Genomic DNA, 57,671 nt, shown 5'->3' on the forward strand with positions numbered 1-57,671 from the left:
TGCTGTCCACTCAGCATACCCCTGGCGTGAAGCAGTCCGACATTCGCGAAGCGGTGATGGAAGAGATCATCAAGCACGTGTTGCCGGAAGAATGGCTGCACAGCGACACCCAATACCACATCAACCCAACTGGCCAGTTCATCATCGGCGGTCCAGTGGGCGACTGCGGTCTGACCGGTCGTAAGATCATCGTCGACACCTACGGCGGCATGGCTCGTCACGGCGGCGGCGCGTTCTCAGGTAAAGATCCGTCCAAGGTTGACCGTTCCGCAGCCTACGCAGGCCGCTACGTAGCCAAAAACATCGTCGCTTCCGGTCTGGCGGCCAAGTGTGAAATTCAGGTGTCCTACGCAATCGGCGTATCGGAGCCCACCTCTATTTCCGTGAACACGTTCGGCACTGGCAAGATCAGCGACGACAAAATCGCCACTTTGGTGCGCGAGCACTTCGATCTGCGTCCACGCGGCCTGATCGACATGCTGGACCTGAAACGTCCGATCTATCGTCCGACTGCGTCTTACGGACACTTCGGCCGCACTGGCGACAGCTTCAGCTGGGAAAGAACCGACAAAGCCGACGCACTGCGCGCCGCAGCCGGTATCTGATTCCCATAGCAAAGAGCCTCCCCTGAGGCTCTTTTTGCAACAGACCGAGACTTCCGGCGGGTTCGCCCCGCCCCCCCCTCATTAGGATCAGCAATAGGACACCAAACATGGCTCAGTTACAATCTGTAGATAACTTCAGCGACTACAAGGTCAAGGACATCAGCCTGGCGGCATGGGGACGTAAAGAAATCAACATCGCCGAAGGCGAAATGCCTGCGCTGATGACGCTGCGTGAAAAATACCGCGCGCAACAGCCCCTGGCCGGCGCCCGCATCCTGGGATGCATTCACATGACCATCCAGACTGCGGTTTTGATCGAAACCCTGGTGGCGTTGGGCGCAGAGGTGCGCTGGTCCTCCTGTAATATCTTCTCCACTCAGGATCACGCGGCGGCGGCGATCGCTGCGGCGGGCATTCCCGTATTCGCCTGGAAAGGAGAAACCGAAGAAGAGTACGTCTGGTGCATCAAGCAGACCATCACCAAAGACGGTCAGCCCTGGAACGCCAATATGGTGTTGGATGACGGCGGCGACCTGACTGAAATTCTGCACAACGAATTCCCGCAAATGCTGGATCACATCCACGGCATTTCCGAAGAGACCACTACTGGCGTTCACCGTCTGCTCGACATGATGAAAAAAGGCGAGCTGAAGGTGCCTGCGGTCAACGTTAACGACTCCGTCACCAAGAGCAAGAACGACAACAAATACGGTTGCCGTCACTCATTGAACGACGCGATCAAGCGCGCCACCGACCACCTGCTGGCGGGCAAAAAAGCCCTGGTCATCGGCTACGGAGATGTAGGCAAGGGCTCCGCAGCGTCCCTGCGTCAGGAAGGCATGATCGTCAAGATCAGCGAAGTCGACCCGATCTGCGCCATGCAGGCCTGCATGGACGGCTATGAAGTCGTGTCCCCCTACATCGATGGCGTCAACACCGGCAGCGCAGAAGGCGTTAACCGTGACCTGCTGGGCCACACCGACCTGCTGGTCACCACCACCGGCAACGTCAATGTGTGCGACAAGTATATGCTGCAAGCGCTGAAATCCGGCGCGGTCGTGTGCAACATCGGTCACTTCGACAACGAAATCGACACCCGTTTCATGCGCGACAACTGGGAATGGGAAGAAGTGAAGCCACAGGTGCATATCGTGCACCGCAACAAAGATCAAAACGATCACCTGTTGCTGCTTTCCGAAGGTCGTCTGGTGAACCTGGGCAACGCCACGGGCCACCCTTCCCGCATCATGGACGGCTCTTTCGCCAACCAGGTGCTGGCGCAGATGTACCTGTTCGAACGCAAGTTCGCAGAGTTGCCTGCGGATGAGAAGCCCAAGAACCTGTACGTACGCGTTCTGCCCAAGCAATTGGACGAAGAAGTCGCGCGCTACATGGTGCAAGGCTTCGGCGGCGTCATCACCAAGCTGACGCAACCGCAAGCCGAATACATCGGCGTGGAAGTGGAAGGTCCGTACAAACCAGCGGACTACAAGTACTGATCGACCGCCGGTCTGGCGCGGTTCGCCGCGCCGCCGGTTGTCCAGAGAGATTCCCTAAACCGGAGGCAATACGCTAATGGAATCCCAAACTCAGTTTAAACGGCGTTTCAGTTTTGAATTCTTCCCTCCCAAAACCCCTGAGGGAATGGAAAAACTGCAGGCTGTGCGAGACAAGCTGGCCAAGCGCAAGCCGGATTTCTTTTCCGTGACCTACGGCGCAGGCGGCTCCACCCGCGAGCGCACTATCGACACCGTGCTGACGCTGCACAGACAGGGCATTTCCACCGCGCCCCACTTATCCTGTATCGGCGCCACCAAGGAATCCATCGGCGAATTGCTGGACCTGTACCGCTCCAACGGCATTCAACGCATCGTTGCGCTGCGTGGCGACCTGCCTTCCGGCATGGGCGCGCCCGGCGAACTGCGCTACGCCAACGAGCTGGTCAGCTATATTCGCGAGCGCACCGGTGATCACTTCTCCATCGAAGTAGCGGCTTATCCTGAGTTTCATCCCCAGGCGCAAAGCGCCGAAGCGGACCTGAACAACTTCCGCCGTAAGGTCGAAGCCGGCGCCACCAGCGCCATCACTCAGTATTTCTTCAACGCCGACTCCTATTTCTATTTCGTGGAGCGGTGCGAAAAAGCAGGCCTGAACCTGCCCATCGTGCCCGGCATCATGCCGATCACCAACTACAGCAATCTGGCTCGCTTCAGCGATATGTGCGGCGCGGAAATTCCGCGTTGGGTGCGCAAGCAGTTGGAAGCCTACGGCGACGACTCAGCCAGCATTCGCAAGTTCGGCGAGGAAGTGGTCACGCGTCTGTGCGAAAGTTTGCTCGCCGCAGGCGCTCCCGGCATCCACTTCTACACATTGAATCAGGCCGAGCCAAGTCTGGCGGTCTGGGACAACCTGAATCTGGGCGACAAGATTTCTTTCTGACCCGGACTCAAACGTCGACTCAATAACAGGGCCTGCCTGAACTATCCGGCAGGCCCTTCGTTTATCCTGCCGCGTTCCCGTTCCCGTTCCCGTACTAATTTTCAACGCATCTTCCTGCTCTCCAGCATTTTCCACGTCGATAAGCCTTAGCGTTTTTAGTTATTCTCTTATCTGCTTCGCAGGTGTTGCGCCGCAACGCCTGGCGCTTCGCCAAATACCCGGCCATTACCTATACTGAATCCATAAACCAGGGGGCAGGCTAATAATGAAGTTGGGGGCTACCGCGGGCAGACTCGCAGCGCTGCTGATTATTTTCATAGCCTGCGTTGTACTGATCCTGCTTGATTACCGCGAACGCACGCGCAATTACTACCAATCCATGCAAGTGGAGCTGCAGCAGACGCAAAAGAACGTCAGCGCCTCCACCCGTCGCATCATGGAGCATATCGCCATTCTTCGCCGCGCAGCGGAAAGTTATTTTCTGAACCATCACGAGGATCATCTATACAGCGAGCTGTCCGCCAATATCGCCTATGACTCCACGCGCAGTCTCTTCGCCATGGATACCCTGCAACCGCCATTCACTACAGATCAGGTAGGCAACCTCACCGGGCTGGGAGACATACAGGGACGCCAACCAGACTACTACCGCGAGATGGAAATGGCGTTGTCGTTGACGCCGATCTTCCGCGCCACCAAAGAGAATCTGCCGGAGTCCAACTGGGTCTACTACATCTCCCAGAATCGCTTTCTTTATATCGCGCCCTGGATTGGTTCCGATAAGTTCGCTTACACCAATGAATCCCTGTCGCTGGAATTCTTTACCATGGCCCTGCCCTATCACAATCCCGAACGCACGCCTTTCTGGACCCGGGTGTACGTAGATGAGTTTGGGGAGGGACTGATGGTCACCGCCGCCGCCCCCATCTACGCCAACGAGGTTTTTCACGGAGCGGTGGCCATTGATATTACTCTTGATGTGCTCAAAGGGTTTGTGCGCAGTCCCAACTTGTCAGCGGGAGAGTTGTTTATCGTCAATCAGTCGCACCAGTTGCTGGCGCATCCGACTTTGACCTCATCCCATGCGAAAACCGCGGCCACTTTTCCTGAGGCATTACCCAAAGGCGTCGACAATTTTATTTCTCATCCCAAGGACATCCCCACCGATACCTTCCTGGAGATAAAAGGCTACGCTCTCATTCGCACCAATATAGATGAAACGCCCTGGTATTTGCTGCTAAGCGTGGAGCAGTCCGCCATCCGCAGCGCCATCATTGAGCAAATGACGCCGGAAATGGCGCTGGCGGCGCTAATCGTTCTTTTTGCCGCACTCATACAACGTTATTTTCTCACCGCCGGACAACTGGAAAGCAGCCAGCGCCGCTATCGGCAAATGTTTGAGCACTGTGACGCCGTGCAGATCATTCTCGACCCTCTGAACAACAAGGTCATCGACGCCAATCCCGCCGCCTGCGACTTCTTCGGTTTTTCCAGCGAAATGATGGGCAATATCTCCGCCTCGCGTTTATTTCTCTCTGAGAACAATGAAATGCTGGATGAGAGCTGGCTGCCGTCTCTGCAAACCGGCAAGACGGTCATCGCCGCCCGCCGCGGCGATAATCGCTCCAGCCTGGTGGAAATGTACGTTTCCGAAATCAAAGACAGGGCCAGTTCCTATCTGTATCTGATCGTCCACGACATCACTGACCGCAAACGCAGCGAGGAACAGATCCGCCTGCAGGCCTATTACGATCCTCTCACCCGACTGCCCAACCGCAGCTATCTGTTTGAGCACCTCAATTCCCTGATCGCCAGTCATAAACGGGAACATGCGCGTCTGGCGGTGCTGTTCATCGACCTGGATCGCTTCAAACAAGTGAACGACAACCTGGGACATGGCGTGGGAGACAAGCTGTTGCAGCAGGTGTCCAACCGGCTCAAGTCGCGGCTCAGAGAAAGCGACATGCTGGCGCGCCTGGGGGGAGACGAGTTCACCGTCGTCCTGCCTCACTTACGGGAAGAAACCGACGCTATCCATGTCGCCAAGATATTGCTGCAGCAACTGGCGGAATCCTTCAGCGTCGGCGACTACGAATTAAACATCGGCGCCAGCATCGGCGTGACCCTGTTCCCCAAAGACGGCGAAGACGCCTCCACTCTGATCAAAAACGCCGACATCGCCATGTACAAGGCCAAGGACAACGGCCGCAATCAGTATCGTTTCTTTGAAGAACGCATGAACGAAGCGGCCGCCAGTCGTCTGATGCTGGAGGGCGATATCCGCGAAGCCACGCAAAATGAACAATTCCATTTAGAGTTCCAGCCCATCATCGACCTGAAGAACATGCGCCTGGCCGGCGCGGAAGCGCTGTTACGCTGGCTGCACCCCCGCTTCGGCGAACTGCATCCAAGGGAGTTCATGTCCATCGCGGAAGAAACCGGCAATATCGTCCAGATCAGCGAATGGCTGCTGCAAAATGCGCTCAACCTGGCGGCGGAGTGGCAGTACTCCCGCCCCGCCGATCAACAGCCGTTCATCGCCGTCAATATGTCCCGTCGCCAGTTGATCAACTCGCAACATATCAAACGCTGGCGCGACATCATCCGTCAAAGCGAAGTGCCCCCGAATTCGCTGGTGCTGGAGTTGACCGAGCATAACCTGCTCAATGAATTTGAAGAGAGCCGCCGCAGTTTGATGGAATTGCATCAGATGGGCGTCCGATTGTCTCTCGACGACTACGGCCACGGCGCGTCGTCCCTCACCTTGCTTAAAGAGCTGCCCATCTCCATGCTGAAGCTGGACGGCTTGCTGATCCGCAATCTCGGCCGCAAAACCAAGGAAGAAGTGTTGATGGACGCTCTGGTTAAAATGGGACGCGCCATGGATATGAAAATCGTCGCCGAGGGCGTGGAAACCCCACAGCAACTCGCCGTACTCAGGGAGTCCGGCTGCGATTACGGCCAGGGATATTTGTTCAGCCCTCCGGCGCAGCCCCGCGAACTTTCCATGATGCTGGAAAAAGTGTTCAGCGTGCAGACCCAGGACGATTAAGCCTTTGGTCGACCTGCCGCCGGGCTCCACCCGGGCGCCGCCCTATGTCACAATAGGCGGCGAATTTACCGGACATAATTAGGAGCCTGGAATTGACTACCAACGCAGAACTGCGGGAACGCGATCTCAAGCGTGTGTGGCACCCCTGCACCCAGATGAAGGACCATGAGTTTCTCCCCCTGATTCCGATCAAAAGCGGCAAGGGCGTCTGGCTGGAGGATTTCGATGGCAATCGCTACATCGACGCCGTCAGTTCCTGGTGGGTGAACCTTTTCGGCCACAGTCATCCCTATATCAATGACGCCATCAAGTCCCAGTTGGAGCAATTGGAGCACGTCATTCTGGCCGGCTTTACCCATGAACCCGTGGTGAGACTGTCAGAACGTCTGGCGGAAGTGACGCCCGCCGGCCTCAACAAATGTTTCTATGCCGACAACGGCTCCTCCGCGGTGGAAGTGGCGCTGAAAATGAGCTTCCACTACTGGCGCAACAGCGGCAAGCCGAACAAAACCCGCTTCATCAATCTTAGCAACAGCTACCATGGCGAAACCCTGGGCGCGCTCGCTGTCGGCGACGTCGCCTTGTACAAAGAAACCTACAACGAGCTTCTCAATCCCGTCATCAATGTTCCCGGCCCGGATTGCTTTCACCGCGAAGCTGGCGAATCCTGGGAAGCGTATTGCCGTCGCCAGTTCGCGCATATGGAGGAGACGCTGCAGAAGCACGCCCATGAAACCGCAGCGGTGATCATCGAGCCGTTGGTGCAGTGCGCCGGCTCCATGCGCATGCATCACCCGGTGTATCTGAAGTTATTGCGGGAGGCCTGCGACCGCCATGGCGTGCATTTGATCGCGGATGAGATTGCCGTTGGCTTCGGCCGCACCGGCACGATGTTCGCCTGTGAGCAGGCGGATATCTCGCCCGACTTCCTGTGTCTGTCGAAAGGCCTGACCGCCGGTTATCTGCCCTTGTCCGTAGTTATGACTCACGACTTCATTTATGACGCTTTTTACGACGACTACGCCACCATGCGCGCCTTCCTGCACTCGCACAGTTACACCGGCAACCCGATCGGCTGCAGTGTGGCGCTGGCGACCCTGGACATCTTCCAAAATCAGCCCGTGATCGAGCAAAATAAGCGCCTTGCCGCATGCATGCGCGAGCATACCGCGCATTTTGAGGACCACCCCAACGTGGCGGAAGTCCGCCAGACTGGAATGATCCTGGCGATTGAAATGGTGCAGGACAAGACCTCGCGCACGCCCTTCCCCTGGCAGGAACGGCGCGGCATACGGGTCTATGAGCATGCGCTGAAGAATCAGGCGCTGCTGCGTCCTCTGGGCAATGTTATCTACTTCATGCCGCCTTATGTGATCAGCGAAGACGAGATCGCTCATCTGGCCAAAGTGGCCTGGGATGGGCTGCATCTGGCGGTTAAGGACTGAACTTGAGAAACAATCGAATCTTTATCGACCAGCCTCTCGATGGCCTCAGCCAACTGACGCTGACCGGCGATCAGGCCAATTACGTCGGGCGCGTGTTGCGCATGCGCCCCGGCGACGCTTTTCATCTATTCAGTGGAGACGGCCGCGACTTTCCCGCCAAAGTCCTGGCGGTGGGTCGCAGGGATGTGGAAGTGGCGCTGTCAGAACCGCTGGCGATCGACGCGGAGTCTTCCCTTAATGTGCATCTGGGGCAAGTCGTGTCCCGGGGCGAACGCATGGACTACGCCGTGCAAAAAGCCACGGAAATGGGCGTTACGGCGCTCACGCCGCTGCTGAGCGAGCGTTGCGAAGTGCGTCTGGATGGAGAACGCCAGGACAAACGCTGGCGTCACTGGCGACAAGTGTCGATCAGCGCCTGCGAGCAATGCGGACGCGCCCGCGTTCCCGACATCGGCGACGTAACGCCATTGGAAAGCTGGCTGCAAAACGTGACGGCGGACCTGAAGCTGATCCTGCATCCCGGCGATGCGCGCGCCTGGAGTCCGGCGCAGCGTCCCGCCAGCGTCTGCCTGCTGATTGGCCCCGAAGGCGGCTTTACGGATGAGGAAGTGGCTCTGGCGGAGCGTCATGGCTTTGTGCATGCGCCGCTCGGTCCACGCATTCTACGCACCGAAACCGCTCCCGTGGCGGCGCTGGCGTTGATGCAATGGCTATGGGGCGACTTTGGCGATTCTACGCCAACGTAAATCCAACTCCCTTTACAGCAAAACGCTAAAGAGAAAGCGGGCGCTTACATACACTTCTTCGAGCGCCCCTGAGCACGCCGATATTTCGTCCTAAAACGCCGCACAAAAAATGGGCGCCCTGTGGATAACTTTGTGGAAAAGCGGCTTGACCGAGCCGCTTTTCGCCGCCATTTCCACAAATGTGCAGCGGTCCGTATTTTAGGGCTTTCTTTTTCTTTTATTTTTCAGTCTATTATTGACTGCCTCCGAAAACGGCGGGCATGTTTCAAAACTTTGACGCTTCAACGCCACGTTCAATTAGTGTGCATAACCTATGACATTTTAATGACAATAGCGCGCCCACCTTTGCAGAGAGAGTGAAACGATGGATTGGCAGTGGTTACAGAACCCCGAGTTTTGGAAGTACCTGAGCATCCCCCTGGTCGCCGCGCTGATCGGTTGGAGCACCAACTGGCTGGCGATCAAACTGACCTTTTATCCCCTTGAATTCATTGGCTTTCGCCCCTTCCTCGGATGGCAGGGCATCATTCCTTCGAAAGCCGAAAAAATGGCGGTTATCAGCGTGGATTCCACCATATCCAAATTGGGCGCGGTGGATGAGCTGTTCGAGCAGATCGACCCGCAAGCGCTGGCCGGCCACATTGTCGCCGGCATATTGCCCCGGGTGGAGGAATACGTTGACGAAATCATGCTGTCGGAGCACCGCACGCTGTGGGAAAACCTGCCGCAAGCCGTAAAGAACAAGGTTTACGAGCGCGTACGTAAGAATGCGCCGCGCCTGATCGACAATCTGGTGAGCGACATTGGCCGTCAGATTGAGGAACTGCTGGACCTCAAGCACATGGTGACGGAGCGGCTGGTGGCGGATAAAGAGCTGCTGAATCGCATCTTTCTGGAATGCGGGGCCGCCGAGTTTCGCTTTCTGATCTACAGCGGCCTCTGGCTGGGGTTCGGCTTCGGCGTCCTGCAAATGGCGCTGTGGTACTTCTATTCCGTTGACTGGGTGTTGCCGGTTTGCGGCTTTCTGGTGGGCTGGGCCACCAACTGGATCGCACTCAACCTTATCTTCCGCCCTCTCAACCCCGCCAAAGTCGGTCCGGTGACCATTCAGGGCCTGTTCCTGAAAAGACAGCCACAGGTGGCGGCGACCTTCTGTCGTATCGTCACCCACGATATTCTGACCGTCGGCAACATCGTCAACGCCATGCTCAACGGCCCCAACGGCGCACGCACCCGCGCCCTGGTGAAGAAACACGTCAAACCTCTCGTAGACGTGACGACCGGCGTCGCCAAACCCATTACTCAAATCGCTTTCGGGCCTACCGCGTTCGCTGAACTGAAAAAGAAAGTCGGCGAAAAGGCCCTAGAGATATCCAAAACGGCTTTCAAAGACCCGCTTTTCAACGAAGAGCGCGCCATCGTGGTGGAAAACATCATGCGCACCCGCATGGAGGCGTTATCCCCGGAAGAGTTTCAGGACCTCTTGCGTCCCTGCTTCCAGGAAGATGAGATCAAATTAATCGCCATTGGCGGCGTATTAGGAGCGTTAGCCGGGCTGGCGCAGGTATTTTTTGTGTTCACTTGATCAAATTAACGCCAAAAACGAGAGGCGCGCCACAAATTTATTAATACTTTTGGCCTATTACTTTTGACAAGTAATGTTATTTATCTACAATTACGCAAAAAGTAACAGAGTGTGACATTCATGGCGATCAATAACATTCCAACAAAGTTATCGCACAACGCCAGCTCAAAGGATCGACTGGAAAGACAGCTGTTCAGAGACGTACAGCGACTCATCCGGTACCTGGACAGCCGGAAGTCGTGCGGCTCCAGCAACCCTGCAATGGTCGAATCCTATGAAAGGATGATCCTTGAGCGTTGCGACGTGCTGGGCCAAATCTCGCGCATGTAAGCGCGCAAAAGGCTCAATGCCAACGGATGGCGTATTTCCCCTTGGATAGCCGCGCAGGACTGGCTAAACTTTCCGTAACCTTCTGACACGACTCGGCTTTCGGCGTTTGTTCGCCTGCAGGTCGAAGACGGCGGGCGACGATTAAGAAAGACTCCGCTATTGCGCGGGAAGCCACGAAAAAACACCAAGGGCGCCGATATGCAGCGAATCATCCGCAGAACGTTAATTGCTCTGTTGAGCATTCTTTGTCTGTTGATTCTGGGGATATGGGGGCTCGGCCCCTACGTCGCCAAAGACGCGCTCACCAAATACTTCGCTGAGCACAACGCAGAGTTTTCTGCGGAATCCCTCTCCATCAATCCCTTCACTTCCGAAATCAACGGCCGCGGCGTCAAAGTTACGACCCCACGAGGATTAGAACTCAAGTTCGAAGCCCTGCAGGTCTCCGCGCAGTTGACGCCTTTGTTTGAAAACACCGTGGTCGTCGACAAAATTGCTCTGGACGGCCTGCATCTGAATATCGCTCAGGAACAGGAAGGCTGGCGCGTCGCCGGAGTGCTGTTCCCAACGGGAGCCGAAGAGTCTCCGGCCCCTGCTCAGGAATCAGCCGGGGAAGACTGGACGATCAGCCTGCCCTCTATTCAGTTGCGCAATTGCACACTCAATATCAGCCGACTGCCGCCAGCGGACGCCGCCGATCAAGCCCCCTTACAAGACGAGATTCGCCTGTTCAGCCTCAACCTGAAGAACATAAAAGGCAAAGGCGCGGAGTGGAACGGTTTCGCGGATGTGATGACTCAGGTGAACGGCGCCGATATCGTTCTCGCCACCGAGTTTCGCGTCGGCCCGGACAAGTTCGTGCAGTGGCTGGACATCAGTTCGCTCAAGGCCAGAATGCAGCAGTTCGCCCATTATCTCCCCGCCGATCTGCGCGACAGCAACGCCAGCCTGGACCTGAATGCGGAAATCGTGGTGGATTGGCGCAACGGCGCTCTGACCCTGACCACAACCACCAAAAAGCTGGATATATCTCAGATCGACGTGAAGCTTAAAGATATGACCATCGAAAGCGACATCACCAGCATCGATCTGAACCCACTACAAATCAGCATCGCGCCGGAAGGCGAACCGGAAATCGCCTTCAACGGTAAGATCCACAGCGGTAAAACCCGCGTCAACGACAGCGCCGGACGCTATATCCTGGCGGGCTGGGACAAACTGGATCTGACGCCGGTCTCCTTCAGCATGGACGAGGCGCTTAACGTCAAGGTGGATCAGATCAGCTCACAGAATCTGGTACTGTCGCGCTCCGCCCTCGACAACGAAGAGCTGCCGCCGCTATTGCAAGCGGGCACCCTGTTTGTGTCGAATGTGGAAGCCAGCGACAAACGGGCGTTTATCGAAATGGTGGAGTTGAGCGACATACGCTCCAATGTGCATCTGGATAAAGAACGCAATCTGATTACCCTGGCGCCGCTTTCGGCGAACGCTCCGGCAGAAGAAGAGGCGTCGCAAACGCCGCAAACCGAGGCACAAGCCACCGCTGAAGCGCCCCCTGCCCCTGCGGACGATACACCGGAAAGTTCGCCATTCAATCTGGTGATCAATCAAATCTCCGTCAAAGGAGACTCCTTGCTCAGCTTCACCGATGAAGGCGTGAAGCCGCCTTTTCAGCAGGATATCCGCATCAACTCTCTGGTCGCTGAAAGCCTGACCACCGAGAACCCGGAACAGGCGTTCCATATCACCATGGAGGCGCAGACTGACCAATACTCCAAAATTCAGTCCGACACGCGCATCTGGCCATTCGCGCCCAAGCTGTCACTCGACACCCGCACCAATATTGCGGAAATAAACCTGCCGCCGGTATCGCCTTACCTGAGCGACGCCTTGGGTTATGACATCAACAACGGACAGTTTGATATGAACCTCGCCATGACCATTGATGAGGGACGCATCAGCGGCGACACCAAAATCATGCTGCGCGGCATGGATCTGGGGGCGGACAAAAGCCCTGACGCCAGCACCGTTCAACAAGGCGGAGCGATACCCTTAAACGTGGCGCTGGGAATGCTGAAGGATGGCGCCGGCAATGTGGAGCTCGCCATGCCGCTGTCCGGGGACGTCGACAGCCCCAGCTTCGGCTGGAGCGGATTTGTCGCTCTGATTGCGCAGAAAGCGATATTCGAAGCCGCCAGCGGCTATCTCATCAAAACGTTCGTGCCCTACGCCAATGTCGTCACGGTAGTGAAGTTCGCAGGCGAACAGGCGCTGAAAGTCCGTATTGAGCCACTGCCCTATCAGGCTGGCCAGTCTGACGTCGGCCCAGAGCAACAGGCGTTCGTCAACGAATTCCGCCAACTGCTGCTGGACAAAGAGGACATGCAAGTGAAAACCTGCGCCATCGTCGCCCCCGCAGAACTGAACTATCCGTCCGACACGAAAGCCCTGACGGTAGAACAACTGAAGACGTTAAAACAGTTGGCGGAGGATCGAGGCCAGAAGTTCAAAGCGAAGGTGCTGGAAGGCGGAAAGATCGCCTCCTCCCGCATCCTGCTGTGTAATCCTGAAGTGGAAAAAGACAGCGACGGCAAAGGCCGCATCGAATTCGAAATCTAAGGGGGCCTCAGGTAGTTTTCAGAGATTCCCTAAGGTAAGGGCGCTGCCGCGCCCTGGCTTAACTCGCCGCTCTCTCCGGCGGCGTCGCCTCCCTGACGACAGTTTCCTCTCCCCGCACCCAGGACGCCAGGGTCATCTGTCCAAGCGATGCTTCCATCGCAGCCGTCACGCCCTTGGCGATAGCGTCCACGGATTTATCCGAATAAAGTGAAGCAGGCAGGCTGTGCTCCGGCGAACGCAGCACGTGCATCAATTCCGCCAGGGTAATGCGGTCCAAAGGCCGGGCGGGAATCAGAGAATCCGCTTCGTCTCCCATAATGGCCAATACGCCCTTCTTCAACAGTTTATCGATGATGCGCTGAATAGTCTCAGGGCCTACCGATAAGGTGTCCTCCAGGTCAGAGATGCTCTCGCCTCCTCCCTGCTGATCGAACTTTTTCGCCACCTTATAAACCAGCGCCAGTCCCGTACGCTCGTCAATCACCGCACAGGGACGCACCCTGCGCTGCCGGGTAATCTGATGAGAATGCTGGGCGTAAAACGCCACCGCCGCCCCCATCAACAGGATCAGCCAGGAGATGTACAGCCAGATCAGGACCAGAATCCCCACCGCAAATCCCGAGTAGATCGCTTCATAGTTGGACGTGCCGACTACAAACTTGGCGAACACATAGCCCGTCGTCTGCCAGGCGATCCCCGCGCCTAACCCGCCAATAAACGCATACCGGGTGCGCACTTTGGTATTGGGGATAAAGCGGTACATAAAAGTGAACAGCGCCACGATGATGACATAAGGCGCCATCCGGGTGGCGAGAGAGAACAAACGCCCAAAAGGTTCGATGCTCAGGACGGTTTGCGCCACGTCCGTGCCCACCAAAGTCGCCGTGGCGCCCATGGCGGAAAACGCCAGCAACGGACCGACGACGATGACGCTGAGGTAAGAACTGAAGCGCTGCGCCAAAGAGCGGATCTGCGACACTCGCCAGATTTCGTTAAAGGAACGCTCCACTTTCTGCACCAGAGAGATGACCGTGTAGATCAACAACCCCAGGCCTACCGACCCCAGCACGCCGACTTTGACGTTATCGACAAACGCGAGCACGTTCTGCACCAGTTCCGGGCCTTTTTCCCCAAACGCCTGGAAAACATTCTCCAGCAACGGCTCCAGCTGATTATGGACGCCAAATCCTTTCAATACGGAAAAGCTCAGCGCCAGCAACGGCACAATGGAGAGCAACGTCGTGTAAACCAGCCCCATGGCGTGCAGCGTGATATGGCCGAATAACACATCGCGCACCACCGCAAACAAGACGCGCGCACTGTGCCATAACACTCGCATCATGCCGCCTGCGGCGCCGCCGGTTTCATTTTCCCAAAGCCAGCGATCCAATCGCGACACCCAGGTTTCTATCGTCGCTTTACTCATAGTTGTTCTCGTTTTGCGCCGAATTCAGACATATCAGGTTGTTCAAAAGCAGCCATCCCGCGTTGTTCTCTCTAAATTGTAGCCGCCGCCCCGCGCACGCCGCCATGCAGGCGGAGCTCGCCATTGCATGGCGTACGTATGACATAAAAATGGACGTCTTGAAAGGCTTGTCGGAAAAGCCAGGTAAAAACATTGTATATCAAGGAGCTGGTTCGTATGTACGCCAAATGTCCTGCTTTCAATGCCAGGATGTTCGCGACTTGATAGGGATGGGATAAGGTTGAATAGCTCAGGCTAAAACAGGAAAACGGGCGCTTTCAGGTAGCGCCCGTTTTTCAGACCACAGTTGCGGATGAAACGGCCGGATTAAAACTGTTTCGCAGCCTCCGCTTCGATTTCCACCCGCCAACGTTCATCGAACAGCCCTTGCACAAACAACAGGGTGGTCGGTAAACCGCCGACATCGAAAGGCAGTCTTTGCTTGGCCTTCTGATAGTCCGCCAGGTCCTCGCGGCTGATCAGATAGAGTCTCACGCTCACCAGATCCTCCATATCCATGTGGTTGGCCTGCAAAACACCCCGCAGATTTCGCCACGCCAACACAATCTGCTCCTCCGCGCTCTCAGGGACCTCTCCCTTGGCGTCAATGCCCAACTGCCCCGCGATATGCAGATGCGTCGAGCCTCGGGGAACTACCGCGCATTGGTGATAGTTGGCGGCGGGAGGAGGAACCGTATCCGGGCTCCAGATAATGTTCATCAGACTTCCCTCGTCAGCATGGTTATGGCGGGGGATTCCGTCAGCATGGCGTTCAGACGACCAAAGTCGCCGATGTCCTTACGCCACAAAATGTAGGCGTCAAAACGTTCTGGGTGCGTCCACTCCTCCAATAGAATCAACGTAGTCTGAGCCTGATCTTTTTCATACAGATGCGCGGACAAGTTACCTGCAAACGTACGCGTAGCGGGAAGAATCTCTGCAAAGAAGTCCTTTACCTTCCGGGCATTTCCGTCTGCTGGCCGCAATTCAAACTGCACTAATATCGCCATGTTTTTCTCCTCGTTTTATGCACTCACACTGGTTGGGAGAAAAGTTTAATTACTTTATATAATCGATAAATAAACTAATATTTCAAAGATAGTCTTATAAAAAAGAACAATTAAGTCATGAAAACAGAATTTCACCGCATGCAGGTCTTCGCTCAAATTGTTGAATCTGGCTCCATCACCAAAGCCGCAGAGCAACTGGATGTTTCAAAATCTGTGATCAGTCACCACCTGCTGGGATTGGAGCAACATCTGGGCGTCAAACTACTGACCCGAACCACCCGCAGGCAGTCTCTTACGGAGGCGGGAAAGCGCTTCTACCAACGCTGCCTGGAAATGAAAAAGCTGATGTCCCTCGCCGAGGAAGAAGTGCGCGACTCCAGCGCAGACCTTGCGGGAGTGATCACCGTTACGTCGCCCCACACTCTTATGACTCACTTAATTGGGCCCGCCATGTGCGAGTTCATGCAACGCCATCCGCGCATCGAACCCCACTTGCTGGCCAGCGATATGCGTCTCAACCTGATCGAGAAATATATCGACTTGTCAGTGACTGTCGGCGAATTACCCGACTCCAGCGCCAGAGCCGTAAAAATCGGCGAACTGGAGCAAGTGCTATGCTGCGCGCCGGCGTATATGCAACGCCAACAAATATCTCCTCCAATTGCGTCAATGGAGTTTCAAAATTTCGACTACATCGCCAATCAATGGGAGGGCGTCAATGTAGAGCGCAGATTCTTTGTCGGTAAAGAACAGAACCTGACTTATCGTTTCCGCTCTACTCGGGTCGGCGACAGCGTTCCCACTATTCGCATGATGACGCTGGCCGGACTTGGCGTCGCCTGCCTGCCCAGGCTGGCTATTGAGGAGGAATTAAAAAGCGGACGACTGACTCGCCTGACGCCGGAAGGTATGACATTGAAAGCTCCGCTGTGGATTGTTCATAACTATGGTTTGCAGATGCCGACGCGGATCAGGGCTTTCATTGATTTCGTGAAAGCCAAAGCGGAGACGCAGACTTTCTGACATGAAGAATACGCCAGTTATATAAAGCAGGCGCACTCAATAAAGCGACTATTGTCTATTACGCTCTATTCACCCCAAATAGTCGCCACCACTCTTCTCACTCCGCCATGATTACGGTGTTCACATAGATATATACCTTGCCATGTTCCGAGATTAAAACGTCCATCGGTGATCGGCAAACTAACGCTGCACCCCAACAGGCTGGATTTAAGATGAGCCGGCATATCATCGGAACCTTCATCGAGATGGCGATAATAGGGTTCATTTTCTGGAACTGCGTGATTGAAGTAGCTTTCAAAGTCCTGGCGAACGGTTGGGTCCGCATTTTCATTTATCGTCAATGACGCGGATGTATGCTTTATAAAGAGCTGCATCATCCCAACTCTGAATGTCTTGAGTTCTGGAAGTTCCCGCGCTATTTCATCAGTGATCAAATGAAATCCCCGTTGTCTGGGCTTCAAGCGTATTTCTTTCTGCAGCCACATATATTCGCCATCTCAACTCAAATTGCTTCAAATGGGAACTTTACCACAGGCCAACAGCGAACGCCTGAGGTTCCTTGAGCGTTACCGCATTGCGTTTTTTACAAGCTCCAGTTCTGCTACATATACGGTTCCTTCTATATCAGAAGCAGTCTTCAGCGGTATGCTGGTTGGATTCAGGATCAAGATATTGGAGGGAAACAAGCTTTCCGGTTTTCAACTTGGATAGATTAATCCAATTCGCCTTTTTCTACGTAAGCTGACGCCAGGTGTAAATGGCGTATTGCAACACCCAGACATAAATTTGAAATCTCATTGAAGGCTTCTCTCAACAATACAGTCCATATAAATCTCAGAGATTATCTGCGCACACCGTCCTTCGCCACCTGCGCTATCATCCGACACAATGACGCGTCTAACCTAATGCCACGCCTGAATTTTTTAGCGCCGCAATAGAGAGATCGCTCTAATTTAAAACCACCTGAACATGAAAATCAGAGCCCCGACAGCAGCGCTTTGCGACCCAAGAATGAGACAGTGGTCATGTACTTTTATATTTACGACGAAAGTTATTTGCCTCTTATTAACATTCGATAATAATATTTCTTATAATTTTCTGGAAATTTAAACTGTTAACGACTATAAAAACCAGAACGCCGTTGTTGCATTAACCAGAGGAGATAAGAATGAAAAAACTAAACGCTTATAATTCCGCAAAAGCTGAGCTCGAGGCGCTGCAAAAAAGGATCGAAAGTCTGGAAAAAGACGAAGGCCTTAAGAAAGAGCTGGAGTTTAAAAAGAAGCTTGAAGATCTGATGGCCAAATACGACGTCAACCTGGACGATGTATTGAAGATGTACGGCAAAGAAAAGACTTCGCCGAAGCAAGACAAGCGTCGCGGCAGCCGTCCTTTAAAAGTGTATAAAAACCCAAAAACCGGTGAAGTTGTTGAAACCAGAGGCGGCAATCACAAGTTGCTGAACGAGTGGAAACAAAAGTTCGGTAAAGAGAAAGTTGAAAGCTGGCTGGTCGCATAATTAACGCCAGTTATATTGCCGACCCTAAGCGTCGCGCAACAGCGTAATAACAATAAGGACGTACTATTTACCGCTAATCAGAATGATTGAAGTCGCCAGCCCGGAATGCGCTGGCGATTTCTGACGTCGCAACTTTTATAAAGTTGCGACGTATCCTTCCAGCACTGTATCTCTACTTGCTATAAACGCACTTGCCGTTCTTCCCGATGGGCGAATGCCGCAATATTGTCTCCCGTTTTATCCACCAGTCGTTGTCTCGCTTCCCGACTGGACCAGGCGCAATGCGGCGTAATAATTAGATTGGGAATATCCTGCGCCAGTAATAGATTGCCATTTACCGGCGGTTCTTCCGTCAGCACATCAAACCCGGCGCCGCCAAGACGACCGTTACGCAGCGCATCCGCCAGCGCCGCCTCGTCCACCAGGCCACCACGCGCCGTGTTAATCAACAGAGCGTCAGACTTCATCAAAGCCAACTCCACAGCGCCAATCATATTGCGCGTATCTTCGGACAACAGGCAGTGAAGGCTGAGCACATCCGCCTGAGCCAACAGTTCCTCCAGCGGCAGGTAATTCACGCCATCCCTGACACCCGGCTCAGTTCCCGGACGGGCGCCGACTTTGACTTCCATGCCGAAGGCCTGCGCCACCGCGCCGGCGGCCCGCCCCAGGTCGCCATATCCGACAACGCCGAATACTTTGCCGCTTAGCTCGCGAATAGGGTAATCCATCAGACAAAATTGTCGGGCTCGCCCCCAGTCTCCCCGCTCCACTGCAGCAGTGTAGCGCAGCAGGTTATTCGACAGCGCCAGCACCATGGAGAACACATGTTGAACAATAGTGGCGGTTCCATAATGAGCGACATTCCTGACTTCCACGCCATGCTTCTTCGCCGCCGCCATGTCTATATTGTTCACGCCAGTGGCGGTGACGGCGATCAGCTTTAATTCAGGGCTGCCAACCATGTGCGCTTCATTCAAAACCACTTTGTTGACAATAACGATATCCTTGCCGGCAATGCGTTCAGCCACTTGCTCCGAGGTGGTCGCCGCGTAGCTGTCAAAGGTGGTCACATGTTCTTTTAATGAGTCCAGACTGACGTCCGCGCCCAGACTTTCGGCATCCAATATCACAGCTTTCATGAAGATAAGTCTCCCCTTTCCGTATTCCGGCTCTACAGGATTCGATAACATCGGCTATAAATTGTAAGAACAATGACAACAATACCCATCGAGCGCGGGAACTTTTCAAAATCGTGAACTTTATACGCTCTTTTCGGGGGCTTATTCAATGCGCCCGCCAGCGCCGCCAGCATGGAGCGGCCTCACTCCTTTTTCGCAGCGCAGCCATGTGCGGATTATTCCTGCTGTGCACGCAGGCTTTCGCTTCGACCTATAACTCCATTCAACTCACTTCCCGCCAGGAACGTCTGGAGGTCGCCCCTTATCTCTGGTGGGTGGCGGAAACCCATGGAGAAATTAAAATCCAGGATATTCTGGAGCGCAAAACCGCCCCGATGGGATGGCGGCAAAACAGCCGCTTCGATCCTAACTTCGGTCTCGATGTATCGCCGCACTGGTTTCGCTTCAGCGTCACCAACGCCGGCGCCGAGCCCGTGGAGCGCTGGCTGGAAATCAGTTATCCGGTATTGGACGACATCAAGGTCTATTTGACGGAAGAGGAAAAAATCGTCGAAGCCTATCACAGCGGCGACACGCTTAATTTCAGCGAGCGTCCCGTGTTTCACCGCAACTTTATTTTCCCGTTCAAGTTCAAACCGCACAGCAAGTCGACGGTTTATATCCGCATCGAGACTCAGGGCGCACTGGAATTACCGGCGGATCTCTGGTCTCCCACCGCCTTTGTGCAGGCGGATCAGTGGAAGCTCGCCGCCCAGTTCCTCTTTAGCGGCATCATGCTGGCTATGGCTGCTTACAATCTCGCCCTGGGGTTCGTTATACGCGATCTGACCTTCGTCCATTACGTGGGTTATGTGGTGTCCATCGCGATTGTGCAACTGGCGCTGCATGGCACGCCGTTTCAATTTATCTGGCCGCATTCGCCGCAATGGAATCAGATCAGTCTGGTATTTTTCATAGGCTGTAGCGTCACCTTCGCTTCATTGTTCGGCTATCGATTTCTCAATCTCAACGTGCGCGGGGGAGTCCTGCCGTACATCGGCATCAGTTGCGCCTTTTTCGGCCTGGTCTGCTGCGCGCTTGCGTTCTCCGCCAGCTACGCCACCGGCATCAAAATAGCTGTGCTGGCCACCGGGGTGGTGTCGATAACCTGGCTGGTCATCGGCCTTCTGCAATGGTCGCGCCGCGAGCCCACCGCCGCCTACTTCACCCTGGCCTGGGCTGTCTTCCTGTTTGGCAATATCGCTATTTCTCTGGAGAAAATCGGGCTGATTCCGAATCTGACGATTATTGGATTCATGCCACAGATAGGCGCCTGCCTGGAAGTGATGATTTTCTCCCTGGCTTTGGCGCAACGCATCAATATTGAGCGCCGCCGCCACATCTCCATGCGTGAGCTGGCGCTGCATCGCGAACGCAGCGCCCGGGAGGCGGAGCAGTCAATGCTGATGGCGCAGCAGCAAGCCAACGACGAGCTGGAGCGCCGCGTCGCCATCCGCACGGAAGAACTCAATGAGGCGATGAAAAAGCTGTCTGTCGCTCATGAGCAGCTCAATGAAATCGCCACGTTCGATCAGCTCACCCAATTGAAGAACAAGGCCAGTTTCGAACGCGTGCTGATGCAGGAGTGGAGCCGCTGCTCCCGCTCTATCTCCGCGCTGTCACTGGTATTTATAGATATCGATCGCTTTCAGAGAGTTAATCAGCAGTTCGGGCAATTCGCCGCCGACACCTGCCTGCAGGTTCTCGCCAAGTTGATCAGTTCGATGGCGCGCCGCGCCGGAGACAGCATTTTCCGTTATGAAGGGGATTGTTACGTGCTGGTGCTGGCGCATTGCTCCGCTGAGGGCGCCCTGCAACTGGCGGAGTTGATTCGCTCACGCACGGAAGCCACCTTGATACAGGTGGATGAAGCCCGCTTCAGCGTCACTATCAGTATTGGCCTGTCCAGTGACATTCCCAGCCAGGGCTGGGAGCCGCAGGATCTGATGGAGCGCGCCCGGGAAGCTTTGGCCGAAGCAAAAATGAACGGCGGCAACGGCGTCAGCTTCCGCATGTGACTAACGCAGGCGGATCAGCGCTCCTGTAACGCCTGCAACAACAACTCGCCAACATCAATGCCGTTGGTGGCGTGAATCACGGTATTACAACTGACCGTCCGTTCGATAGGCGCCGCCTGGATCGCATGATAAGCGTCGTCCGCGAACACGGCGTGCACGCCAATGCAGACAGGGCGATGCAGACCCGCCGCCACCAGTTCCGCAGCGGCTTCAATCATAGTGCGGCCGGTAGAAATGATATCGTCCACCATCACCGGAGAATACTCCCGGTACTTCTCCGCATTCGTAGCGTCGATAATGACGTCTTTGTCGCCCAGGCGGGTTTTGCTGAACACCAGACGGTCGCACCCCGCCAACTCCGCCACATGGCTGACCCACTGATCGCTTTCGCTGTCCGGCCCGACAATGACCGGCTTGTCCAGATGCGTGCGAATCCAGTCCGCAATCGCCGGCGCCGCCGCCAATGAGCGGGCGGGAATCGTGTAAAGCTCGTCCAGCGAGTGATAACGATGCAGATGAGGGTCGATCGTCAGCAGGCGATCAAAGTGGGCGGAAATCATGCGGGCGAAATAGCGCGAGGTCACGCCCTCGCCGGGATGAAAGCGAATGTCCTGACGCATGTAGGGCAAATAAGGCGCCACCAGGGTGATATGCTCCACGCCCAGATCCCTCAGGGTGGCGGCGAATAACAAAACGGGCAAAATTTTCTGATCCGGGTTGGAAAGATCAGCGCACACAATCGCTTTTTTCGGTGTTTCCCCTTCGATGCGAATATAGGTTTCGCCATCGGGAAACTGCCGCATTTGGTAGTTACCGACGTCCATCCCGGGGGCGGCGGCGAGCTTCTCAGCCACCGGATGCCCCGGCGCCAGGTTGTAAAGCAACATTATAGACTTTCCTCTTCTATACGGATTTCATTGGGGTGATCGCGCAAAAAGTCCAGTGCGTACGCCAGTTCGCCAGGCGCTTCCGCATAGATGCTGAACAGCGGGTCTCCCACCCTCACCTTTTGCCCCAATTTAACATGGAAGTCCACACCCGCAGACGGGTTTGAGGGCGCTCCCGCAAGTTTCGCCAACTTGGACACGAAACGGTTATTTACGAAGGAAACCACTCCAACCCGATCGGCGGTGGCTTCATAACAGTGCGGCGCCAGCGCTGGCTCATGGAATCCCCCCTGCGCTTCGCAAATAGCCATGAATTTGTTTAACGCTGCGCCGGACTCCAGTGTTTCTCTGGCGCGAGCGACGCCGGCGCCATGGCTGGCGACGCCGCCTATCTCCAGCAAACGTCCGGCCAGCGTCAACGCCCGTTCGCGCAGATCAGACGGCGCTTCCGCCTGATTACGCAGCACCGCCAATATGTCCCGCGCCTCCAGGGCCGGCCCAATGCCTCGGCCGACCGGCTGCGCGCCGTCAGTGAACATCGCCTCTACCTGAATGCCCAGCTTCTCTCCGGTATAACGCATATGGGAGGCAAGACGCTCCGCATATTCCGGGCTGCGCACTTTGGCGGTCATGCCGATAGGAATATCTATCAGCACATGGGTGGAGCCCGCCGCCACTTTTTTGGAAATAACCGAGGCCACCAGCTGCCCTTCGCTATCCAGATCCAGCGCCCGTTCGATGCGAATCAGCACGTCGTCCGCCGGACTCAGACTCACTGATCCGCCCCAGGCGATGCAGCCGCCTTCCTGCTCCACCACTTTCTTCATTTGCGCCAGAGAAAGGTTCACCGGCGCCATCGTCTCCATGGTGTCGGCGGTGCCCGCAGGCGACGTAATGGCGCGGGAAGATGTCTTCGGCATGCGCAGGCCGCAGGCGGTGACAATGGCGACCACAATCGGCGTGGTGCGGTTGCCCGGCAGACCGCCGACGCAATGCTTGTCCATGATCGGCGAGGTTCCCCAGTCGATGCGCTGGCCTACCTTCACCATGGCGCTGGTGAGCGCCGCCACTTCATCCTGGTTCAAACGACTACCCGCGCAGGCGGTGACGAACGCCGCCAACTGAACGTCTGAATACAGTCCGCCGGCGATATCCCTCACCACCTCGTCAGCGCTTTCCTGAGTCAGCGAGGCGCCATACAGCTTTCCGCGCACATGGCTCATCGAGTCCACCGCTTTGGTGTGACTGAAATAAGCCACCTCGCCGTCTTCCGCATCCAAAAGGCACCAGGCGGCGTCGGACAAACCCGCCTCCTGGTGCGACAACCAGCCGTCGGTGACCTGATTAACCGTCGCAATGATGCTGCGCTTGTTAGTGGTCACCCGCACCCGCGAGTGCGCGTTGAAGCCTTCCGACCGACATACGTGGCAATCCTGCCGCATATACACCACCGGCTCCTGATGGGTGTTAATGCCGATCCGCTTAAGAAATAAATAATTAAGTTCGCGTTGCTGCATAGTGTTTTCCGCAAGTTGTTCGAACTTCACCCCGACAGCTCCGCGCTGGCTCCGCCAACTGTTTCATTGTCGTTGGACTAAGATAATAACAGGCTACATCAGGGCGCATGTAAGACCAGTGTAATAAACACGAGTACGGCTTATCTGCGTTAAGTCAAAAACCCAAGCTCACTCCGCCATTACAGTAGACGGAATGCTTCTTTAATTCCTCAGGGAGTCTCACTATGCATCTGAAATTTCTCGGCGCGGCGGGTACGGTGACAGGGTCTAAATATTTACTTAGTGAGGGCTCCGGGAAATTTTTGCTGGACTGTGGTCTGTATCAGGGGGTGAAAGCCCTGCGTGAACGCAACTGGAAACCCTTTCCCGCCAAGGCGTCGGAGATCAAGTCCGTGGTGCTGAGCCACGCCCATCTGGATCACAGCGGCTACATCCCCGCACTGATGAAACACGGCTTCAAAGGCAAAGTCTTTTGCACTCCCGCCACCTACGCGCTGGCGAAGGTACTGCTGCCGGACTCCGGCTTTCTACAAGAAGAAGACGCCCGTTACGCCAACAAACGCAAGTTTTCCAAGCACAGTCCCGCATTACCTTTGTACACAGAGAAAGACGCTTGGGAAGCGCTGAAGCATTTTGAAACCGTGGACTTCCATGAGAAGTTTTCCCCTATCCACGGCGTTACTGCGGAAATACATCGAGCAGGACATATCCTGGGCGCGGGCAGCGTACAACTGAGCGGAACCAAAGGCTCTATCGTATTTTCCGGCGATCTGGGCCGGCAGGAAGACCGCATCATGTATCCGCCGGAAACCATTGCGGCGGCGGACTATCTGGTGGTGGAATCGACGTACGGCGACCGTCTGCATGATAACGTCGATGTACGCGCGCAACTCAGCGAGGCGATCAACGCCACCGCCAAACGCGGCGGCATCGTCTTGATTCCCTCCTTCGCCGTGGGCCGCGCCCAGCACCTGCTTTACTTAATCCAGTTACTCAAGGCCGACAACAGCATTCCCGACCTGCCGGTGTTCCTCAACAGCCCGATGGCGATCAGCGCCACCGAGATTTTCTGCCACTACCACAAAGAACACCGCCTTACTGCGGAGGACTGCGCCTTGATCGACCAAGGCACGCACTTTGTCCGCAGCGTAGAGGAATCGATAGAACTCAATCGCAAGAAGTTTCCCTGCATCATCGTGTCAGCCAGCGGCATGGCCAGCGGCGGTCGCGTGCTGCACCACCTCAAAACCTTATTGCCCGACCATCGCAACACGATTGTGTTCGCCGGATTCCAGGCGCCGGGCACACGGGGAGACGCCCTCACCCATGGCGCAGAAAGAGTCAAAATTCATGGTGAATATTTCCCGGTGAAAGCGGAGGTGATCAACCTGGAAAGTCTGTCCGCGCATGCGGACTATGCGGAGATTCTGAGTTGGCTGAGAGGCTTCAAGCAGCCTCCCCGCCACACCTATGTCACCCATGGCGAAAGCGTGGCGTCGGATGCATTACGCTTACGCATCGCCGATGAGTTGGGCTGGCGCGCCTCAGCCCCGGAATATCTGGATGAGGCGCAACTGGAGATCTAGTCTTCAATCGCCCATGCGTCGCTTTACTCGCGTGGGCCTTCCGGCAGCGGCAGCAGTTTCGCCTCTTCCGAGGACACTACAGCGACGGCGACAACGTCATTGCTTTGCTCAGGGTGAAAACGACTCCAGTTATCCTGCGCCCTGGCGATGGCGATAATCTGCGACGGCGGCGTCTCTCGCGCATATTTGCGATTGAAGCTTTTCAGCGAATCGCAAAAGTAGCCGTTACAGATATCCGAACGCATTTCCCGTGGGAGACTGCAGCCTTTGTTTGTGTGATTGATGCATGAGCCGCGTATGGACTTGCCGGATAGTTTTTCCAGATAAAGCTGTAGCACATGGCGAGGTCGCAGCTCGGGATTTTCCCGCATAAAACGCCGAATAACGCTGGCCGACAGATAAGCGTGCTCACGCCCACTGGTGCAGCAACCGCCTTTGCACATGGTGCACAGATGCATGTTCATATTGGCCAGAGTTTCAGAGTGCTCCAAAGGCTTATTGTTGGCTTTAGAGCGCGCGCGGCTGGCGAGATCGTCGTCCGTATCCTTAAAGCCGTGCATGCAGGCTTCACTGATGATTTGCGTCAGGAAATCGCGGTACTGCCGAATACGATGTTTCGGCAACGTAGTGAGACGGGTCGGCGCAGTGGGAATAGTGACCGGAGTTCCTTCGGGGTCCAGGCCTTCCGACTTGGCGAGCTGGGCGTATAACGCCTGATTCTGCTTCGCTTCCTCCGCGCTTTGCGTTTCTATCCGGCGTTGCTCAGCTTCCGCGATGACCTTTCTTTCTTGCATCCGCTGACGATGAAATTTCACTTGTGCGTCAAACAAAGCTGGTGGGGTGGCCGCCCGGCGCTCCGCCAGACGTCGACATTCCGGGTTATCGCAAGTGAGTTCCGATGACGCCGCCGCGCCTATCACAACGCGCTGCACAGTCAGACCGCAAATAAAGCAACTCTTAGCGCCATGGCTATTTACGACGCCATGACTGTTGACGACGCCATAATTGGTGGCGCCACCAGGCTTGTTGGCGCCGCCATGCGTATTTACAAACGCAGCGCTGGGCAATGAAGACACGAACCACCTCCTACCGTCACACCGGGCGAATGCGACACCGGCCTGACATGATTATTGTGAAAATCCTCTAACAGTTTCGCGTTCAAATGCTGACGTCGCCGACAGCCGCGTCGATGCAAAACTGCACATTTGCGAAAACGCCTGAACTACATCTATACGCGGCAAAATAATGAATATCCAGTCACGGGCACAGCATTAAATCCGCGTTAGAGTCACCTTTATCGATATAGCGCCCCAGAGTACGCCTCCCTCAGAAAGTTATTGACCCGGGTCATACACACAAACACGGCATAAGTTATGCTCGGAAAGACAGGGATAGATACAGCGGAGTATGGAACATGAAGCTCATGATATGCAGCGCACGCCAACTATTGCGCGCACTGGTTAACTATCGCCAGGGGACGGATATTGCGCTGGAGCAAATTGACGCAGACGAAGGCGCAGTCAATAACGCAATCGCCACATCACTAAAAAGTGCTCAAGGCCAAAGTCGCCTTTACCAATCCGCTGAACCCACCGCCGACCTCCTGTGCAAACGTAAACGGCGTCCACCCGGGCTGCGGTTAAAAATCAGGCTGGTTCGCTTCAGTTTATGCAGTGGCGTATCCCGCGCCGAGCAAGGCGTCAATGAGCTGTCTCGCGCCCAAAACACCCTCTCCGATTACCTCAGCGGGCTATAAAATGAAATGCAAACCCTGTCACAAAAAATTAATGGGAGCGTTTCCATGACAGGTTGGTGACAGCTTAGCTCTCTATATTCGGGAAGAAGCATCGCCCCTGCTTTTTTGCTGATCAAAAAACAGGCGAAAAAGCGAGTTCGTGTTTACAGAAATCTCGTTTTTTCTCAGGCGCTTATACGTTATGCTCGATAAAAATAACAGGAGCAGACCATGAAAGCAGTATCTTCAAAATCTTCCACTCCCTGCGTATTTCCGCACGTTGCAAACAAGCGTAACGGACAATACTCGCCACCGCGCGACTTACTCCTGTAATCCAGTTCAAATCTTACCTAGAATTTCAAGCACAGGAGGTAGACGCATATGCCAATATTTTTCAGGAATGTGAAAACGTTTTTACAAGCCGCCGCCCTTACGCTGGCGCTGGCTCCGACCGCTCATGCAGACGTGCAGAAGTTTCTCATCCCCGCTGGCGAAGGCGGCGGCTGGGACACCACCGCCAGAGAGACCGGCGCAGCGCTCACTAAAATGGGGCTCATCGGCGGCGCCAAGTATGTGAATTATTCCGGCGAAGGCGGCGGACGCGCATTGAACGCGCTGGCGACATCCAAAGATTATAAGGACGCCCTGATGGTGCAGTCGCTGCCGCTGATTCTGCGCAGCCTGTCAGGCGTTTACGAACGCTCGTTCCGGGACGTCACGCCCGTCGCCATGCTGATCGCTGAATATCAGGTCGTCGTGGTGAACAAAGACTCTCCCTATCAAAACATGAATGACCTGCTGGCGGCCATCAAAGAAATTGGCAAGCGCAAGCCTATCGTAGGCGGCTCCGCCAAAGGCAGCCTGGACCACATTACCGCGCTGGCGGTACTGGAAGCGGCCAACATGTCCTCTAAAAAACTGCGTTACTCCGCCAGCGACGGCGGTGGCGACGCCATGCGTAAATTCTCCAACGGTTACGCCCTTGCGATGGTGACCGGCATGGGGGAGGTCGTAAAACAGATCAAGTCCGGCGAGCTGCGCGCACTGGGCGTCACCAGCGCCGAGCGTCTGGAAGGGTTTGATATTCCAACCATGAAAGAACAAGGTCTGGACGTTGTTCTCGCCAACTGGCGCGGTTTCTTCGTCGCTCCCGGCACCCCGGACAAAACCGTCACCAAATATGCGGACATGCTCGCCGCGCTGGACAAGTCTCCAGACTGGAAAACCGTCAGACTGAAATACGGCTGGGAATCTCTATACATTCCGACGCAGGACGCCAGAGGTTTCCTGGAAGAGCAAGAAGTCACCATCCGCAGACTGCTTAACAGCATCTAAGCGCACTCAAGCAGATTTCAAACATCCGCACTTAACAAGGGGCCCCAATTTGGCGGCCCTTTTTTATTTCTACTCCCCACTTCTTTATTTCAAATCAAAGTTCCCAGACTCCAGCGCTGCGCCTCCTCTTAGAGCAAGTTAGCGCCATACCCTGACGTTATTTTCATTCGGCGCCAGCCTGATCATATTTCAACCTCATCGCCCGCAACGCTTATGAACACCGGCGTCCAAGTATTCAGGCGATCCACATTATTACTTTTTACTGTAACTTATTTTTAATATTAAACATCTAAAACACCCACTAAACGGCGCAAAAATGCTGACGAGATTGAAATATGCAAGAAATATTTAGTTTGTATTCTAAGTATCAACTGTATAGAATCCTCCACCCCATGAGAAACGAAATTACTGCTATGCACATTCCAGACAGGCGTCAGTCAGAGATTATTCTGCGTACGCCCACCGCCGAAGACGGCCCTTCCGTTCACCAACTCATCTCACGCTGTCCGCCACTGGACGAAAATTCGGTTTACTGCAACCTGCTGCAATGCACGCATTGGGCGAACACCTGCGTCATAGCGACAAGCGTTGATGAAAGTGAAAAGCAAAAGCCAGGAGGATTTATTTCCGGATACCTCCTGCCGGAAGACGCCAACACCCTTTTCATCTGGCAGGTGGCGGTTGATAGAACCATGCGCGGAAAAGGGCTGGCGGGACAGATGTTGCGCGCCATTCTGGCGCGGGACGCCTGCCGAAACGTATCGCACCTGCAAACAACCATTAATCCCAGCAACCAGGCCTCCTGGAAACTGTTCGAAAAACTGGCCCAGTACTTGGGAGCGGACATGCAGCGACGCACTCTGTTCGATGCGTCGCAGTTTACTGACGATCACGAAGAAGAAGTTTTATTGACCATAGGCCCGTTCGACCCATCCTGTCTGCGCGATTGACGCGGACTTAAGCGATCCGGTCGCAGGACCTGTATCCAGAGCAAAGGAGTGCATCCGGATACAAATCAGACGGCGGAGCATTTCGCTGTCGCGGGCTCACCGCACCATGTTTGACATTCATCCGCTACGACAAGGAGAAACCATGAATATTTTCCAAGAAGTAGAATCCGGCGTACAAAGTTACGCCCGCTCATTCCCCAAAATCTTCAACAAGGCCAAAGGCGTGCACCTGTATGACGTTGACGGCGAAAAGCACCTCGATTTTCTGGCTGGCGCCGGTACTTTGAACTACGGCCATAACAACCCTGCGCTGAAAGAAGCGTTGCTTGAATACATCAGCCAGGACGGCGTCGCCCACGGTCTCGATATGCATACCGACGCCAAAGCGCGTTTCCTGACTGAATTCAAAGAGCGCATCCTGGACCCACGCAAGCTGGAATATGTGGTTCAGTTCACCGGCCCCACCGGCGCCAACGCCGTGGAAGCCGCACTCAAGGTCGCCCGCAACGTCACCGGAAGGCACAATGTTGTGGCCTTTACCAATGGCTTTCACGGAGTCACTCTGGGCTCTCTGGCGGCCACTGGTAACAGCCACCACCGCGATGCTGCGGGCGTGCCGTTGAACAGTGTCACTCACCTACCCTACGACGGCTATCTGGGCAAGGACGTGGACACCAGCAAACTCCTCGACAAGATGATCGCCGATAACAGCAGCGGCCTGGACCTGCCTGCGGCGGTCATTCTGGAAACGGTGCAGGGCGAAGGCGGCCTGAACGTGGCCAGTGAGCGCTGGTTGCGCAATGTTGAGGCGATCTGCCGCAAGCACGACATTCTGTTGATCGTGGATGACATCCAGGCAGGCTGTGGACGCACGGGGACCTTTTTCAGTTTCGAGAAAGCTGGCATCAAACCGGATATTGTGACCCTGTCGAAATCCCTCAGCGGATTCGGTCTTCCTTTCGCCGTCACCCTGATCAAGCCCGAGTATGATCAGTGGAAACCCGGCGAACATAACGGCACTTTCCGCGGCAACAACCACGCTTTCATTACCGCCGCCGCCGCGATTCGTCACTACTGGTCAAGCCCGGACTTCGCCGCAGAGATCGAACGCAAAAGCGAAATTCTGCGCACCGAGTTGAACAAAATTGCCGATAAACACGGCAAGATGCTCATGCAGGCGAGAGGTCGCGGCATGATGCGCGGCCTGAATTGTCGCGACGGAGAACTGGCCGCCGCTATCTGTAAGCGCGCGTTCCAGAAAGGCCTGATCATCGAGACCAGCGGCTCTGAATCCCAGGTAGTGAAATGCCTGTGTCCGCTGGTGATCTCAGAGCAGGAACTCAAAGAGGGACTGGCGACGCTGGCGCAGTGCGTGGAAGACGCATTGGTCCATGAAATCAGCAAGGCCAGCTGATAGCCCTCTTGCGCCTTTTATCTTTGTACACAAGTACATCTTTGTACACAGGTACATCTTTGTGAACAGGAACGCCTTTATACACAGGTATACCTTTATACATCCGTCACGAATTCAGACTTATTGCAGGAGTCAATTGCAATGATCGTTAGAACACTGGAACAAGCCCGCCAATCCGATCGCAGAGTGAAAGCGGACAACTGGGAAAGCGTCCGTATGCTGTTGAAAGACGACAACATGGGCTTTTCCTTCCATATCACCACTTTATACGCCAACAAGGAAACGCCGATTCATTATCAAAATCATCTCGAATCGGTGTATTGCATCTCCGGTGAAGGCGAGGTGGAAACCGTCGCCGATGGCGAAGTCTACGCCATCAAACCCGGTACCCTTTACGTGTTGGATAAACACGACAAACACCTGCTGCGCGCCTTTAGCGAAATGACCGTCGCCTGCGTCTTCAATCCGCCGCTTAACGGCAAAGAGACTCACGACGAGAATGGCGTGTACCCCCTGGAAGCAGAAACCATAATGGAGTAGAGCAAAACCATGAACATGATTCTTGATAAAGCCCACCTCACCCCACCGGACCCCTATCCTTCGCGCAAAAGTTCGGAAGTCTGCATTCTCAAGCGCTGCGACCCGGTGGTTTACAGTGAGTACGACGCCGACTGCCCTCTGACTCAAGAGCAGGTGGAAAGCTACGACAAAAACGGCTTCCTGATGCTGCCCGAACTGTTCACTCAGGAAGAAGTCGCGCTGCTGACTGAAGAAATGGAGAGAATGCGCCGCAATCCCATGATCGCCAAGCGCAAGGAAACCATTACAGAGCCGGAAAGCCAGTCGGTGCGCTCCATATTCAGCGTACACCAGCTTAGCCCGCTGTTTTCCAGACTCGCCACCGACCAGAGACTGATGAACATCATTCGTTTCATCCTCGGCGACGACCTGTATATTCACCAGTCCCGTCTGAACTACAAGCCCGGATTCCGCGGCAAGGAGTTCAACTGGCACTCGGATTTCGAAACCTGGCACGTGGAAGACGGCATGCCCCGCATGCGCGCCCTCAGCGCTTCCATTACCTTGACCGAAAACTTCGAGTACAACGGTCCATTGATGCTGGTGCCCGGCTCGCATCAATACTACATCGCCTGCGTCGACGGCACGCCGGAGGATAACTACAAGACATCGCTGAAGCGCCAGGAGTATGGCGTTCCCGACGAGATCGCCCTGAGCACGCTGGTCAACGAAGGCGGCATCGCCACCGCCACCGGCAAACCCGGCTCCGTGATATTGTTCGACTGCAACACCATGCATGGCTCCAACAGCAATATCTCGCCCTTCCCGCGCTCCAACGCCTTCTTTGTTTATAACGCCTGGAGCAATCGCCTGGAGACGCCTTTCAGCGATCATCGGCCGCGCCCGGAATATATCGCTTCCCGGCAAGCGACTGCGCCGCTTAAGGCCGGATCACTGACCGATCCCTCTTGAGCCAGATCAGGTCTCGGCGCCCGACGACGGGCGCCGACCTTATCCTTCAGACATTTCGCGCATCGCCCCGCGCAGCTCCGCCATCACCCTGTCCACCAGCTTCGCCTTTACCGGTCGCTCACACAAACCAACGCCAAGCCTTAACAAGGTTCCCCGCCATCCAGCGGAAACGCCGCGCATTTCCGCCAGCGCCTGCGGCCACATTGCGTCGAGGCGATCCCGAATCCATCCTTCCGCCAGCGTCATTTCAGCGCGACTTAACGCGCCAGGCCACCTGGGCATGGCGCTTTCCATCGCCTCTCCTTCAAAATGCTTATCTACGCTCGCCATTAAAGGCGCGATTTGGTAATGCCCCGGTCGAGCACGGGAGGCGAAACGTTCCCGCTCCACATCGCTGAGCGAAGCGTATCCATGCTGGATGATGGGGTTGGCGGCGGGTAAAACAAACCAGTCACGCAGGAACTTATAGCCGTTCAGCCGCCCCAGAAAGAAGTCATGGTGACGATAGGACTCTGAAAAGAAACCAAGAAAACCCTGTAATCCGCCGGCGGCGATATCTAACCCTCCCTTTTTACCGGAACGCCGAGGGGCCACCAGAAAACGGGAATAAATATCGCCAGCGTCCGCCAGCCGAATGTCCTGACAGTCAAACCGGGTTTGGTTCTTGAGGCCGCTCAGCAACCCCAGCAGGATGTGAGCCAGAGAGTCCTGACCCGCCAGTCCCGGCGCGGGCGCTTCAGGGAACGGGTCCAGCATGATAACCGCCCGATTCGCCGCAACGCCGGAGCGGGGATTACGCCCGTCCAAGCCCGATAATGTCCGCCGCGCCAACTGAAACGGCTCATTGTTCATCACGCCGCCATCCACATTGAGAAAGCAGTAGGTCTCCTCTTGCTCCTCTTCCCGCCCCCACGCCGGCGTGACAAACCGATATACCCCTTCGTCATCGCAGCGAATAAAACGCCAGTCGTAATCACGACGCGGCCTTCGCAAGGTTCTCGCCTGTAACGCAACGGGAAAGGCTCCCGCCGCCAGCGCTCCCTGAATCAGGTCACGCCAGGATTCATTTAAGAAATCCAACGGCAATGCGCGGTGATCCGGTGGAAAGTCCAACACCTGAACAGCTGCGCCCACCGGGACGGCGAAGCTCAGATGATCCTGATGCAGCCGCGAAAGGTGCCCGGTCAGGTCACGCGCCCCCGGCCCCTCTCCCTTTGGCGTGGAGAAAGCGAATGCGTAAGGAACGCCACGTAAGTTGGATACCGTAAAGTGCAGACTGAAGGCGTCTCCCATCCAGGGCCGTTGATATCCATCAGACGACTCAGCGGTGGCGTCCAGGCGTCGTAGCAGCGATTCCGCCACTTGATCCAGATGCGCGGAATTCAAAAGCGATCGTAACGCAGAGTCCTTGCCCAGATCGTCAGGACGCAGCAGGCGTTGGGCGTCAATATCTCGAACCCAAACCTGGTAAAAAGGATTGTTGAATAGATAGCCGGGCTCCTCCCTGGGGTGACGCCCATGTTTGAAATCCCGTCTGGCGAACAACGCCGCCAAGGCGCCGTTCATCGCTCCTGCGGAAGCGCCGGATACCGTTTTTAAGCTCACGCGATGGACGGGAACGCCAGTCTGTCCCCTCGTCGCCTCCCATGCATCCAGAGCCTCAAACAATACATCCATGAAACCCGCTGCGTAGGCGCCGCCAGACACCGCGCCCGCCAACGCCAGGGCGAATTCAAATGTATGGGGAGGCACGGGATTTTCCTGGGAAACGGAGCGGTCTTGCGGAAACCAGCGTTTCAATTCGCTGACGTAGTCCGAATATTCATGGCGCTGAGATATTGATTGCATAACAGACCTCCTTATCATCCGATGAAAAAGCGCGCATGGCGTCCGTCGGGAAGAGCGAAGACGTCATGCGCGAACTTAAATCAGGCCTTACTGCGCTATCCAGATTACTCATCAAAACGACCAACTTGGGCTCCATTTCCTCGCTGCGGCGCATCACTGCGCGCCCCATTTGAGGGCATATATGTACTTCAGGAAAGTAAAGGTTCAATATCGGTGCTTGAGTGAATCGCCGGTGACGCAGCCCGTCGCGGAATACGGCGGAAGTTTCCGAAACCTGTCCGGCTGGTCATAAAATTGCTTCTGCATCAGCGGCGGCCGCTGAGCATGAGGCTACCCGCCGCCAATAAACAAAAAAACACGATCCGGGAGCATACATTACGATGTTGAATGTCAGCATGACTGCGTTACTCAAAAAAGCCCGTCAACCTCTGATCGCCCTACTCGGCGCCGTGGCGCTGCTGGCGTCGTTCATCAGCCACGCGGAGGCGCCCTTTAAGGTCGGGTTTGTCTATGTCGGCCCTATCGGCGATCACGGCTGGTCCTATCAACACGATCAGGGACGCCAGGCGCTGGAGAAGCATTTCGGCGACAAAGTCAAAACCACCTATGTAGAAAATGTGCCGGAAGGCGCCGACGCGGAGCGGGTCATCCGTAATCTGGCCAAGTCCGGCCACAAGGTGATCTTCACCACCTCCTTCGGTTTCATGAACCCCACCTTAAAAGTGGCGGCCCAGTTCCCCAACGTTGTGTTCGAACACGCCACCGGCTACAAACGCACCAAAAACGTCAGCACCTATATCTCCAACACTTATGAAGGACGCTACGTATCTGGCTATGTGGCGGCGAAAATGAGCAAGACCGGCAAGCTCGGTTACATCGCCTCCTTTCCCATTCCTGAAGTCATTCGTGACATCAACGCCGTGCGTCTCGCCATGAACAAGGTCAATCCGGATTATGAGCTGAAGATTCTCTGGGTCAGCAGCTGGTTCGACCCGGCGAAAGAAGCGGAGGCGGCTAATGTCATGATTGATCAGGGCGTCGACGTCATTCTGCAGCACACAGACAGCCCCGCCGCCATGCAAGTGGCGGAGCAGCGCGGCGTGTACGCCGTCGGGCAATCTTCCGATATGTCCCGTTTCGGCCCCAAAGCGCACTTGGTGTCGGTCGTGGATGACTGGTCCTATCACTACATTCACACCGTGCAAAACGTCATGGACGGGACCTGGAAACCCCGCGATTACTGGGGCGGCATGGCGGAAGACATGATCCTGTTGCCAGAGTTCAACCAAGCCATTCCCGCTGACGTGGTGAAAGAAGCGGAATCCATGATCGCCGACATCAAGTCCGGCAAACTGAAACCCTTCACCGGTCCTATCTTCAACCAGAAAGGCGAGTTAAAAGTCCCCGCCGGTGAAGAGCTCGCTCACGAAGAAGTCGCCGGCATGAATTGGTATGTACAGGGAATCAAAGGCGAAATTCCCCATTAAGAGATCGCATCAGATAAGCGCGACGGGCCGCAAAATGCTATGTTTAAGGCATTAGCGGCCTACGGCCGAATCTCAAAAAAGATCGCAGGAATTTGATATGCAAGACTTTCTGAAAGGACTTCCCAAGGCGGAGCTACATTTGCACATTGAGGGCTCGCTGGAGCCGGAATTGATGTTCGAAATCGGACGCCGCAACAGCGTCGCCTTGCCTTTCGCCAATGTGGAAGAAGTCCGTGCGGCTTATGAGTTCAACAACCTGCAGGAGTTCCTGGATATCTATTACCAGGGCGCCCAGGTGTTGCTGCATGAGCAGGACTTTTACGATATGACATTCGCCTATCTGCAGCGGTGTCGTGAGCAGAACGTTATCCATACGGAAATGTTTTTTGATCCGCAAACCCATACGGATCGCGGCGTGGACATTGGCGTGGTGATACGCGGCCTGATCCGCGCCATGGAGGATGCGGAAGCGCAGTGGGGACAGTCCAGCAAACTGATTCTCTGTTTCCTGCGCCATCTGAGTGAAGAAGCGGCGATGGAAACACTGCGCCAGGCGTTACCTTATAAGCAGCACTTTGTCGGCGTTGGGCTCGACAGCTCTGAAGTCGGTCATCCGCCAGAAAAGTTCCAGCGCGTGTTCGAGCAAGCGCTGAACGCCGGCTTATTGAGCGTGGCTCATGCCGGTGAAGAAGGGCCGCCTGAGTATATCTGGCAAGCGCTGGATCTGTTGAAGGTCAAACGCATCGACCATGGCGTGCGTTGCATTGAAGACGCGGCGCTGATGCAGAGATTGATCGACGAACAAATTCCGCTGACCGTCTGCCCGCTCTCTAATATCAAGCTATGCGTATTCGACTCCATGTCAGAACACAACATTCTGCGCCTGCTGGAAAAAGGTCTGAAGGTGACGGTGAACTCGGATGACCCGGCGTATTTCGGCGGCTATATGAATGAGAACTTCATCGCCATGCAGGAAGCGCTACCCATGAGCAAAGAGCAGGCGGCTCAGCTGGCGAGAAACAGCTTTGAGGCCAGCTTCCTGACCCCAGAGGAGAAAGCGCGTTTACTGGCCCGCCTGGACCAGTATCTGCAAAATCACTGAGACAGGGCTCACTCGCAGCATTTTTTATTTTTCTTACCGCTGCCGCAGGGGCATGGATCGTTCCTGCCGACGCTTAATGCCGTCCAGGTGGCGTCCCCATCCACATACAACCAGCGCCCCTGCTCTTTAGTGAAACGGGAGCGTTCCTGCAACTGCATCCATTTGTCCCCTTCCTGAAACGTGGCCCGAAAATTTACCCAGCCTTGATTGCCTTCCGAGCCGCTATCCAGCACTTCCAAACGCTTCCACTGGATGCTTTCGTTCGGCTGTAAATCCGCCGGGCGATGCTGCGCGCACCACGTCTGCTGCAGGTACTCCATCAGCCCCATCGCAAAGGCGGCATACCGGGATCTCATCAGCTGTTCCGGCGTCTCCGCCGCCTTACCGGAATGCAGCGGCTGGCAGCATTCTTCATAAGGCGAACCGGAATTACAGGGGCACAGGTTATTCATAACTACTCTCATTCAGTCAACAAAGGTTCGGATGCCCGCCCTTTTTTAGCGGAGCGCGCCTGAATCGCCAGACCGGCGACAATAAAACCAAGACCCACCAGGGTCAGCATGTGAATTTTCTCGCCCAAGATAAAGTGGATCAGCAGCAGAGAAATAAACGGCGATATAAATATTAGATTACTGATGCGACTGGCGTGGCGCGTATATTTCATCGCCATCAGCCACAACATAAAAGTCACGCCCATTTCAAACAGACCGACATAGACCGCACCGCCCAACGCGGCGGGCGCCAGATTCAAAGGCCAGGCCAGCACGGCGGCGCAGGGCGTGGCGAATAAGAAGTTTTGAAACAACCCGATCACAGGATCGCGCTTGTCTCTGGAGTTCAAAATCCAATAGGCCGCCCAGACCAGGGTGCTGACCAAAGCCAGCGCAATCCCTATAAGATTTAAAGATTGTCCGCTGTCATCGCCGCCAAAGGAAATCACCACCACGCCGCTGTAACTCACCAACATGGCGATCACATCCATACGCGTGAGCTTGTGGCCGAGAAAAGGCACAGCAAGAAACGCCAGCATCAACGCCCAGGTGTAGTTAATGGGCTGCGCTACCTGGGCAGGAAGCAGATCGTAGGCATAAAACAGAATGTGGTAGTACAGCAGCGGATTCAGTAGACCGAAACACAGCGCCCGCCAGCCGTTTTCCCGCAAAGAACGCATCGCCTCCGCCAGACGCCCCTGCCAGAGCAACGCCGCCCCCAGGGCCAATACGGATGTCAGACTGGCGAAAAACACCAGCTGACTGACGCTTTGCTGCGCCAGCGCCAATTTGAATGCGGTGGCCACGGTGGACCACAGCAAGACGGCGGACAAACCATAGCGCAACGCCAGCGACTCGTTAGTATTGCGCGAAACTTCCTGAGACATAGCTGCGTCCTGTACTTCTATCCTGACGACAAATATTGAAGATTTCGCCAATCCGCAATATTTGGACTATGTTTAAATTATGCCGCTGACGATGTCGTTAAAGCGACCCAACCCACATATCGCCACATCTCAGCGGCATTCCTTCATGCACTGCTGACGGGCGACCACAATGCGAGTCCATCCTCCGACTCTATTAATCCTTAGCATAGCCGCCCTGGCGCTGATGACGGAACGGGGCGCTGCGACGGAGCTGTCCGCCTGTGAATCCGAAAGGGAAAAAATGACGCAAACATTAGGCGCCGTTTTCAAACCTTATCTAAGAAAGCACGAATCCCTGGCCAGCCAACGCGGCAATATAATCGACTTGAAAGTCAGCCTCAACGGCTGGGTGGAAGACATCGCGCAATGTTATCGCAATGTCTACGCAGAACGAGGCGCCCCGGAAGACGACAATGTTCTGAATAATGGTTTGCACTGGTCGGGAACCCTGACCGAATTTCATGAACTGGTGAAAATCCTGAACCGCCAGATTCAAACCGAAGCCCAGAAAAAAGCCGAATCTCTAAGCGAAAAAGATCCCGCCTTCCGCCACCTCCTGCAACAAGTCCTCCTCCCCAACTTCCCGCTACAAGCGGAAAGATCGGGGGGAGAGTTTATTTGAGCCTAAAGCGCGTTGTCGCAGGATCTGGGCGCATCAAAACGATCCAACTCAAGCTCCTCTTTAATTCTCTCGATTTGCGCACAGGAAATAGAATTACTGTCGTACAATGTCAGCGTTTTAAGATTAGGCAGGCCAAATACAACATCAATGTCATTTAACGGCGTTCTAGCTAACGTCAACGATATAATTTCCAGATTATTCTCCATAAATCCCACGGAAGTAACTGGGTTACCTGCAATGTACAATGTTTCTATCCAAGGCATCAGTCCAATTACAGAGAAGTCCTGAATCTCATTATTCGCAAAATTGAGTGACTTCACAGACTCAAGTTCATAAAGCCTATCCAAATCCGTCACACTCAATCCATCAAAGTACAAATAATCCAACCCCTTCAATTGCGTCAAGGGAGCCATACTGACTTTGCCTTTGGCCTCAACCATGAGAGATCTCAGATTCGTGAGCTTCGCCACAAAAGAGAGGTTATCAATGGACGAATATGTCGCTATGCTCAAGTAAGTCAACCGAGTCATATCTTCTAGAAAGGAAAAATCGTAAACCGCCGCCTCCTTCAAAGCTAGCTGTTCCAGATCCTTAAGGTTGGCGAGGTATTCCGCTTCATTCTGTTTTAAGCCGTATATATTCAAATAATTGTACGCCGGGAAATCAGACAGCTGCTCAATGGAGTTCAGCTGTCCTGCACTGATGGTGAGATTAGCGACGCCTGGGTGCGAAATAACCGGCTTTAGAGATCGAATAGTACTGCCATGAACATCCACGTTATTCAATTTGGTCAACTTGGACCATATATCAAGCTCCTCCAAGTTGAGACCCACTAACTTCAATGTGGTCAAATCAGTCATTTTTTCAATGATATGCATATCATCTAAAGTGATTTTTTTCAGACTTAATAACCGAAGTTTGGTTAGTTTTAAAAGCTCCTCAGAACCAGTAACTGTTTGCGGGCTATAGCTCTGAAGATCAAGCGACTCCAGATTTACAAACTCTGCTACGCCTTGGATGTTGTAGACTTTGACATCAGGGCAGTAAATTTCGCGTACATAACCGATGTCTTTTTTCTTGTCCTCATGAAAAGTCTCTTTGATGCAGGACTTAAATTCCGGAGTCAGGTCGACTCCATCCAGCATGGGATAGGCTTTTAACACGATCTTGATATCGCGAGTTCTCTTCTCCCCTGAAGCGCCCTTGGCGGACTCCTCAATTATGACTTCCGCATCCGCGTCAACCTCTGGCATCCTGTAGGAGATATGATTTAGATCTATATCAGTTTTCTCTACAGTCGGCCCACTTACCTGAACCCAGGTATAAACTTCGCTCAGGCTGTCTCTGGAGAGTTCTACGCTACCTCTCTCATAAGCACTAATTACCAGTTTCTCTACTGGATCTGTTGGATCTGTTGGATCTGTTGGATCTGTTGGATCTGTTGGATCTGTTGGATCTGTTGGATCTGTTGGATCATTATTTCCATCGCCATTTCCGTCGTCCACTTGACCATCATTACCGCCGTCTATCTGGCCATCGCTTCCGCCATCCGCTTGCCCATTATTGCCACCGCCAGCGTTCCCGCCATCGCTATCAGTTACAGGAGTGCTTGTTACGGGCGCTTTATCCTCGCTTCCAGAGCCTCCACCGCCACCACAAGCGGCCATCATCATGGTTAAAAGCAAAACGGAGGAGTAACGAAGGCCCTGATTGATTTTTCTAAAGGTAAGAACGCTAGAACTGCCCATATCCAAGTTATGGCTCCCTGTAATGATGTCAAAAGGGCGGAATTATAGTTAAAAGCCAATCCACATAACACATTTAAAACAAGGTGTTACCTTTTTGGGCTCATCCCGAAATTACCACGGAAAGATAAATTGACAGCCTGCGTTTATACTTAACGCCATGGCCAGGGATATGCGATTAAGCTCGTTTGCAATCCGGCGTAGGACGCCGACCGCTTCGGGGTTGTGTTTTTGCATGCAGCTTCCCGCAAGATTGTTTTGGCTGCTCTATTTCGCTTTCTCCGTGTCGTTCTTCTTTTCGTCTTTCACCACAGAAACTTTTGCCGCAGAAACAAGCGGTGTGAATGTTTCTTCCAAACATCCGCCACAGGTATGGACCCTTGATATACGGGGAGCTATCGGACCCGCCAGTGCGGATTTGTTCATGCGCGCGTTAGAGGAAGCGAATGAAGCCGGGGCGTCTCTTTTTCTATTGCGACTGGATACTCCTGGCGGCTTGGACAAGTCCATGCGCGACATGATTCAGGCGATTCTGGCTTCCTCCACTCCAGTCGCCGCCTACGTTTACCCCAAAGGAGCCAGAGCGGCCAGCGCCGGCACATATATTCTGTACAGCTCTCATGTCGCCGCCATGTCGCACGCCACCAATCTGGGAGCCGCCTCGCCGATATCAATCGCCGCTCCTTCATCCTCGCCAACAAAGCCTGACGACGACGCAGAAAACAACGAGAAAGGACTAAGCACACTGGAGCGCAAGCAGATCAATGACGCTGTCGCTTATATTCAGGGCTTGGCGAAACTGCGAGGCCGAAACGCAGACTGGGCGGAACGGGCCGTGCGCGACGCCGCCAGCTTGAGCGCGGAAGAGGCGTTGCAAATGAACGTCATTGATATGATGGCGGACTCAACAGAGCAACTACTGACCCAGCTGGAAGGGAGGCAGGTCAACCTTGATAACGGGGCGGTAACCTTAAAACTGTCTGGATATGAGTTGCATCCTGTCCAACCGGATTGGCGCAACCGCTTTCTGGCTGTCATCACCGATCCCAGCGTCGCTTACATCCTGCTGCTGATCGGCATCTATGGACTGCTGCTGGAAGCCTACAATCCCGGCGCCACCCTGCCTGGCATCCTCGGCGCCATATGCCTGTTGATCGGCCTGTATGCATTACAGCTGCTGCCTATCAGCTACGCGGGATTGGGGCTCTTGTTGCTGGGCGTCGCACTGATGACGGCGGAAAGCTTTGCTCCCAGCTTCGGCGCGTTGGGTCTGGGGGGCGTGGCCGCGTTTATTCTTGGCTCCGTCATGCTGATGGACACGAAATCGCCCGCTTACCAGATCGCTCTGCCCGTTATCATCGCCATCGCCGCCCTGTCCGTACTGGTGCTCAGCGTGCTGCTGCATTTCGCCTTGAAATCACGAAAACAGGTGGTGGTGTCCGGTGTGGAAACCCTTATCGGCTCACAGGCGGAAGCAATCGCCGATTTTGAAGGGAGCGGCCGGGTCGCCGCCCAAGGACAACTATGGATGGCCTATTGCGATACGCCGGTAACGCAAGGCCAAAAGCTCAGAATCACAGGAATACAGGGACTGACCCTGCAAGTGGAGGCTATCCCATGATCGCTTACGTTGTTTTGGCGCTGGTTATTATTGCGCTCGCCCTGCTGCTGACGATGTTTCGCGTCATGCGCGAGTATGAGCGCGCCGTGGTTTTCCTGCTTGGCCGCTTCTACAAGGTGAAAGGGCCCGGACTGATCGTTATTGTTCCCATCATTCAACAAATGGTGCGCGTCGACTTGAGGATCGTAGTCATGGATGTGCCGACGCAGGACGTAATATCCCGGGACAACGTCTCGGTTAAGGTCAACGCCGTGGTGTACTACCGGGTGCTGGACCCGCAAAAAAGCGTGATTAACGTGGAGAACTACAACGAGGCCACCAGTCAACTGGCGCAAACCACGCTGCGTTCGGTGCTTGGTCAGCATGAGCTGGATGAAATGCTGGCGTCGCGGGAGGAGCTGAATGAGGATATCCAGCGCATCCTTGACGTCCAGACAGACGGCTGGGGCATCAAAGTCTCCAACGTGGAAATCAAACATGTGGATCTGGATGAGCGCATGATTCGCGCCATCGCCAAACAGGCGGAAGCGGAGCGTATCCGGCGCGCCAAGGTGATTCACGCCACTGGGGAGCTGGAAGCATCGGAAAAATTGCGCGAGGCCGCCTCGATTCTCGCCAAACAGCCGCAAGCGATTCAGCTCCGCTACCTGCAAACGCTCACGGAAATCGCCAGCGACAAAACCAACACCATCGCGTTTCCACTGCCGCTGGAAATTCTCAAGGCCTTCGGCATCCAGGAGAGTGAGTCCAGCTGACCTTACCATCAAGCTTAACTCGCCCCGGAAAACCGACTCAGGGCATAGATTCCGCACAGGGGTAGTCGGACAACTTCTGCAATACGCTGAATTGCGCCGCTGTAGCGGTTTTTATCTGATAAGTCACTTGCAGTCCGCCAAAGTCAAACTGGGCTTGGCCGGAGGTGTCCGACTCGGGCGTAATCCGCGCTTGCTCAAGGAACCGAAACAACGCCCACTCTCCAAAGAAGTCATACCGTTTACGGTCGCCGTTCAACGTTTCTACTTCCACGTATGCGTCCGGGTGGCTCGCCGGCCAGGCGAACTCGGACCAAAATCTCGGTCCGGGCGCGGAAGCCGGCTCAACCTCGCCGATTACCATACGAATCCGTCGAACTGATGGAGACATCGTCAAAGGCTTAAGATTCACTCTGAAACCAGCTTTTGGTGCGGTCTCCGAAGAATGGGCCGCTGGGCTCGCTATCGGGGATGTGGACAACGCCGCTATGACGTCGGCTCGATAGCATTCAACCTCCGCCGCCATCGTGTTCAAACAGTTTCCTGTAAGCAAAGCAGCCCACACAAACGCCTTCAACAGGAACCTCATTGACGCCCGCTTCTCACGCCCAAAAAGAGACAAAAGATCACCTATAAACCTCCCCATTGCCAAGCCCACCGCAGGATAGCATTATTAGCAAATCGATTTCAGAAGCGGCGAAAGTCGCCTCAAACAAAAAGCAGGGAAGCCCGTCACCACCACCTTCCCTGCCGCCATCCCTACAAAAATTTATAACGAGAAAATTGCAATAATGACTACGAAAAAAACGGTTCTACTAAGCATGAGATTGCTTGTGGATATCGATAACAACGCTAAAGAAGAACAGGCGCTCAACGCTATTGAAGAAAAAGCTCGAGAGCTGTTTGGTGAAGCCAATTTCGAATTATTATTTAAGAACTCAAGCACATTGAACGAGAGAATCGATTGCGATAAATGCTGTGTCTGCGGCATTTGGGTTTATGACAAAAATGTACAATGGTCCGCCGGGGACCTTTATGATCTTTCTCCTGGCATCAAAATTCACTCGGATATGTTCTGCTCATTTTGTGAACCGCCACGCCCCCCGATGATTTCCGATGAAGGCGCCAATGAATGGACCTCAGAGCCTATAAACATAGAGTGGGAAAATAGCTGGGGAAGACCCGTAAGAAATTCGCACAGCAGAGGCTGGGACAACGATGCAGACGGCGGGGGCTGGTAGAAAGTTGGCATAGTGTGACGCTGAGGGGCGACTCGCCCTCTCAGCGCTCAAACTTCGTCGATAACACAATCGACGACATGGTTTTTTCGATGCCTTCTATTTCACCGATGTGATCCAGCACTTCATCGATCTGTTCCGTGGTTTCCGCGCGGATCAGGGCGATGAAGTCGTACTGTCCATTGATCGTGTACAGCGACCGCACTTCATCTATGCGTCGCAGCGCCGTTTCCACCTGTTTGTTCAGCTTCGGATTGATTTCGATCATCACCTGGGCGCTGATGCGCTTTTTCTCATATTCCTTGTCCAGACGGATGGTATAGCCGCGAATGACGCCTTCCGCCTCCAGCTTGGCGATGCGTTCATGCACTGCAGTGCGGGACAGGTTGAGTTTTCTCGCCAGTGACGAAGTGGCTTCTCGCGCGTTCGCCTGCAACAGATCGAGCAAACGTTGATTTTTTTCATCCATATGACGATTTCACTACAAATGTAGATATTTCGTCTAAATTTATCAGTAAATTCGTCACTATGACAGTTACAATCCGACATCTGCGCCTCCTATTATAGATTTATTCATCCAATAACAATTAGGAGAGGCACATATGAAACCCATCGTTGTTGTAGGCGCTGGTAAAATCGGCTCAATGATCACGGATTTCCTGAACAGCACTGGCGACTACAAAGTCACGCTGGTGGATCAGAATCAGGACGCGCTGGACCGCATCGCCGAAGAAATCCCAGGCATCTCAACTGTGAAGGCGAACGCCTCTAACCAGCAGGAAATGGAAGCCGCCTTCAAAGGCCACTTCGCCGTTATCAACTCCTGCCCTTTCGATATCAGCGCCTCCATTGCGCACGCCGCCGCAGCGCAAGAAGTGCACTACCTGGATCTGACTGAAGACGTCGCCAGCACTCGTTTGATCAAGTCCCTGGCGAAAGACGCAAAATCCGCCTTCATTCCTCAGTGCGGTCTGGCTCCTGGTTTCATTTCCATCGTGGCTTATGATCTGGCGCGCAAATTCGACTCCCTGCACAATGTTCACATGCGTGTCGGCGCACTGCCCAAGTTCCCCTCCAATGCGTTGAAATACAACCTGACCTGGAGCACCGACGGCCTGATTAACGAATACCTGAACCCTTGCGAAGCCATCGTTAACGGTCAATTGCGTGAAGTGCCTCCCATGGAAGAGCTGGAGCATTTCTCCCTGGACGGCGACGATTACGAAGCTTTCAACACTTCTGGCGGCCTGGGCACTCTGTGCGAAACGCTGGAAGGCAAAGTGTCCAACCTGAACTACCGCACAGTGCGTTACCCTGGTCACCGCGACGTCATGAAGCTGTTGCTGAACGACCTGCGTCTGGGCGAGCGTCGCGACCTGTTGAAAGAAATCATGGAATCCGCCATCCCTGTCACCATGCAGGACGTTGTATTGGTATTCGCCAACGTCAGTGGCGTGAAGAACGGCCTGTTCCTGCAGGAAACCTTCGCACGCAAGATTTACAGCCGCGAAATCAACGGTAAACTGCGTAGCGCCATCCAGATCACCACCGCATCCGGCATCTGCGCTGCGCTGGACCTGCTGGCGGAAGGCAAACTGCCGAACCAAGGCTTCGTACGTCAGGAAGATATCCGCTTCGAAGACTTTATAAACAACCGTTTCGGCCGCAACTATATGGAAGACGACGGGAAAAACCCTTCGGCTTCAGTGCGTCGCGTAGCCTGATCAAATATGGGCGCGGCGACCCCGCGCCCCGACATCAGGACAGGTAGCGAACCAGAAGCTCGCTACAAGGACAAGCAAACGCACTTACGACTCTTTACGGGAGGACCGCTATGAATATCCAAGAGATTTTTTCAGCCCTGGGCATGGACCAGGGCATTCTTGCTTCAGGGGACTACAAAATCAGCTCCCCGGTTGACGGCAAAGTGATCGCCAACCTGAAACTGGACAACAAAGACGAAGTAGAAAAGAAAATCGCCGCCGCCGCAGACGCCTTCAAAGCCTGGCGTCGCCTGCCCGCTCCTCAGCGCGGCGAGCTGGTGCGTCTTTACGGCGAAGAACTGCGCAAGCACAAAGAAACCCTGGGCGCCTTGATCACGCTGGAATGCGGCAAGATCATTTCTGAAGGCCAAGGCGAAGTACAGGAAATGATCGACATCTGCGATTTCGCCGTCGGTCTGTCCCGTCAACTGTACGGTCTGACTATCGCTTCCGAGCGCCCCAATCATGCACTGCGCGAATCCTGGCACCCCATGGGTCCAGTCGGCGTTATTTCCGCGTTCAACTTCCCCATGGCGGTTTGGGCATGGAACAGCGCACTGGCGCTGGTGTGCGGCGACCCGGTAATCTGGAAACCTTCCGAGAAAACACCTCTGTGCGCCTTGGCCTGTCAGCATCTGCTGGATAAAGCCATCGCTCGCTTCGGCGAAGCGCCAGAAGGCCTGTCCAGCGTCATCATCGGCGAACGTGAAGTCGGCGAACAATTGGTTGACGACAAGCGCGTACCTTTGATCAGCGCCACTGGCAGCTGCGCCATGGGCCGCGTAGTCGGTCAACGCGTCGCGGCTCGCTTCGGCAAATCCATTCTGGAACTGGGCGGCAACAACGCCATCATCGTGGCGGAATCCGCTGATCTGGACATGGCCACTCGCGCCATCGTTTTCGGCGCAGTCGGCACCGCTGGCCAACGCTGCACCACCACTCGTCGCGTCTTCGCTCATGATTCCGTATATGACGAATTGCTGGGCCGCCTGAAAGCCGCCTACAAGCAACTGCCTATCGGCAACCCACAGGAAGCCGGCACGTTGATCGGTCCGCTCATCGACGGCCGCTCTTACGAGCAAATGGAGCAGGCGCTGGCTGACGCCAAAGCGAAAGGCTGCGACGTATACGGCGGCGGACGCGCGCTGGAAAAAGAGTTCCCACAGGCTTACTACGTGAACCCCGCCATTGTGGAAGGCGGCAACGCGCTGACCAACAACGCTCACGAAACCTTCGCGCCGATTCTGTACTTCTTCCGCTATTCCGACCTGGAAGAAGCGATTGAACGTCAGAACGACGTGCCGCAAGGCCTGTCTTCCGCCATCTTCACTCTCAACATGCGTGAAGCGGAACTGTTCACCTCTGCGGTGGGCAGCGACTGTGGCATCGCCAACGTCAACGTCGGCACCAGCGGCGCTGAAATCGGCGGCGCATTCGGCGGCGAGAAAGAGACTGGCGGCGGTCGCGAGTCCGGCTCCGACTCCTGGAAGGCGTACATGCGCCGCTCCACCGCGACAGTGAACTATTCTTCCGAGCTGCCGCTGGCGCAAGGTATTAAGTTCGATCTCAACTAAGCCTTTGCTGAGTTGACTTGAAAGGAAAGCTTCGGCTCTCCTTTTAACATCCGCGCCAGGACGCGCGGTTCGACAGGTCAGGATTTTCCTTATTGGTTTAACACTTTATTGACATGGCAATAATATTGGCATGTTGATAAACAGGCGCATGGATGCGCCTGCGCGGCGGCCAGCCGTGGGAGACAGGGTCTGACATGCGCAGGCCCTGTCGTGGCGGACACAAATAGAAGGAAGCTGTTTGTCCGCCTGATTAATATATACCGATGATGTACGGGAAGCTGTTTCCGACTGTGCGCCTGTAACCGGACTTCGACCGAAGCCGGATCTCCTCCTCTTCTTCCAGAACGCCTCAGGCGTCTGGACGCACGCCGGTCAGACGAACGTCAGTATTATTTTCAGGATTACGAGCCGTACCATGCAAACTACTGCGCTTTTCAAACTGTTGTCTTCGCTGACTGACGCCGCCAAGGCTCAGCAATTGCTTGATTCCGTTCAATTGCACCCCATTTTCGCCCAGCCTCACCATGACGACGAGCCGCTCAATCGCGCCGTCATCGCCCAGGCGATGAACATGATGCTGTTTGACGACCTGCTGGAGCGGGTGCCGGAAGGCAAGCAATACGTGGCTGAAAAACTGGCGTCCGGAGAAAAGGTCGTGTTCGACCATGGCGCGCTACGCACTGTGGCTTGGGAAAATCAGGCGCTGCCGATGGGTTATAAAGCGTTTGCGCGCATCCTGGAGCCTCTCGGCTTCACCGTGGCCGGACAGTATCCGTTGCCCAAGCTGAAAATGTGCGGTTTCGTCTACACGCATGCGGACCTGCCCCACGATATCGCCCAGTACTTCGTCAGTGAGCTGTACCCGGAGCAATTCACCAAATCTTTCCAGGACGCCGTTGACCGAGTGGTTTCCGTATCTTCCGATCCATTGACGCCTCGCTCTGCGGAGCTGTTGCAGAAGCTGGCCGCAAACGGCGCTCTGCCCCTGGCGGACGCGGCGGAATTGCTGCCTAACCTGTTGCAGTGTTTTGACCGTCAGCACGGCGTGCCCCACCTGCACGACTATCTGGCCTTGCGGGAAGAGTCCGCGGAAATGGCCTGGATCTCCACCGAAGGCAACGCTTTTAACCACGCAACCGATCGCGTGGGCGACATTCGTCAACTGGACGCACAACAGCGTGAGCTGGGCCGCCCGATGAAGGATGAAATTGAAGTGGCGCGCAACGCCAACATCATGCAGACCGCTTATCGCGCCACCAAAGTAAAACGCCAGTTCAAAACGGATCAAGGCGTCGAAACCCATGAGGTTCCCGGCTCCTTCTTTGAATTCATTCAGCGCAACGATATCGACGAGAGCGCTGAAAAGGGCATGGACCTGCGCTTTGACAGCAGCAACGCCCAAGGCATCTTCACCATGACTCGCGCCGTTGAGAAAACGGCCGAGACAGCGGAATGCTAACTCCAGCATATTGAAGAATTAGCGCACATCGTCGCTCCGGCCAGGCTTTGCAAGCCAGCGGCCTGGACCGAGGTTGGCCATGTGCGCATTTTTTCGCTTCTTTTCGGCCGGTCAGGCTATACTCCCCCTCCTTGATTAACCCCGACAACGCCACGCTCACAGACTTCGCCATGCATGCAACAGGAATCGGCGACTCGCGCCCATTGCTAATTCTCTACACCCCTCACCGCCCGCCCATGCCTCAGTATGAGCAGATGGAGGACTATCGTTGCGGCATTTCTGGAGAGACGGAAGTCATCATCAAAGAGACAGGCAATCATTGGCGCAAAATTTTTTCCATCTTCGCCAAGATAACGCAGGGGCTATTCTTTCCAGAGGAAGACTGGCGCGCGGTACGGGACAGGCGTTTATTCACGGAAGGCGGCGCGACGGCGTTGCTGTTTCAACAACACCTGCTGGAGACGCCAACAGACCATCAGCCTCCCGTGCACCTTATCGGGGGACAGCAATTCGCGGAAGGGTTCTCAACGCTTCCCCAGACACCTCAAGAGTTGCAGGAAGACTGTCGCATCTTGCGAGCGGGAAACGTTTACCTGACGCCCTATCTGGACTACAGGCAGTTTCCCAACGCGTTGATAGCAACGTTGCTTGCAGACATAGAGCGTCAGGGGCTTGTGACGACTAGGCCGTCGCCGCTTTAAGCTCCACTTTCAGGGGAGGAACTCCCAGCTTTTCTTCCTCCCGCAGACACTGCAGCGCCAGTTCTGAAATAGTGCGGCGATAAGCGTAACGCATCACCCGCAGACAGCGGTCGCTGATCTGGAAGATCGCGCCGGCGTTAAGCTCACCCAGCTTCTCCTCTGGATTCACGCCCCAATTCACGGCGAATTCCGCCAGAGTCTGCTCTTTGCTGGTGGAAAAACGCAGGTCGATATTGGCGGAGATCTGATGGAATTGACGCAGATATTCTCTCGCCAACTGCACATGTCGCGCCGCCGCCTGAGCGAAAAATTTAGGGCGCTCTTCTTCGTCCTGGCGATACAGGGCGTTAAGCCCCGCCATGCATAATGGCAGGCTGTCCCAGATATCCCGCAATAAGAACAGCTGACGGAAAGTGTTGTACAACGACTCCGCCCGCGCTTTGTCATCGGCGGACATCTGCACCATCGCCAGATGCATGCGCTGCGCCACATAGGCGTCCAGACAGCGACTTAACTCGCCCGCCATTCGTTTCACTTCCGTACGTCGGTCGTCCAGACTGCGTTGCACAGAACTAATATCGCCCGCCTTCACTCCAAAATCAGCGGCGTCGATGTTATACCCCGCCTCCACATACGCCAGCCCGACCTGAGCCGCCTCCATATGCTGATAGGCTTCCCAATACAGCTCCATTTGCGCCGTCGCGCGCGGAATCTGGCCGCGCAGCTCGGTCACGGCCCCAGCCAGATCCACCTCCGTCGGCGTGGCGTTAAACGGCTTCATCAGGCGCATGGAGAACAGGTCGGCGAAGTAGCGCTTCAAGGCTTCTTCCGACTCATTCATTTTGGAGTGAACATCCCTGATTTCCTCGAAGGAGCACAGGTACTGCTCGGGCTTCTCCAGCCCCATTGAGTTGTATATGCGCAGCGTGACGATTTTGCACAAAGCGTCAAAATCCGGCATCAACTCAGTGGCGGGAAATTCATCGGTCCAAACCGGCTCGTAACCCAGAGATTCCGCATGGGCGATGCGGTCATTGTCCGCTGGATGGGTATCCCAAACATTGGTCTGGCGCTCATCCATTTTCGCCCGCACCGCGTCGATTTCTTCTTGAGACAGTTCCGCCGCCAACTGCGCAATGGTTTGCGGCAGGTTGTCGATCAGGCGGTCTTCGTTCCAGGCGGATTGCCAGATCTCATCTCTGCGTTGCTGCGACATGGACATATTCCACAGCGCCACCGCCGTACTCTGAAAGGTTTCGCTGCCCGCGACCCAGCTTTCGTATCGATCGGCGTCGTATTCCATCTCCCGGGACATCCAGCGGGTGACGCGCAGATTGAATAAGAACAGGTATTTCAGAATCAGGCGCGTGCCTTTGATCATGCCCTGCGCGGCGATCAGCGCCACATCCAGCGCAAAAATCGGGGAATACTCCCGCCATTTGCTCAAGCGACGATCCCAGGCGTCGGGATAGAAGGCCCGGCTCGCCATCCAGGCGTTGGCGGTGTTGACGATATAGTTGGCGATCATGGCGTTGCGTTGCGCGAAGTGCCCGAACTCATGCCCCAATACGCCAATGAATTGCCGACTGTTCATGCCCGCCAGCAGAGGCAGGCCGACCGTCAGGGTCAAACGTCCCTGAAACAGGCTCAGCAGTCCTTTTTCCGGGGCGACGTGAGCATTGACCTCGCCATCCACGTAGATCTTCACCGGAGCAGGCAAGCCCATGCGTTCGGTGAGCAGCTGCACCAGCTGATAAAAGCGGCGATACTTTTTCGGATTCAGTTCCAGGGTGCGGTTTTCATGGTCGCGGCCAAAGAACGGCTTCAGCAGGAACAGCGCGAATACGGTTCCCAGTAGAACCGGCACGAACACCATCAATGTCCCCATCGCGTTGGTTTTACGCACCGCCAGAATATCCGGGATACTCATCCCGTACCAAATCGTTCCCACTATCGCGCAAATTGTCAGGCTGATGTAAATCAAAGGCGCTATCAGACTCAACAAGGTCACGCTGAACAGCCCCAGTTTATAGGCTGTGGTTACCGGTAATTTGGGAATAGGTTGATGCAGTCGCTCCTTCGCCAGGGCAAGCACGTCTCTTTGTATGTCGGCGTCTTTGGCTGGCTTGGCGCGACTGGCTGTCGATGGGGCTGAGCTTTTGGCGGGCTGTGCGGCTTCTGTCGACGCAGGTTGCACAGGCTTCGTCGCCACCTCCTCGGAGGGACAAGGCTGCAACGTCACCGCCAGTCCCAGGCGAACAAATAAGGCCTGATATTTTCTGGCGTCAGAAGAAGACAAGGATTTCTTGATCACCACCGCCCCCGTCAACAGACGCTCGACTTGCGCGTTCGATAACTTCAAACGCGCAACGAGATTATCTCGCACCTGACGCTCTTCGAAACCGGAAAGAATTTTACCCTGGCTGATAACATTGAACTGGGGGGAAGCAGGTGCGCTCAAATCGACATCCTTTGTGGAGGCAGCAAAAGGCGGCAATTTTATGCGCCGAAGCTGATATTTTCTAATCTTTTTAGTTGTTTTTACGCGACGAAGTGTAACTGGCGCAGCCGGATTTATGAACACTAAGCCGGGTATTTCAGACAAGCATCGCTTGAGCTCTGATAACTGCGTCAAATCGACTATTTTTTCTTTAAGTCCTAATCATTTCGAACCATGCGGAAATTGTTCATGAAAACACCAGCGGCTTTCAGCGCTCTCTTAACACTACCTTTCTTGCTGACCGGCTGCGCCGCTTCTCTGGAGGATGTCCGCGAGGCGCCCGCCAGCCTGCAGCTCTCTCCGTTTACGGAGGTTAAAACGGATTTCGTCCACCACTGGACGCAAAAGGTCCATCCTTTTAGCGGCGCAGCAGTGCTGGATATTGATGGCGACGGCAAGGAAGAGATTTTTGTGGGCGGTGGCGAAGGACAGGACGACGCCTTGTTAAGCCTCAGGGATGGCGAATTACGCAATATTATTCAGAACACCGGACTATCCGCCTCAGCGGCCACCTATGGCGCGACTGCGATGGATATGAACGCCGATGGCGAAGTGGACCTTATCATCGCCCGCAACGACGGCGTCTATTTGTACTTAAACAACGGCGGGCGCTTCACGGCGCAAAAGCTGCCGGTTCAATTGCCGGACAATACGGTCTCCTTCGCCGTCACTGTCTCCGACATTGACCAGGATGGCGACGGCGACCTTTATATCAGCAACTTTATCTCCTTTGACGCTTTCAAAAGCGCCACCTTCAACGACCCCGCCCACGCCCGCGCCAACATTCTGCTGCGCAACGACGGCGATCTGCAGTTCACCGACATTACTGCGCAGTCCGGAACCGCATCGCTGCAAAATACCTTTTTATCTGTCTTCGTCGACCTCAACAGCGATCGTCTGCAAGACTTGGTCGTGGCGCAAAACACAGGAGAGGTGGAAATATTCAAAAACCTGGGGGACGGTCGCTTTGAATCCGTTCCCACCCACTCCGGGTTTGGCTTCTGGATGGGGCTGGCGGTGGGAGACATTGACCGCGACGGCGACCAGGACCTGTTTTTCACCAATATCGGCAACTCCATCCCGGAGTTTCTCACCAGCGGCGACCTGCGCGATGACCAGCGTCAGGACAGCGAATGGTTGCTATTGCGAAACGAAGGCGACTTTCGCTTCACCGACATGACCGAACCGTACCAGTTAACCGGCTACGGCTTCGGCTGGGGCGGCGTGTTTGAAGACATCAACCTGGACGGCGAAATGGACCTGCTGGTAGCGCAGAACTACATTAAATGGCCGATTCACAAGGTCAGCAAACTGGCGGGCAAGGCATTTTTGCAACTGCCTACTGGAATGGGCCACGCCACCGGCTTTTTTCAGGCTGACGACCTGGAGCTGGACAACCCCTGGTTTGGCCAGTCCCCCGTTATCATGGACCTGAATGGCGACGGCCGTCCGGATATCGTCTGGCTAAACATGGACGGGCCCGTACGGGCTTTTCTGAACACCACAGAGGCCAACTTCATCGCTCTACAGCTGCCTGATTCACCTGAATGGTCTGGAACCGAAGTCACAATCGAAATGGAGGATGCGCGCAGTTATACCCGACAAGCGACATCCGCCGTGGGCCTGATGACAGACCAAAGCCCCCGTTTTGTTTTCGGAATCGGCGCCAGAGAATCCGTCACCCGCATAGTGGCGTTGAAGCCCGACGGCAAGCGCCTGGAGTTGGTGGACCCGAAGATCAATACCGTGCTCTCTCTGGGCGAATAGCAATGCTTAACAGGCGGTCAGGCGCAGCATCTTCGCCCGGCCGCCAAACTCTTCCGCTAATCCTACACTTTCAATCGTTGCCTTTTTGCAACTCGTAACTTATTGATATTTATGACATTGCCTGCATAGTCGCCGCCGCCGTCTCTTTTCTGCGACTTTCAGCCACCCTTTCACCGACCGCAAAATTCACAGAACAAATTTAACTAATTGTTTTTAAAGGAAATTTAAAAACTGGCGCCGAACTTGATATACCTAGGGCGAAACACGCTGAGGCTAAGCAGCCCGGCTACCTCACGAAGGGAGAGGTTAACAGGAGGAGTCTTGAATCCGCACATTCAGACCCGCCTCCTTAGAAATGGAAACAAGGACACCAACTTAGTAGGTATTAGAGTATGAATAAAGCACTCGCAATCGTAACCGCGTCATTCCTGGCAGCATTGACTGCTTGCTCTGACGAAACCAGCGTTCAAACCGAACAACCTGTGGCGGAGCAACAGCCTCAAACTGAAATGAGCGCCCCAGTGCAAATCACTGAAGCGCCTGCCAGCTCCGACCAATACGCAGGTCCAGCGGTAGAGCAGGTGTTTTCATACCTGGACACTGACCGCAACAGCGTCATCAACAAAGAAGAAGCCGCTGCAGACTCCAGCATCAATGAGTCATTCGCCCAGATCGATATCGATCAAAACGGCGAAATCAGCCGCGACGAATTCGTTGTGTACAGCGGTGAAGCCACTGCAGCCGGCTCCAGAGCGGGCCAGTTGTACCAAGCAGACCCTCAGCCTGAAATGGCTGTAGATCCAGCAGCTCCGGCTGATGCGCCGGTAGATCTGGAAACCGCTCCAGCCGAATAATCGGCGACAGTTTCAGCCAAAGCGTGCGTCTATAAGTTAAATCCGGGCGCTACTTGACGCACGCTTTGGCTCCTTATCCCAGCCTCTTACTCTCTTCTTCCCCAAACTCCCGATTCAACCGCCCTGTTCACTTCTGAGCCTCTAACTCCACCACGACTTCCGTTTTCACTGAATTAGCGATAAAGCAGCTTTCATGCGCGCAATGATGCAATGCTTCCAGCTCCTCATGCGTCGGTTTGACTGAGCCGGAAAACTCAACGCGGGGACGCAGCCTTACCTGAGTCATCATCATGACGCCTTGCTCATTTTTAGCCAGTACGCCAATGGCGGAGTCTTCATAGCTGTCCACCACGAATTTGCGCTTCGCGGCGTACGCCAGAAAAAACAACATATGGCAGCTGGAGAGTGACGCGACGAACGCCTCTTCAGGATCAACGTTTTCAGCTACAGAATAAGGTAAGGGGACAATATGCGGAGACGCGGAAGCGGGAACTCGAACGCCGCCGTCAAACTCCCACTCATGCACGCGACTATATTGATTGGAGACAAAATCCTGTGCGCCTCTAAGCCAGCGCACAGTAGCGAAATACTCGGACATCCACACCTCCTTGAATCAGCCAAATGAAACGCGCGCCGAACCGACGACGCGCATGCGCCTTGAAGGAGGATGTTAACAGACTTTTTAGATCGGCCGCTCTCTGGTCGCCACCACACATCAGCCTCCTCAAATATAGAGCACTTTTTATACGCCAATACAGCCAAACGAGACAATTAACTGGCGAAATACGCCATTCACCCCCTGATTTTTCAGGCTTTTTCTTTTTAGATACGTTAGTTACGTTCGTTTGCAAAATATGAGCAGAAATACACCATCGGCCTGCTATAACTGAGCTATATTTGAGCAATATTCGATCATCTCGCACGCGCCCCACACTTCTCAATCTCGTCCTGATGGCATGACGTCACATTCTGATTTCGGCAGGAAAACTGAAATGAAGCAATACGATCCGACAACGCCCGATCACTACACGAATCATCTAGCGGAGGTGAACGAGACTAATGCAGTAATCGCTACTGAGGACATATACAACAAGGACGGGATGCTGCTGGTTAAAAAAGGGCTGGCTATCAAGCCGGAGGTCGCGCGCAGACTGCTTAACCATAAACTGGTGAAGCCGCTTGAGGTGTCCGTCAATGTGGATGACGCCCTCTATGGGAAAGAAATTCACCGCGACATTCATCAAATGTTCGATCGTTTCGAAGGACTGCTGGAGATTCATTCATCCATGCGTCTGGAAGCCAGCCTTATCGAAGTGTGTGAGAAGTATGGCGGCTACGATCTGCTGGTGCAGAAAGTCACCGTTCTGTGCAAGCGACTGCCGAAAGAGTATCAAAAGGGCCTGTTCTGCGCGTGGTTAAGCTTCGCCATGGCGACACGCCTGAATCTGAGCTTAGAAGAACGCGAAGCAGCGTTTATGGCGGGACTGGCTCACGACGCCGGCATGCTCCATATCGATCCACAGATTGTCGCAAAAACCGGCGAATACACGCCGGAAGAATGGCGCGCCATGCAGAGCCATACCCTTATCGGCGACCTGTTTCTGTCCTATATCAAAGAGATTCCTGACGTCACCCGTCGCGCAGTCAAAGAGCATCACGAACGCGCTGACGGCAGTGGCTATCCCGCCGGTCTGTTTGAAGACAGCCTGTGCATCGTCGGACAGGTTGTGGCGATGGCGGATGAAACCTACGCCATCTGCGAGAAGCGCCGTTTCAATGACAAAATTCATCTCGGCGAAGTCATGCCGGTTTTCCAGATCGACAGTTCTTTCTTCCCCAATCAGGTGCACATGGCGCTCATGTCCGTGCTGCGTCAGGTGAATCACGCAGCCACCCAGCTGGCCATTTCCGGCGACCTGAGCAGCATGTCGACGCAGCTTATGGAGAAGCGTCAGATGCTGGAGAATGTGGTGGAAAGCATCTATGCGCTGCGGGAAACCCTGGCGGAGAGAGAACACATTAAACGCATGCGCGTCGCCAAAGTGAAGATAGATCGTCTGTGGACCCTGGTCACTCGCTCCGGCATGTTGAGCGCGCCTCTGGGCCGCTGGTTGCAGCACGTGGTGGAGAATCAGATCATTCAGACCGTCAGCCGTGAAATCGTGGAAATGGACCTGATGTATCAGGAACTGCAGTGGCAGCTGAAGCAGTTGGGAAGAGTGTTGTATCTCTACCTGGAAGAAGAGAAGAAAATCACGCCCGAGCTCAAAAAAGCTCTGACTAACTCCATTAAGATTCTCGACATGGGCGCGCCCAAGTCCATGGAAAAACAGGAAAAAGTCGCCTGACCCTGCTCCGTGGCGGGCGCCGCTTTAGCGTGCGTCCGCTGCGTTAATTTGAATCACCGCCCTGCTCCTTTGTCGCCCTCTTTTCATTCCCTTTTTGCCCTCTTTTCACCCTCAGGCCGTTTTTGGGGCGCTGCATCGCCAATATTCCTAGCGTTCCGCCAACACGCCCCAAACAGGCGCAAGGTCTGAAGAGTTGTGTGTCTAACGCGCATGACTAGGCGCGAAAAATCACCCGTTAAACTCGATCAGATTAATGTGTCACCTAACGTAACAGAATGATATATAAAAAATTTTAATGAAACTAAGAAAATTAATTCCTATCCAATTGTATAGATCTGAACTATGCTAATTCATAAGCGGAATACTTCATGCAAGTGGTGTTGGGGCGCATTCAGAAACGTTTTCTCACATCTGTTCAGCGGAGACGCCCGCGGGCGCGCTGAAAAAATGTCAGGAAACTTGTCTGCAGGCCAGACGCAGCCGAAAGGGGCGCATATAAAGCTCCAAAGAGGCGCATGATGACCCTGTCTGAGCAAGGCGAAGCCGCCAGTCCACGATAGCCGGTCACTGATCATGTCGACGTTTTAGCGCCACTAAGCGAGCTATTCATCACAAGAGGGGGCCTATATGAGCATCTTCAGTCAATTCGCCAGTCGATACGACTCACGCAAGGAAGAAGAGTACACGTTGGAGGAGTATTTGGAGATCTGCAAAAAGGATCGCACCGCTTATGCGTCCGCTGCAGAGAGAATGCTTCTCGCCATCGGCGAACCGGAACTGGTCGACACATCCCGCGATCAACGGTTAAGCCGCATCTTCTCCAATAAAGTCATCAAACGTTACCCCGAATTTGAAGAGTTCTACGGCATGGAAGAGTGCGTGGAACAGATAGTGTCGTTTTTCAAACATGCAGCCCAGGGT

The 57,671-nt window shown here is 54.7% G+C and carries 48 protein-coding genes (2 of these 48 running past the window's edge); 32 read left to right on the forward strand and 16 right to left on the reverse strand.

The window, feature by feature from the left end; genetic code table 11:
- The 8 genes from metK to ONV78_RS18720 all read left to right on the forward strand — a co-directional run.
- Positions 1–605, forward strand: the 3' portion of a protein-coding gene (metK, locus tag ONV78_RS18685) for a methionine adenosyltransferase (RefSeq protein WP_216735675.1). Its footprint begins 556 nt before the window's first position; 605 of the gene's 1,161 nt are visible here — the last part of the coding sequence; its start codon lies off the left edge, out of view; the stop codon is at positions 603–605.
- 107 nt (positions 606–712) lie between these two features.
- A complete protein-coding gene (gene ahcY / locus ONV78_RS18690) occupies positions 713–2,104 on the forward strand; it encodes an adenosylhomocysteinase (RefSeq protein WP_216735674.1) in 1,392 nt (463 codons plus the stop codon).
- Between the two features lie 76 nt (positions 2,105–2,180).
- Positions 2,181–3,044, forward strand: coding sequence for a methylenetetrahydrofolate reductase [NAD(P)H] (gene metF, locus ONV78_RS18695; protein WP_279505413.1), 864 nt, complete (start codon positions 2,181–2,183; stop codon positions 3,042–3,044).
- Between the two features lie 265 nt (positions 3,045–3,309).
- Positions 3,310–6,096, forward strand: coding sequence for an EAL domain-containing protein (locus ONV78_RS18700; RefSeq protein ID WP_279505414.1), 2,787 nt, complete (start codon positions 3,310–3,312; stop codon positions 6,094–6,096).
- Between the two features lie 92 nt (positions 6,097–6,188).
- Complete coding sequence (locus ONV78_RS18705; protein WP_279505415.1) at positions 6,189–7,541, forward strand: adenosylmethionine--8-amino-7-oxononanoate transaminase; 1,353 nt, start codon at positions 6,189–6,191, stop codon at positions 7,539–7,541.
- Between the two features lie 2 nt (positions 7,542–7,543).
- Positions 7,544–8,287 carry a 16S rRNA (uracil(1498)-N(3))-methyltransferase gene (locus ONV78_RS18710; protein ID WP_279505417.1) on the forward strand — a complete coding sequence of 248 codons (744 nt, stop codon included), beginning with the start codon at positions 7,544–7,546 and terminating at the stop codon, positions 8,285–8,287.
- 364 nt (positions 8,288–8,651) lie between these two features.
- On the forward strand, positions 8,652–9,872 hold the full coding sequence (locus ONV78_RS18715) for a hypothetical protein (RefSeq protein ID WP_216735670.1): 1,221 nt from the start codon (positions 8,652–8,654) through the stop codon (positions 9,870–9,872).
- A gap of 528 nt (positions 9,873–10,400) precedes the next feature.
- Positions 10,401–12,821 carry a DUF748 domain-containing protein gene (locus ONV78_RS18720; RefSeq protein WP_279505420.1) on the forward strand — a complete coding sequence of 807 codons (2,421 nt, stop codon included), beginning with the start codon at positions 10,401–10,403 and terminating at the stop codon, positions 12,819–12,821.
- 58 nt (positions 12,822–12,879) lie between these two features.
- Here the strand turns inward: ONV78_RS18720 and ONV78_RS18725 are convergent, their stop codons facing one another.
- The 3 genes from ONV78_RS18725 to ONV78_RS18735 all read right to left on the reverse strand — a co-directional run bounded on the left by ONV78_RS18725 (position 12,880) and on the right by ONV78_RS18735 (position 15,296).
- A complete protein-coding gene (locus ONV78_RS18725; protein ID WP_216735668.1) occupies positions 12,880–14,247 on the reverse strand; it encodes a YihY/virulence factor BrkB family protein in 1,368 nt (455 codons plus the stop codon).
- Between the two features lie 366 nt (positions 14,248–14,613).
- Positions 14,614–15,006: a RidA family protein gene (locus ONV78_RS18730; protein ID WP_279505422.1), complete on the reverse strand. Its 393-nt coding sequence runs from the start codon at positions 15,004–15,006 to the stop codon at positions 14,614–14,616.
- The gene (locus ONV78_RS18735) at positions 15,006–15,296 is read right to left on the reverse strand and encodes an antibiotic biosynthesis monooxygenase (RefSeq protein ID WP_279505424.1); all 291 of its coding nucleotides are present in this window, start codon (positions 15,294–15,296) and stop codon (positions 15,006–15,008) included. Before ONV78_RS18735 ends, ONV78_RS18730 begins: the two co-directional genes overlap by 1 nt.
- A 117-nt stretch (positions 15,297–15,413) precedes the next feature.
- Here ONV78_RS18735 and ONV78_RS18740 point away from each other — a divergent pair, with 117 nt between their 5' ends.
- Entirely contained in the window at positions 15,414–16,319 is a 906-nt protein-coding gene (locus ONV78_RS18740; RefSeq protein WP_279505425.1) for a LysR family transcriptional regulator, read from the forward strand.
- Positions 16,320–16,384: 65 nt separating this feature from the next.
- Here the strand turns inward: ONV78_RS18740 and ONV78_RS18745 are convergent, their stop codons facing one another.
- On the reverse strand, positions 16,385–16,804 hold the full coding sequence (locus ONV78_RS18745; RefSeq protein ID WP_279505428.1) for a secondary thiamine-phosphate synthase enzyme YjbQ: 420 nt from the start codon (positions 16,802–16,804) through the stop codon (positions 16,385–16,387).
- 683 nt (positions 16,805–17,487) lie between these two features.
- Here ONV78_RS18745 and ONV78_RS18750 point away from each other — a divergent pair.
- Positions 17,488–17,838 (forward strand): histone-like nucleoid-structuring protein, MvaT/MvaU family, encoded by a 351-nt coding sequence (locus ONV78_RS18750; protein ID WP_127972969.1) that lies wholly within the window; start codon positions 17,488–17,490, stop codon positions 17,836–17,838.
- A gap of 179 nt (positions 17,839–18,017) precedes the next feature.
- Here ONV78_RS18750 and ONV78_RS18755 read toward each other — a convergent pair whose 3' ends face one another.
- On the reverse strand, positions 18,018–18,980 hold the full coding sequence (locus ONV78_RS18755; RefSeq protein ID WP_279505430.1) for a D-2-hydroxyacid dehydrogenase: 963 nt from the start codon (positions 18,978–18,980) through the stop codon (positions 18,018–18,020).
- A gap of 206 nt (positions 18,981–19,186) precedes the next feature.
- On the opposite strand from ONV78_RS18755, the gene ONV78_RS18760 reads away from it, so the two are divergent.
- Complete coding sequence (locus ONV78_RS18760) at positions 19,187–21,037, forward strand: 7TM diverse intracellular signaling domain-containing protein (RefSeq protein WP_279505431.1); 1,851 nt, start codon at positions 19,187–19,189, stop codon at positions 21,035–21,037.
- A gap of 14 nt (positions 21,038–21,051) precedes the next feature.
- Here the strand turns inward: ONV78_RS18760 and ONV78_RS18765 are convergent, their stop codons facing one another.
- Both ONV78_RS18765 and ONV78_RS18770 read right to left on the reverse strand, forming a co-directional pair.
- On the reverse strand, positions 21,052–21,924 hold the full coding sequence (locus tag ONV78_RS18765; protein WP_279505433.1) for a ribose-phosphate pyrophosphokinase: 873 nt from the start codon (positions 21,922–21,924) through the stop codon (positions 21,052–21,054).
- Complete coding sequence (locus ONV78_RS18770; RefSeq protein ID WP_279505494.1) at positions 21,924–23,441, reverse strand: thymidine phosphorylase family protein; 1,518 nt, start codon at positions 23,439–23,441, stop codon at positions 21,924–21,926. Before ONV78_RS18770 ends, ONV78_RS18765 begins: the two co-directional genes overlap by 1 nt.
- A gap of 224 nt (positions 23,442–23,665) precedes the next feature.
- Between ONV78_RS18770 and ONV78_RS18775 the strand changes: the two genes are divergently transcribed.
- Positions 23,666–25,027 carry an MBL fold metallo-hydrolase gene (locus tag ONV78_RS18775; protein ID WP_279505435.1) on the forward strand — a complete coding sequence of 454 codons (1,362 nt, stop codon included), beginning with the start codon at positions 23,666–23,668 and terminating at the stop codon, positions 25,025–25,027.
- A 23-nt stretch (positions 25,028–25,050) separates the two neighbouring features.
- On the opposite strand, the gene ONV78_RS18780 is transcribed toward ONV78_RS18775, so the two are convergent.
- A complete protein-coding gene (locus tag ONV78_RS18780; protein ID WP_279505437.1) occupies positions 25,051–26,103 on the reverse strand; it encodes a hypothetical protein in 1,053 nt (350 codons plus the stop codon).
- Between the two features lie 338 nt (positions 26,104–26,441).
- Here ONV78_RS18780 and ONV78_RS18785 point away from each other — a divergent pair, with 338 nt between their 5' ends.
- The 6 genes from ONV78_RS18785 (at position 26,442) to thpD (ending at position 31,952) form a co-directional block, all read left to right on the forward strand.
- Positions 26,442–26,783, forward strand: coding sequence for a hypothetical protein (locus ONV78_RS18785; protein WP_279505439.1), 342 nt, complete (start codon positions 26,442–26,444; stop codon positions 26,781–26,783).
- Positions 26,784–27,143: 360 nt separating this feature from the next.
- Positions 27,144–28,097, forward strand: coding sequence for a tripartite tricarboxylate transporter substrate-binding protein (locus ONV78_RS18790; RefSeq protein WP_279505441.1), 954 nt, complete (start codon positions 27,144–27,146; stop codon positions 28,095–28,097).
- A 392-nt stretch (positions 28,098–28,489) separates the two neighbouring features.
- Positions 28,490–29,047 carry a diaminobutyrate acetyltransferase gene (ectA, locus tag ONV78_RS18795; protein WP_279505442.1) on the forward strand — a complete coding sequence of 186 codons (558 nt, stop codon included), beginning with the start codon at positions 28,490–28,492 and terminating at the stop codon, positions 29,045–29,047.
- A 142-nt stretch (positions 29,048–29,189) separates the two neighbouring features.
- On the forward strand, positions 29,190–30,461 hold the full coding sequence (gene ectB / locus ONV78_RS18800) for a diaminobutyrate--2-oxoglutarate transaminase (RefSeq protein ID WP_279505444.1): 1,272 nt from the start codon (positions 29,190–29,192) through the stop codon (positions 30,459–30,461).
- Between the two features lie 141 nt (positions 30,462–30,602).
- Positions 30,603–31,001, forward strand: a complete 399-nt coding sequence (locus ONV78_RS18805) for an ectoine synthase (RefSeq protein ID WP_279505445.1) — start codon at positions 30,603–30,605, stop codon at positions 30,999–31,001.
- Between the two features lie 9 nt (positions 31,002–31,010).
- Positions 31,011–31,952, forward strand: a complete 942-nt coding sequence (gene thpD / locus ONV78_RS18810; protein WP_279505447.1) for an ectoine hydroxylase — start codon at positions 31,011–31,013, stop codon at positions 31,950–31,952.
- 39 nt (positions 31,953–31,991) lie between these two features.
- Here the strand turns inward: thpD and ONV78_RS18815 are convergent, their stop codons facing one another.
- Positions 31,992–33,800: a patatin-like phospholipase family protein gene (locus ONV78_RS18815; protein ID WP_279505448.1), complete on the reverse strand. Its 1,809-nt coding sequence runs from the start codon at positions 33,798–33,800 to the stop codon at positions 31,992–31,994.
- A gap of 380 nt (positions 33,801–34,180) precedes the next feature.
- Between ONV78_RS18815 and ONV78_RS18820 the strand changes: the two genes are divergently transcribed.
- Both ONV78_RS18820 and ONV78_RS18825 read left to right on the forward strand, forming a co-directional pair.
- Positions 34,181–35,287, forward strand: coding sequence for a BMP family ABC transporter substrate-binding protein (locus tag ONV78_RS18820; protein ID WP_279505449.1), 1,107 nt, complete (start codon positions 34,181–34,183; stop codon positions 35,285–35,287).
- Between the two features lie 97 nt (positions 35,288–35,384).
- Positions 35,385–36,389: an adenosine deaminase gene (locus ONV78_RS18825; RefSeq protein WP_279505451.1), complete on the forward strand. Its 1,005-nt coding sequence runs from the start codon at positions 35,385–35,387 to the stop codon at positions 36,387–36,389.
- Between the two features lie 8 nt (positions 36,390–36,397).
- Here the strand turns inward: ONV78_RS18825 and ONV78_RS18830 are convergent, their stop codons facing one another.
- The gene (locus ONV78_RS18830) at positions 36,398–36,841 is read right to left on the reverse strand and encodes a YchJ family protein (protein WP_279505453.1); all 444 of its coding nucleotides are present in this window, start codon (positions 36,839–36,841) and stop codon (positions 36,398–36,400) included.
- Between the two features lie 8 nt (positions 36,842–36,849).
- A complete protein-coding gene (locus tag ONV78_RS18835; RefSeq protein WP_279505455.1) occupies positions 36,850–37,767 on the reverse strand; it encodes a DMT family transporter in 918 nt (305 codons plus the stop codon).
- 169 nt (positions 37,768–37,936) lie between these two features.
- Here ONV78_RS18835 and ONV78_RS18840 point away from each other — a divergent pair, with 169 nt between their 5' ends.
- On the forward strand, positions 37,937–38,428 hold the full coding sequence (locus tag ONV78_RS18840; RefSeq protein WP_279505457.1) for a hypothetical protein: 492 nt from the start codon (positions 37,937–37,939) through the stop codon (positions 38,426–38,428).
- A 2-nt stretch (positions 38,429–38,430) separates the two neighbouring features.
- Here the strand turns inward: ONV78_RS18840 and ONV78_RS18845 are convergent, their stop codons facing one another.
- A complete protein-coding gene (locus ONV78_RS18845) occupies positions 38,431–40,182 on the reverse strand; it encodes a hypothetical protein (RefSeq protein WP_279505459.1) in 1,752 nt (583 codons plus the stop codon).
- Between the two features lie 415 nt (positions 40,183–40,597).
- On the opposite strand from ONV78_RS18845, the gene ONV78_RS18850 reads away from it, so the two are divergent.
- Both ONV78_RS18850 and ONV78_RS18855 read left to right on the forward strand, forming a co-directional pair.
- The gene (locus ONV78_RS18850) at positions 40,598–41,794 is read left to right on the forward strand and encodes a nodulation protein NfeD (protein ID WP_279505461.1); all 1,197 of its coding nucleotides are present in this window, start codon (positions 40,598–40,600) and stop codon (positions 41,792–41,794) included.
- Positions 41,791–42,549 carry a slipin family protein gene (locus ONV78_RS18855; protein ID WP_216735644.1) on the forward strand — a complete coding sequence of 253 codons (759 nt, stop codon included), beginning with the start codon at positions 41,791–41,793 and terminating at the stop codon, positions 42,547–42,549. Before ONV78_RS18850 ends, ONV78_RS18855 begins: the two co-directional genes overlap by 4 nt.
- Before the next feature lie 37 nt (positions 42,550–42,586).
- On the opposite strand, the gene ONV78_RS18860 is transcribed toward ONV78_RS18855, so the two are convergent.
- Positions 42,587–43,192 carry a type VI secretion IcmF C-terminal domain-containing protein gene (locus tag ONV78_RS18860; RefSeq protein WP_347815421.1) on the reverse strand — a complete coding sequence of 202 codons (606 nt, stop codon included), beginning with the start codon at positions 43,190–43,192 and terminating at the stop codon, positions 42,587–42,589.
- Positions 43,193–43,379: 187 nt separating this feature from the next.
- On the opposite strand from ONV78_RS18860, the gene ONV78_RS18865 reads away from it, so the two are divergent.
- Positions 43,380–43,787 (forward strand): hypothetical protein, encoded by a 408-nt coding sequence (locus tag ONV78_RS18865; protein ID WP_279505462.1) that lies wholly within the window; start codon positions 43,380–43,382, stop codon positions 43,785–43,787.
- A gap of 40 nt (positions 43,788–43,827) precedes the next feature.
- Here ONV78_RS18865 and ONV78_RS18870 read toward each other — a convergent pair whose 3' ends face one another.
- Positions 43,828–44,253 (reverse strand): Lrp/AsnC family transcriptional regulator, encoded by a 426-nt coding sequence (locus ONV78_RS18870; protein ID WP_216735641.1) that lies wholly within the window; start codon positions 44,251–44,253, stop codon positions 43,828–43,830.
- Between the two features lie 133 nt (positions 44,254–44,386).
- Here ONV78_RS18870 and ONV78_RS18875 point away from each other — a divergent pair, with 133 nt between their 5' ends.
- The 4 genes from ONV78_RS18875 (at position 44,387) to ONV78_RS18890 (ending at position 49,281) form a co-directional block, all read left to right on the forward strand.
- Positions 44,387–45,508, forward strand: a complete 1,122-nt coding sequence (locus tag ONV78_RS18875) for a saccharopine dehydrogenase C-terminal domain-containing protein (protein ID WP_279505463.1) — start codon at positions 44,387–44,389, stop codon at positions 45,506–45,508.
- A 110-nt stretch (positions 45,509–45,618) separates the two neighbouring features.
- Complete coding sequence (locus ONV78_RS18880) at positions 45,619–47,121, forward strand: aldehyde dehydrogenase family protein (RefSeq protein ID WP_279505464.1); 1,503 nt, start codon at positions 45,619–45,621, stop codon at positions 47,119–47,121.
- Positions 47,122–47,536: 415 nt separating this feature from the next.
- On the forward strand, positions 47,537–48,580 hold the full coding sequence (locus ONV78_RS18885; RefSeq protein ID WP_279505466.1) for a DUF1338 domain-containing protein: 1,044 nt from the start codon (positions 47,537–47,539) through the stop codon (positions 48,578–48,580).
- A gap of 131 nt (positions 48,581–48,711) precedes the next feature.
- Complete coding sequence (locus ONV78_RS18890) at positions 48,712–49,281, forward strand: hypothetical protein (protein WP_279505468.1); 570 nt, start codon at positions 48,712–48,714, stop codon at positions 49,279–49,281.
- Here ONV78_RS18890 and ONV78_RS18895 read toward each other — a convergent pair.
- Positions 49,262–51,742: a M48 family metallopeptidase gene (locus tag ONV78_RS18895; protein WP_279505470.1), complete on the reverse strand. Its 2,481-nt coding sequence runs from the start codon at positions 51,740–51,742 to the stop codon at positions 49,262–49,264. The genes ONV78_RS18890 and ONV78_RS18895 overlap by 20 nt on opposite strands.
- A gap of 228 nt (positions 51,743–51,970) precedes the next feature.
- Between ONV78_RS18895 and ONV78_RS18900 the strand changes: the two genes are divergently transcribed.
- The gene (locus ONV78_RS18900) at positions 51,971–53,548 is read left to right on the forward strand and encodes a CRTAC1 family protein (RefSeq protein ID WP_279505471.1); all 1,578 of its coding nucleotides are present in this window, start codon (positions 51,971–51,973) and stop codon (positions 53,546–53,548) included.
- Positions 53,549–53,940: 392 nt separating this feature from the next.
- Positions 53,941–54,402 carry an EF-hand domain-containing protein gene (locus tag ONV78_RS18905; protein WP_279505473.1) on the forward strand — a complete coding sequence of 154 codons (462 nt, stop codon included), beginning with the start codon at positions 53,941–53,943 and terminating at the stop codon, positions 54,400–54,402.
- A 127-nt stretch (positions 54,403–54,529) separates the two neighbouring features.
- Here ONV78_RS18905 and ONV78_RS18910 read toward each other — a convergent pair whose 3' ends face one another.
- Positions 54,530–55,000, reverse strand: a complete 471-nt coding sequence (locus tag ONV78_RS18910) for an OsmC family protein (protein ID WP_279505476.1) — start codon at positions 54,998–55,000, stop codon at positions 54,530–54,532.
- Positions 55,001–55,394: 394 nt separating this feature from the next.
- Between ONV78_RS18910 and ONV78_RS18915 the strand changes: the two genes are divergently transcribed.
- Positions 55,395–56,750 carry an HD domain-containing phosphohydrolase gene (locus ONV78_RS18915; RefSeq protein WP_279505477.1) on the forward strand — a complete coding sequence of 452 codons (1,356 nt, stop codon included), beginning with the start codon at positions 55,395–55,397 and terminating at the stop codon, positions 56,748–56,750.
- Between the two features lie 627 nt (positions 56,751–57,377).
- On the forward strand, positions 57,378–57,671 hold the beginning of the coding sequence (locus ONV78_RS18920) for a PrkA family serine protein kinase (protein ID WP_216735632.1). It continues 1,629 nt past the right edge of the window; only the first 294 of its 1,923 coding nucleotides appear in the window; its start codon is at positions 57,378–57,380; the stop codon falls past the right edge of the window.

Origin of the sequence: Hahella sp. CR1, assembly GCF_029813005.1 — a bacterium.
Classification (GTDB): Bacteria; Pseudomonadota; Gammaproteobacteria; order Pseudomonadales; family Oleiphilaceae; genus Hahella.

Excerpts from the sequence above, each read along its gene's own strand:
- ahcY (WP_216735674.1), top strand. The coding sequence starts at position 713 with ATGGCTCAGTTACAATCTGTAGATAACTTCAGCGACTACAAGGTCAAG.
- metF (WP_279505413.1), top strand. The coding sequence starts at position 2,181 with ATGGAATCCCAAACTCAGTTTAAACGGCGTTTCAGTTTTGAATTCTTC.
- ONV78_RS18700 (WP_279505414.1), top strand. The coding sequence starts at position 3,310 with ATGAAGTTGGGGGCTACCGCGGGCAGACTCGCAGCGCTGCTGATTATT.
- ONV78_RS18715 (WP_216735670.1), top strand. The coding sequence starts at position 8,652 with ATGGATTGGCAGTGGTTACAGAACCCCGAGTTTTGGAAGTACCTGAGC.
- ONV78_RS18720 (WP_279505420.1), top strand. The coding sequence starts at position 10,401 with ATGCAGCGAATCATCCGCAGAACGTTAATTGCTCTGTTGAGCATTCTT.
- ONV78_RS18725 (WP_216735668.1), bottom strand. The coding sequence starts at position 14,247 with ATGAGTAAAGCGACGATAGAAACCTGGGTGTCGCGATTGGATCGCTGG.
- ONV78_RS18730 (WP_279505422.1), bottom strand. The coding sequence starts at position 15,006 with ATGAACATTATCTGGAGCCCGGATACGGTTCCTCCTCCCGCCGCCAAC.
- ONV78_RS18735 (WP_279505424.1), bottom strand. The coding sequence starts at position 15,296 with ATGGCGATATTAGTGCAGTTTGAATTGCGGCCAGCAGACGGAAATGCC.
- ONV78_RS18740 (WP_279505425.1), top strand. The coding sequence starts at position 15,414 with ATGAAAACAGAATTTCACCGCATGCAGGTCTTCGCTCAAATTGTTGAA.
- ONV78_RS18745 (WP_279505428.1), bottom strand. The coding sequence starts at position 16,804 with ATGTGGCTGCAGAAAGAAATACGCTTGAAGCCCAGACAACGGGGATTT.
- ONV78_RS18750 (WP_127972969.1), top strand. The coding sequence starts at position 17,488 with ATGAAAAAACTAAACGCTTATAATTCCGCAAAAGCTGAGCTCGAGGCG.
- ONV78_RS18755 (WP_279505430.1), bottom strand. The coding sequence starts at position 18,980 with ATGAAAGCTGTGATATTGGATGCCGAAAGTCTGGGCGCGGACGTCAGT.
- ONV78_RS18760 (WP_279505431.1), top strand. The coding sequence starts at position 19,187 with ATGTGCGGATTATTCCTGCTGTGCACGCAGGCTTTCGCTTCGACCTAT.
- ONV78_RS18765 (WP_279505433.1), bottom strand. The coding sequence starts at position 21,924 with ATGTTGCTTTACAACCTGGCGCCGGGGCATCCGGTGGCTGAGAAGCTC.
- ONV78_RS18770 (WP_279505494.1), bottom strand. The coding sequence starts at position 23,441 with ATGCAGCAACGCGAACTTAATTATTTATTTCTTAAGCGGATCGGCATT.
- ONV78_RS18775 (WP_279505435.1), top strand. The coding sequence starts at position 23,666 with ATGCATCTGAAATTTCTCGGCGCGGCGGGTACGGTGACAGGGTCTAAA.
- ONV78_RS18785 (WP_279505439.1), top strand. The coding sequence starts at position 26,442 with ATGAAGCTCATGATATGCAGCGCACGCCAACTATTGCGCGCACTGGTT.
- ONV78_RS18790 (WP_279505441.1), top strand. The coding sequence starts at position 27,144 with ATGCCAATATTTTTCAGGAATGTGAAAACGTTTTTACAAGCCGCCGCC.
- ectA (WP_279505442.1), top strand. The coding sequence starts at position 28,490 with ATGAGAAACGAAATTACTGCTATGCACATTCCAGACAGGCGTCAGTCA.
- ectB (WP_279505444.1), top strand. The coding sequence starts at position 29,190 with ATGAATATTTTCCAAGAAGTAGAATCCGGCGTACAAAGTTACGCCCGC.
- ONV78_RS18805 (WP_279505445.1), top strand. The coding sequence starts at position 30,603 with ATGATCGTTAGAACACTGGAACAAGCCCGCCAATCCGATCGCAGAGTG.
- thpD (WP_279505447.1), top strand. The coding sequence starts at position 31,011 with ATGAACATGATTCTTGATAAAGCCCACCTCACCCCACCGGACCCCTAT.
- ONV78_RS18815 (WP_279505448.1), bottom strand. The coding sequence starts at position 33,800 with ATGCAATCAATATCTCAGCGCCATGAATATTCGGACTACGTCAGCGAA.
- ONV78_RS18820 (WP_279505449.1), top strand. The coding sequence starts at position 34,181 with ATGTTGAATGTCAGCATGACTGCGTTACTCAAAAAAGCCCGTCAACCT.
- ONV78_RS18825 (WP_279505451.1), top strand. The coding sequence starts at position 35,385 with ATGCAAGACTTTCTGAAAGGACTTCCCAAGGCGGAGCTACATTTGCAC.
- ONV78_RS18830 (WP_279505453.1), bottom strand. The coding sequence starts at position 36,841 with ATGAATAACCTGTGCCCCTGTAATTCCGGTTCGCCTTATGAAGAATGC.
- ONV78_RS18835 (WP_279505455.1), bottom strand. The coding sequence starts at position 37,767 with ATGTCTCAGGAAGTTTCGCGCAATACTAACGAGTCGCTGGCGTTGCGC.
- ONV78_RS18840 (WP_279505457.1), top strand. The coding sequence starts at position 37,937 with ATGCGAGTCCATCCTCCGACTCTATTAATCCTTAGCATAGCCGCCCTG.
- ONV78_RS18850 (WP_279505461.1), top strand. The coding sequence starts at position 40,598 with ATGCGCGCGTTAGAGGAAGCGAATGAAGCCGGGGCGTCTCTTTTTCTA.
- ONV78_RS18855 (WP_216735644.1), top strand. The coding sequence starts at position 41,791 with ATGATCGCTTACGTTGTTTTGGCGCTGGTTATTATTGCGCTCGCCCTG.
- ONV78_RS18860 (WP_347815421.1), bottom strand. The coding sequence starts at position 43,192 with ATGGGGAGGTTTATAGGTGATCTTTTGTCTCTTTTTGGGCGTGAGAAG.
- ONV78_RS18870 (WP_216735641.1), bottom strand. The coding sequence starts at position 44,253 with ATGGATGAAAAAAATCAACGTTTGCTCGATCTGTTGCAGGCGAACGCG.
- ONV78_RS18875 (WP_279505463.1), top strand. The coding sequence starts at position 44,387 with ATGAAACCCATCGTTGTTGTAGGCGCTGGTAAAATCGGCTCAATGATC.
- ONV78_RS18880 (WP_279505464.1), top strand. The coding sequence starts at position 45,619 with ATGAATATCCAAGAGATTTTTTCAGCCCTGGGCATGGACCAGGGCATT.
- ONV78_RS18885 (WP_279505466.1), top strand. The coding sequence starts at position 47,537 with ATGCAAACTACTGCGCTTTTCAAACTGTTGTCTTCGCTGACTGACGCC.
- ONV78_RS18900 (WP_279505471.1), top strand. The coding sequence starts at position 51,971 with ATGAAAACACCAGCGGCTTTCAGCGCTCTCTTAACACTACCTTTCTTG.
- ONV78_RS18905 (WP_279505473.1), top strand. The coding sequence starts at position 53,941 with ATGAATAAAGCACTCGCAATCGTAACCGCGTCATTCCTGGCAGCATTG.
- ONV78_RS18910 (WP_279505476.1), bottom strand. The coding sequence starts at position 55,000 with ATGTCCGAGTATTTCGCTACTGTGCGCTGGCTTAGAGGCGCACAGGAT.
- ONV78_RS18915 (WP_279505477.1), top strand. The coding sequence starts at position 55,395 with ATGAAGCAATACGATCCGACAACGCCCGATCACTACACGAATCATCTA.